60 protein-coding genes, 1 tRNA gene and 2 pseudogenes (1 of these 63 only partly in view) are annotated in these 53604 nt (G+C 68.6%); 27 read left to right on the top strand and 36 right to left on the bottom strand.

What is annotated here, in order from left to right; all coding sequences use genetic code 11:
• Both ACX40Y_RS03190 and ACX40Y_RS03185 read left to right on the top strand, forming a co-directional pair.
• Positions 1-822: the 3' portion of a hypothetical protein gene (locus ACX40Y_RS03190; protein WP_459118082.1), read on the top strand. The gene continues 72 nt to the left of window position 1, outside the view; 822 of the gene's 894 nt are visible here — the last part of the coding sequence; the start codon falls outside the window, past its left edge; its stop codon occupies positions 820-822.
• Positions 823-840: 18 nt separating this feature from the next.
• Positions 841-1779, top strand: a complete 939-nt coding sequence (locus ACX40Y_RS03185; protein ID WP_459118081.1) for an alpha/beta fold hydrolase — start codon at positions 841-843, stop codon at positions 1777-1779.
• A gap of 46 nt (positions 1780-1825) precedes the next feature.
• Here ACX40Y_RS03185 and ACX40Y_RS03180 read toward each other — a convergent pair whose 3' ends face one another.
• Complete coding sequence (locus tag ACX40Y_RS03180) at positions 1826-2383, bottom strand: TlpA family protein disulfide reductase (protein ID WP_459118080.1); 558 nt, start codon at positions 2381-2383, stop codon at positions 1826-1828.
• A gap of 25 nt (positions 2384-2408) precedes the next feature.
• Here ACX40Y_RS03180 and argH point away from each other — a divergent pair, with 25 nt between their 5' ends.
• The 5 genes from argH to ACX40Y_RS03155 are packed head-to-tail and all read left to right on the top strand — an operon-like array spanning position 2409 to position 7011.
• Entirely contained in the window at positions 2409-3785 is a 1377-nt protein-coding gene (gene argH / locus ACX40Y_RS03175; protein ID WP_459118079.1) for an argininosuccinate lyase, read from the top strand.
• Positions 3782-4021: a hypothetical protein gene (locus ACX40Y_RS03170; protein ID WP_459118078.1), complete on the top strand. Its 240-nt coding sequence runs from the start codon at positions 3782-3784 to the stop codon at positions 4019-4021. The genes argH and ACX40Y_RS03170 overlap by 4 nt, the downstream gene beginning before the upstream one ends.
• A 28-nt stretch (positions 4022-4049) precedes the next feature.
• Complete coding sequence (gene lysA, locus ACX40Y_RS03165; protein ID WP_459118077.1) at positions 4050-5309, top strand: diaminopimelate decarboxylase; 1260 nt, start codon at positions 4050-4052, stop codon at positions 5307-5309.
• Positions 5306-6061 (top strand): precorrin-2 dehydrogenase/sirohydrochlorin ferrochelatase family protein, encoded by a 756-nt coding sequence (locus tag ACX40Y_RS03160; protein WP_459118076.1) that lies wholly within the window; start codon positions 5306-5308, stop codon positions 6059-6061. Before lysA ends, ACX40Y_RS03160 begins: the two co-directional genes overlap by 4 nt.
• Positions 6058-7011: a CorA family divalent cation transporter gene (locus tag ACX40Y_RS03155; protein WP_459118075.1), complete on the top strand. Its 954-nt coding sequence runs from the start codon at positions 6058-6060 to the stop codon at positions 7009-7011. Before ACX40Y_RS03160 ends, ACX40Y_RS03155 begins: the two co-directional genes overlap by 4 nt.
• 6 nt (positions 7012-7017) lie before the next feature.
• Here the strand turns inward: ACX40Y_RS03155 and ACX40Y_RS03150 are convergent, their stop codons facing one another.
• From ACX40Y_RS03150 to ACX40Y_RS03055, 20 genes are all read right to left on the bottom strand, one after another.
• Positions 7018-7605, bottom strand: a complete 588-nt coding sequence (locus tag ACX40Y_RS03150; RefSeq protein ID WP_459118074.1) for a response regulator — start codon at positions 7603-7605, stop codon at positions 7018-7020.
• Between the two features lie 74 nt (positions 7606-7679).
• Positions 7680-8216: an NADPH-dependent FMN reductase gene (locus tag ACX40Y_RS03145; protein ID WP_459118073.1), complete on the bottom strand. Its 537-nt coding sequence runs from the start codon at positions 8214-8216 to the stop codon at positions 7680-7682.
• A 43-nt stretch (positions 8217-8259) separates the two neighbouring features.
• The gene (locus ACX40Y_RS03140) at positions 8260-8658 is read right to left on the bottom strand and encodes a flagellar export chaperone FliS (protein ID WP_459118072.1); all 399 of its coding nucleotides are present in this window, start codon (positions 8656-8658) and stop codon (positions 8260-8262) included.
• The gene (fliD, locus tag ACX40Y_RS03135) at positions 8658-10112 is read right to left on the bottom strand and encodes a flagellar filament capping protein FliD (protein ID WP_459118071.1); all 1455 of its coding nucleotides are present in this window, start codon (positions 10110-10112) and stop codon (positions 8658-8660) included. The genes ACX40Y_RS03140 and fliD overlap by 1 nt, the downstream gene beginning before the upstream one ends.
• Before the next feature lie 41 nt (positions 10113-10153).
• Positions 10154-11290 (bottom strand): EscU/YscU/HrcU family type III secretion system export apparatus switch protein, encoded by a 1137-nt coding sequence (locus ACX40Y_RS03130; RefSeq protein ID WP_459118070.1) that lies wholly within the window; start codon positions 11288-11290, stop codon positions 10154-10156.
• Entirely contained in the window at positions 11290-12069 is a 780-nt protein-coding gene (gene fliR / locus ACX40Y_RS03125) for a flagellar biosynthetic protein FliR (RefSeq protein WP_459118069.1), read from the bottom strand. The genes ACX40Y_RS03130 and fliR overlap by 1 nt, the downstream gene beginning before the upstream one ends.
• Positions 12070-12097: 28 nt before the next feature.
• Complete coding sequence (gene fliQ / locus ACX40Y_RS03120) at positions 12098-12367, bottom strand: flagellar biosynthesis protein FliQ (protein WP_459118068.1); 270 nt, start codon at positions 12365-12367, stop codon at positions 12098-12100.
• 5 nt (positions 12368-12372) lie between these two features.
• Positions 12373-13200 (bottom strand): flagellar type III secretion system pore protein FliP, encoded by an 828-nt coding sequence (fliP, locus tag ACX40Y_RS03115; protein WP_459118067.1) that lies wholly within the window; start codon positions 13198-13200, stop codon positions 12373-12375.
• Complete coding sequence (locus ACX40Y_RS03110) at positions 13200-13451, bottom strand: flagellar biosynthetic protein FliO (RefSeq protein WP_459118066.1); 252 nt, start codon at positions 13449-13451, stop codon at positions 13200-13202. Before ACX40Y_RS03110 ends, fliP begins: the two co-directional genes overlap by 1 nt.
• Positions 13448-13747: a flagellar motor switch protein FliN gene (gene fliN / locus ACX40Y_RS03105; RefSeq protein WP_459118065.1), complete on the bottom strand. Its 300-nt coding sequence runs from the start codon at positions 13745-13747 to the stop codon at positions 13448-13450. The genes ACX40Y_RS03110 and fliN overlap by 4 nt, the downstream gene beginning before the upstream one ends.
• On the bottom strand, positions 13744-14682 hold the full coding sequence (locus ACX40Y_RS03100) for a FliM/FliN family flagellar motor switch protein (RefSeq protein ID WP_459118064.1): 939 nt from the start codon (positions 14680-14682) through the stop codon (positions 13744-13746). Before ACX40Y_RS03100 ends, fliN begins: the two co-directional genes overlap by 4 nt.
• A 6-nt stretch (positions 14683-14688) precedes the next feature.
• The gene (locus tag ACX40Y_RS03095) at positions 14689-15303 is read right to left on the bottom strand and encodes a flagellar basal body-associated FliL family protein (RefSeq protein WP_459118063.1); all 615 of its coding nucleotides are present in this window, start codon (positions 15301-15303) and stop codon (positions 14689-14691) included.
• A 21-nt stretch (positions 15304-15324) separates the two neighbouring features.
• On the bottom strand, positions 15325-16485 hold the full coding sequence (locus tag ACX40Y_RS03090) for a flagellar hook-length control protein FliK (RefSeq protein WP_459118062.1): 1161 nt from the start codon (positions 16483-16485) through the stop codon (positions 15325-15327).
• 36 nt (positions 16486-16521) lie between these two features.
• Positions 16522-16947, bottom strand: a complete 426-nt coding sequence (locus ACX40Y_RS03085; RefSeq protein WP_459118061.1) for a hypothetical protein — start codon at positions 16945-16947, stop codon at positions 16522-16524.
• Positions 16940-18268: a FliI/YscN family ATPase gene (locus ACX40Y_RS03080; protein ID WP_459118060.1), complete on the bottom strand. Its 1329-nt coding sequence runs from the start codon at positions 18266-18268 to the stop codon at positions 16940-16942. The genes ACX40Y_RS03085 and ACX40Y_RS03080 overlap by 8 nt, the downstream gene beginning before the upstream one ends.
• Positions 18262-18996 (bottom strand): FliH/SctL family protein, encoded by a 735-nt coding sequence (locus ACX40Y_RS03075; RefSeq protein ID WP_459118059.1) that lies wholly within the window; start codon positions 18994-18996, stop codon positions 18262-18264. Before ACX40Y_RS03075 ends, ACX40Y_RS03080 begins: the two co-directional genes overlap by 7 nt.
• Positions 18989-19999 carry a flagellar motor switch protein FliG gene (gene fliG, locus ACX40Y_RS03070; RefSeq protein WP_459118058.1) on the bottom strand — a complete coding sequence of 337 codons (1011 nt, stop codon included), beginning with the start codon at positions 19997-19999 and terminating at the stop codon, positions 18989-18991. The genes ACX40Y_RS03075 and fliG overlap by 8 nt, the downstream gene beginning before the upstream one ends.
• Entirely contained in the window at positions 19996-21693 is a 1698-nt protein-coding gene (gene fliF, locus ACX40Y_RS03065) for a flagellar basal-body MS-ring/collar protein FliF (protein WP_459118057.1), read from the bottom strand. Before fliF ends, fliG begins: the two co-directional genes overlap by 4 nt.
• A gap of 3 nt (positions 21694-21696) precedes the next feature.
• Entirely contained in the window at positions 21697-22053 is a 357-nt protein-coding gene (fliE, locus tag ACX40Y_RS03060; RefSeq protein ID WP_459118056.1) for a flagellar hook-basal body complex protein FliE, read from the bottom strand.
• Positions 22050-23291 carry a sigma-54 interaction domain-containing protein gene (locus ACX40Y_RS03055; protein WP_459118055.1) on the bottom strand — a complete coding sequence of 414 codons (1242 nt, stop codon included), beginning with the start codon at positions 23289-23291 and terminating at the stop codon, positions 22050-22052. Before ACX40Y_RS03055 ends, fliE begins: the two co-directional genes overlap by 4 nt.
• 232 nt (positions 23292-23523) lie before the next feature.
• On the opposite strand from ACX40Y_RS03055, the pseudogene ACX40Y_RS03050 reads away from it, so the two are divergent.
• Together ACX40Y_RS03050 and ACX40Y_RS03045 are read left to right on the top strand one after the other, a co-directional pair.
• Positions 23524-23889, top strand: a pseudogene (locus ACX40Y_RS03050) (flagellin N-terminal helical domain-containing protein); the annotation flags it as partial.
• Between the two features lie 795 nt (positions 23890-24684).
• A pseudogene (locus ACX40Y_RS03045) lies at positions 24685-25002 on the top strand (flagellin); the annotation flags it as partial.
• Between the two features lie 128 nt (positions 25003-25130).
• Here the strand turns inward: ACX40Y_RS03045 and ACX40Y_RS03040 are convergent.
• The 9 genes from ACX40Y_RS03040 to ACX40Y_RS03000 form a co-directional block, all read right to left on the bottom strand.
• Positions 25131-26477: a M28 family metallopeptidase gene (locus ACX40Y_RS03040; protein WP_459118054.1), complete on the bottom strand. Its 1347-nt coding sequence runs from the start codon at positions 26475-26477 to the stop codon at positions 25131-25133.
• Positions 26478-26545: 68 nt separating this feature from the next.
• Complete coding sequence (locus ACX40Y_RS03035) at positions 26546-27307, bottom strand: sigma-70 family RNA polymerase sigma factor (protein ID WP_459118053.1); 762 nt, start codon at positions 27305-27307, stop codon at positions 26546-26548.
• Positions 27304-29382 (bottom strand): flagellar biosynthesis protein FlhA, encoded by a 2079-nt coding sequence (gene flhA / locus ACX40Y_RS03030; protein WP_459118052.1) that lies wholly within the window; start codon positions 29380-29382, stop codon positions 27304-27306. The genes ACX40Y_RS03035 and flhA overlap by 4 nt, the downstream gene beginning before the upstream one ends.
• Before the next feature lie 6 nt (positions 29383-29388).
• Positions 29389-30261 (bottom strand): lytic transglycosylase domain-containing protein, encoded by an 873-nt coding sequence (locus ACX40Y_RS03025; RefSeq protein WP_459118051.1) that lies wholly within the window; start codon positions 30259-30261, stop codon positions 29389-29391.
• A 149-nt stretch (positions 30262-30410) separates the two neighbouring features.
• Positions 30411-30722 carry a flagellar protein FlgN gene (locus ACX40Y_RS03020; protein WP_459118050.1) on the bottom strand — a complete coding sequence of 104 codons (312 nt, stop codon included), beginning with the start codon at positions 30720-30722 and terminating at the stop codon, positions 30411-30413.
• Positions 30709-31032, bottom strand: a complete 324-nt coding sequence (gene flgM / locus ACX40Y_RS03015; protein WP_459118049.1) for a flagellar biosynthesis anti-sigma factor FlgM — start codon at positions 31030-31032, stop codon at positions 30709-30711. Before flgM ends, ACX40Y_RS03020 begins: the two co-directional genes overlap by 14 nt.
• Positions 31033-31073: 41 nt before the next feature.
• Positions 31074-31574 carry a flagella basal body P-ring formation protein FlgA gene (locus ACX40Y_RS03010; RefSeq protein WP_459118048.1) on the bottom strand — a complete coding sequence of 167 codons (501 nt, stop codon included), beginning with the start codon at positions 31572-31574 and terminating at the stop codon, positions 31074-31076.
• Positions 31574-32125, bottom strand: a complete 552-nt coding sequence (locus ACX40Y_RS03005; RefSeq protein WP_459118047.1) for a flagellar motor protein MotB — start codon at positions 32123-32125, stop codon at positions 31574-31576. Before ACX40Y_RS03005 ends, ACX40Y_RS03010 begins: the two co-directional genes overlap by 1 nt.
• The gene (locus ACX40Y_RS03000) at positions 32122-32790 is read right to left on the bottom strand and encodes a motility protein A (protein ID WP_459118046.1); all 669 of its coding nucleotides are present in this window, start codon (positions 32788-32790) and stop codon (positions 32122-32124) included. The genes ACX40Y_RS03005 and ACX40Y_RS03000 overlap by 4 nt, the downstream gene beginning before the upstream one ends.
• A 236-nt stretch (positions 32791-33026) precedes the next feature.
• Here ACX40Y_RS03000 and flgB point away from each other — a divergent pair, with 236 nt between their 5' ends.
• The 13 genes from flgB (at position 33027) to ACX40Y_RS02935 (ending at position 43675) form a co-directional block, all read left to right on the top strand.
• A complete protein-coding gene (gene flgB / locus ACX40Y_RS02995; RefSeq protein WP_459118045.1) occupies positions 33027-33380 on the top strand; it encodes a flagellar basal body rod protein FlgB in 354 nt (117 codons plus the stop codon).
• A gap of 3 nt (positions 33381-33383) precedes the next feature.
• Positions 33384-33797, top strand: coding sequence for a flagellar basal body rod protein FlgC (flgC, locus tag ACX40Y_RS02990; protein ID WP_459118044.1), 414 nt, complete (start codon positions 33384-33386; stop codon positions 33795-33797).
• A 2-nt stretch (positions 33798-33799) separates the two neighbouring features.
• Entirely contained in the window at positions 33800-34495 is a 696-nt protein-coding gene (locus tag ACX40Y_RS02985; protein ID WP_459118043.1) for a flagellar hook assembly protein FlgD, read from the top strand.
• Positions 34496-34525: 30 nt separating this feature from the next.
• Positions 34526-35803, top strand: a complete 1278-nt coding sequence (locus ACX40Y_RS02980) for a flagellar hook protein FlgE (RefSeq protein WP_459118042.1) — start codon at positions 34526-34528, stop codon at positions 35801-35803.
• An 8-nt stretch (positions 35804-35811) separates the two neighbouring features.
• The gene (locus ACX40Y_RS02975) at positions 35812-36561 is read left to right on the top strand and encodes a flagellar basal body rod protein FlgF (RefSeq protein WP_459118041.1); all 750 of its coding nucleotides are present in this window, start codon (positions 35812-35814) and stop codon (positions 36559-36561) included.
• 15 nt (positions 36562-36576) lie between these two features.
• Positions 36577-37365 carry a flagellar basal-body rod protein FlgG gene (gene flgG, locus ACX40Y_RS02970; RefSeq protein WP_459118040.1) on the top strand — a complete coding sequence of 263 codons (789 nt, stop codon included), beginning with the start codon at positions 36577-36579 and terminating at the stop codon, positions 37363-37365.
• A complete protein-coding gene (locus tag ACX40Y_RS02965; RefSeq protein WP_459118039.1) occupies positions 37346-38059 on the top strand; it encodes a flagellar basal body L-ring protein FlgH in 714 nt (237 codons plus the stop codon). The genes flgG and ACX40Y_RS02965 overlap by 20 nt, the downstream gene beginning before the upstream one ends.
• A gap of 14 nt (positions 38060-38073) precedes the next feature.
• Positions 38074-39168 (top strand): flagellar basal body P-ring protein FlgI, encoded by a 1095-nt coding sequence (locus ACX40Y_RS02960; RefSeq protein ID WP_459118038.1) that lies wholly within the window; start codon positions 38074-38076, stop codon positions 39166-39168.
• Positions 39169-39170: 2 nt separating this feature from the next.
• The gene (locus ACX40Y_RS02955) at positions 39171-39515 is read left to right on the top strand and encodes a rod-binding protein (RefSeq protein WP_459118037.1); all 345 of its coding nucleotides are present in this window, start codon (positions 39171-39173) and stop codon (positions 39513-39515) included.
• On the top strand, positions 39512-40849 hold the full coding sequence (flgK, locus tag ACX40Y_RS02950; RefSeq protein ID WP_459118036.1) for a flagellar hook-associated protein FlgK: 1338 nt from the start codon (positions 39512-39514) through the stop codon (positions 40847-40849). The genes ACX40Y_RS02955 and flgK overlap by 4 nt, the downstream gene beginning before the upstream one ends.
• A gap of 5 nt (positions 40850-40854) precedes the next feature.
• Positions 40855-41760, top strand: coding sequence for a flagellar hook-associated protein FlgL (gene flgL, locus ACX40Y_RS02945; protein ID WP_459118035.1), 906 nt, complete (start codon positions 40855-40857; stop codon positions 41758-41760).
• An 84-nt stretch (positions 41761-41844) separates the two neighbouring features.
• Positions 41845-42708, top strand: coding sequence for a flagellar motor stator protein MotA (motA, locus tag ACX40Y_RS02940; protein ID WP_459118034.1), 864 nt, complete (start codon positions 41845-41847; stop codon positions 42706-42708).
• A gap of 19 nt (positions 42709-42727) precedes the next feature.
• Positions 42728-43675 (top strand): flagellar motor protein MotB, encoded by a 948-nt coding sequence (locus ACX40Y_RS02935; RefSeq protein ID WP_459118033.1) that lies wholly within the window; start codon positions 42728-42730, stop codon positions 43673-43675.
• Here ACX40Y_RS02935 and ACX40Y_RS02930 read toward each other — a convergent pair whose 3' ends face one another.
• Positions 43676-46297 (bottom strand): TonB-dependent receptor, encoded by a 2622-nt coding sequence (locus ACX40Y_RS02930; protein WP_459118032.1) that lies wholly within the window; start codon positions 46295-46297, stop codon positions 43676-43678.
• 148 nt (positions 46298-46445) lie between these two features.
• Positions 46446-46532, bottom strand: a tRNA-Leu gene (locus ACX40Y_RS02925).
• 148 nt (positions 46533-46680) lie between these two features.
• Here ACX40Y_RS02925 and ACX40Y_RS02920 point away from each other — a divergent pair.
• On the top strand, positions 46681-48018 hold the full coding sequence (locus ACX40Y_RS02920) for an MATE family efflux transporter (RefSeq protein ID WP_459118031.1): 1338 nt from the start codon (positions 46681-46683) through the stop codon (positions 48016-48018).
• On the opposite strand, the gene ACX40Y_RS02915 is transcribed toward ACX40Y_RS02920, so the two are convergent.
• On the bottom strand, positions 47990-48781 hold the full coding sequence (locus ACX40Y_RS02915; RefSeq protein ID WP_459118030.1) for a zinc-ribbon domain-containing protein: 792 nt from the start codon (positions 48779-48781) through the stop codon (positions 47990-47992). The genes ACX40Y_RS02920 and ACX40Y_RS02915 overlap by 29 nt on opposite strands.
• 163 nt (positions 48782-48944) lie before the next feature.
• Here ACX40Y_RS02915 and ftsE point away from each other — a divergent pair, with 163 nt between their 5' ends.
• Genes ftsE through ACX40Y_RS02895 form a run of 4 tightly spaced genes read left to right on the top strand, consistent with a single transcriptional unit; the run spans position 48945 to position 51755 of the window.
• The gene (ftsE, locus tag ACX40Y_RS02910) at positions 48945-49646 is read left to right on the top strand and encodes a cell division ATP-binding protein FtsE (RefSeq protein ID WP_459118029.1); all 702 of its coding nucleotides are present in this window, start codon (positions 48945-48947) and stop codon (positions 49644-49646) included.
• Positions 49643-50530 carry a cell division protein FtsX gene (locus ACX40Y_RS02905; protein ID WP_459118028.1) on the top strand — a complete coding sequence of 296 codons (888 nt, stop codon included), beginning with the start codon at positions 49643-49645 and terminating at the stop codon, positions 50528-50530. The genes ftsE and ACX40Y_RS02905 overlap by 4 nt, the downstream gene beginning before the upstream one ends.
• On the top strand, positions 50527-51066 hold the full coding sequence (locus tag ACX40Y_RS02900) for a YdcF family protein (protein ID WP_459118027.1): 540 nt from the start codon (positions 50527-50529) through the stop codon (positions 51064-51066). The genes ACX40Y_RS02905 and ACX40Y_RS02900 overlap by 4 nt, the downstream gene beginning before the upstream one ends.
• Positions 51066-51755 (top strand): lysophospholipid acyltransferase family protein, encoded by a 690-nt coding sequence (locus ACX40Y_RS02895; protein ID WP_459118026.1) that lies wholly within the window; start codon positions 51066-51068, stop codon positions 51753-51755. The genes ACX40Y_RS02900 and ACX40Y_RS02895 overlap by 1 nt, the downstream gene beginning before the upstream one ends.
• 4 nt (positions 51756-51759) lie before the next feature.
• Here ACX40Y_RS02895 and ACX40Y_RS02890 read toward each other — a convergent pair whose 3' ends face one another.
• The 3 genes from ACX40Y_RS02890 to ACX40Y_RS02880 are packed head-to-tail and all read right to left on the bottom strand — an operon-like array spanning position 51760 to position 53516.
• Positions 51760-51957: a hypothetical protein gene (locus ACX40Y_RS02890; protein ID WP_459118025.1), complete on the bottom strand. Its 198-nt coding sequence runs from the start codon at positions 51955-51957 to the stop codon at positions 51760-51762.
• A gap of 54 nt (positions 51958-52011) precedes the next feature.
• Entirely contained in the window at positions 52012-52935 is a 924-nt protein-coding gene (locus tag ACX40Y_RS02885; protein ID WP_459118024.1) for a phytoene/squalene synthase family protein, read from the bottom strand.
• Positions 52935-53516, bottom strand: coding sequence for an LOG family protein (locus ACX40Y_RS02880; protein WP_459118023.1), 582 nt, complete (start codon positions 53514-53516; stop codon positions 52935-52937). Before ACX40Y_RS02880 ends, ACX40Y_RS02885 begins: the two co-directional genes overlap by 1 nt.
• Positions 53517-53604: the final 88 nt, after the last annotated feature.

Genomic DNA, 53604 nt, shown 5'->3' with positions numbered 1-53604 from the left:
AAGCCCAAGGACGGGCGCGTGAGCTGGCAGTCGGGTGGCGTGCGAATCCAGATCGAACCCGCCCCCTGCGAAACGCCGCCCCAGACCGAAGGCTGCCGCTGGGACCCGCAGAACAACCAGCCGCTGGTGACGGTCGAGGCGCCCGGCCTGCCGGTCTATCGGGTGCTCGGCGACAGCCAGTCCTCCTACTATCGCGTCGCGGTGGTCCGGTTCGAGCCCGGCGACGCCCGGCCGGGCGTGGTGATCGAGAACCAGTCGGGCGGCTCGGCGGGCGGTGTCCGCGAACAATTGCTGATCCCGCAGAGGCAAGGGTTCCGCCAGGCTTTCCTGCCCGGCCAGTTGCAGGGCGAATTGCCGGCACGGCTGAGCGATCTTTCGGGCGACGGCCGCATCGACTTCGTGCTTGGCGATGGACGATTCGCCTATCAGTTCGGCTGCGGCGCGTGCACGCCGCGTCCACCCGTCGTCCTGACCGTTCGGCGCGGCCAGCCGCTCGATGTGTCCCGCGAGCCCGCCTATGCCGCCATTTTCCGGCGCGACATGGCGCGACTGCGGGCGCGCTGTTTCAACCCGGCCGATGCAGACCGTAACGGCAGTTGCGCCGCCTATGTCGCCGACGCCGCGCGCATCAGCCAGTTCCCCGACGCCTGGCAACAGATGCTGCGCCATTACAACCGCGAAAGCCGCACCCTCTGGCAGGATTGCGACGTGTCGCCTTCGCGCTGGGCTGGCCACGGCTGCCCGGCCGGACACCAAAGCCATTATCGCGACTTCCCGGAATCGCTGGCAGCCTTTCTGCGCAAGGCCGGTTATATCCGCTGATCGACAGGGGAGCGCTGGATGCTGATACCGTTCGGACTGGCAGGCATAGGCATTCTCGGGCTGGCCGGATGGTCGGCCTGGGCCGGGCGCAAGGCGGAGGAGATGGTGCCGCCGGACGGGCGGTTCATCGAAGTGGCGGGGGCGCGGCTGCACCTTGTCGAGCTGGGACCCGAGGATGCGCCGGGGCCGGCGATCGTGATGATCCACGGGCTGATGGGGCAGCTGCGCAACTTCAGCCACTCGCTCGCGGCGCGCCTTGCCGGCGATCACCGGGTGATCCTGGTCGATCGTCCGGGCTGGGGCCATTCGGTGCTGACCGGTGCGCGGCCCGATCTTGCCGGGCAGGCGCGGATGATCGCGGAACTGATCGAGGCGCTGGGGCTGGAGAAGCCGTTGATTGTCGGCCATTCGATGGGCGGCGCGGTTGCGCTGGCGATGGCGGTGACGCGGCCCGATGTGCCGGGGGCGCTGGCGCTGATCGCGCCGCTGACGCAGCCGGAGGACCGGCCACCGGCCATGTTCCGCGGGCTGATGGCGCCGCCGGGCGTGCGCGAACCGGTCGCCTGGACGATCGCCGTGCCGATGGCGGTCGCCTTTGGTCGCCAGAACGCCGCGGCGGTGTTCGCGCCCGATCCGGTGCCGGCCGATTTCGCGACCGCCGGAGGCGGAGCGCTGGCCGCCCGGTCACGCGCCTACGAGATGGGGAGCTTCGAGTTGCGCATGGCACGCGACGCGATGCAGGCGCTGGTGCCGCATTATTGCGACGTCGCCGTGCCGGTCGCGATCCTGTATGGCCGGCAGGACGCGGTGCTCGACCCCACCCGCCAAGGCGAGCGCAGTGCCGGCCAAATCCCGGGCGCCACGCTCACGCTGATCGATGGCGGCCACATGCTGCCCGTGACCCATGCTGCGGAAACCGAGGCCTGGTTGCGCGAGGTGCTGGGGCGGATGGGCTGAGGCGTCCAGCTCACCCCTCCCGCTGCCTCCGGCGGGAGGTGGGCGCTTACTTCGCCTCTGCGATCAGTTTCGCGGCCTCGTCGCTCGCCCAGTCGAACTCGCCGGTCACGCGCAAGACTTCCTTGCCAGTTGAATCATAGAGGATCGTCGTCGGCAGGTTGGCGCCCATCGCGACGCTCACCGCCATATCGGTGTCGAGCCACGGCTTCAGATGCTTGTAGCCGTTCTTCTGGAAGAAGGGGCCGACCACCTCCATGCCCTTCAGGTCCTGCGAAAGCGGCAGCACCACCAGCGTATCGCCGGCGCGGCCGGCGAGCGTATCGAGCGTCGGCATCTCCTTGATGCAGGGGATGCACCAGGTCGCCCACAGGTTGAGCAGCACCGGCTTGCCCTTGAAGGCGGCCAGCGTGGTCTTCTTGCCCGCGGCGTCGGTAAAGCCGATCGTCGGCGCCGCCTCGCCCTTGTGGCTGCGATCGATCTTCTCGATCGGCGCCGGCGCAACAGCGTTTGCCGCTCCGCTCGTTTCGTTCGCTTGCTGTGGCGCCTGCGATTGCTTATCGCACCCCGCGACTGCGAGGGCGCCCAGAAGGAGAAGACCGATCACCGAGCGCAAGCTTAGCTCCAATGCCATGTGGGGAGGGCGCTTCGCCGAAGGCCCGTCCGCGGTGATGCGCGAGATAAACGCCTCCATCCCCTTCGACAAGCGGATGTGGCAGCAGGATCTGCGCGGTTCCAAGGCGCATGTCGCGATGCTGGGGCAGCAGGGGATTGTCGGGGCCGAGGACGCCGCGACCATTTCCGCCGGGCTCGACCAGGTCGCCGAGGATTTCGCGGCGAACGGCGTGCCCGAGGATCTAGCGCTCGAAGACATCCACATGCTCTCCGAAAGCCGGCTGGCTGCGACAATCGGCCCGGTCGCGGGCCGCCTCCACACCGCGCGTTCACGCAACGACCAGGTCGCGACCGATTTTCGCCTGTGGGTGCGTGATTCGATCGATCAGGCTGACGCGGCGCTGGGCGCGCTGCAGGATGCGCTGCTGGCGCGGGCCGAGCAGCATGCCGACAGCGTGATGCCGGGCTTCACGCACCTCCAGGTCGCGCAGCCGGTGACTTTGGGCCACCACCTGATGGCCTATTTCGAGATGTTCGCGCGCGATCGCTCGCGGCTGAAGGACGCCCGCGCCCGCATGAACCTGTGCCCGCTGGGCTCGGCGGCGCTGGCCGGGACCGGGTTCAACCTCGACCGTGAGGCGACGGCCAAGGCGCTGGGCTTCGACGGGCCGACGCGCAACTCGCTCGATTCGGTCTCGGACCGCGACTTCGCGCTCGATTACCTGACGGCCGCCGCGCAGTGCAGCCTGCACCTCAGCCGGCTGGCCGAGGAGTTCGTGATCTGGGCGAGCCAGCCCTTCGGCTTTGTCGCGCTGTCCGATCAATGGTCGACCGGCAGCTCGATCATGCCGCAGAAGCGCAACCCCGATGCGGCCGAGCTGGTGCGCGGCCATGCCGGGCGGATCAGCGGTGCGCTGTTCAGCCTGATGATGACGATGAAGGGCCTGCCGCTCGCCTATTCGAAGGACATGCAGGACGACAAGCCGCCGGTGTTCGAGGCGCACGACCTGCTCGGCCTCAGCATCGCGGCGATGACCGGGATGGTGGAGAGCGCGACCTTCCGGCTGGAGCGGATGCGCGCGGCGGCGGAGGCGGGCTATTCGACCGCGACCGACTTGGCCGACTGGCTGGTGCGCGAGGGCGGCATCCCGTTCCGCGAGGCGCACCATATCACCGGCCGCGCGGTGGCGCGGGCGGAGGCCGAGGGCATCAGGCTCGATCAGCTATCGATCGATGCCCTAAAGGAAATCGACGCGCGCATCGATGATCGCGTATATGACGTGCTCAGCGTCGACGCGTCGGTGAACAGCCGCACCAGTTTCGGCGGTACGGCGCCCGCGCGGGTTCGCGCGGCGATAGCGGCGGCACGCAAGGGCCGCGAGGAGGAAGCATGAGGAGGCAAATGCTGCTTGCAGGCGTGTTGATCACGCTCGGCGGCTGCGGCGCGCGCGAGGCCCTGGCGCCTGCGCCCGGCGCATCGTTGCCCGTGGCGCCCTATGGCGCCGAGGCGACACCCACCCCTCCCGACCTTCTCAAACCGGCGCCCCAGACGCGCCCCGGTCGCAGTGGAGCCCTGATCGAGAGTTCCACCGAACGGCGCAGCGACGAATTCGATCTGCCGCCCACCTGATACTCGCCCAAGGCGAACACCGAGGTTCATGACCGATTTTTCCCTGATCGACGGCGAACTGCACGTCGAATCCATTCCTCTCGCGCGCATCGCTGCCGAGGTTGGAACCCCCGTCTATGTCTATTCCACCGAGCGTTTCCAGGCGAACGCCCGCGCGTTTCGCGATGCGCTGAAGCCGCTGGGGCGCGTGCACCTCGCCTTTGCGATCAAGGCGAACCCCAATCTGGCCGTGCTCAAGCTGCTCGCGAATGAGGGCTTCGGCGCCGATGTCGTCTCGGGCGGCGAGATGGCGCGCGCGCTGGCGGCGGGCGTTGCGGCGAAGGACATCGTCTTTTCGGGCGTCGGCAAGACGCGCGCCGAGCTGGTGAAGGGGCTGGAGGCCGGGATCGGCCAGTTCAACCTCGAGCTGGTCGAGGAAGGCGAAGTGCTGGCGGCGCTGGCGGCGGAGCGCGGGTTGACCGCGCGCGCGGCGCTGCGGGTGAATCCCGACGTCGATGCCGGCACGCACGAGAAGATCTCGACCGGCAAGGCCGAGAACAAGTTCGGCCTGCCGATCGGCGAGGCACCGGAAATCTTCGATCGCTTGGGCAAGCTGCCCGGCCTCGACCTGCACGGCATCGCGGTGCATATCGGCAGCCAGCTGCTCGGCCTCGCGCCGCTGGAAGCCGCGTTCGAGCGGGTCGGCCGGCTGCTCGCCGAGCTGCGCGCCAACGGCCACACCATCACCCATGTCGATCTCGGCGGCGGCCTGGGCGTCGCCTATCGCCCCGGCGAGGTGCCGCCGACGCCGGAAGCCTATGCCGAAATGGTCGCGCGCGCGACCAAGGACTGGGACGTCGAACTGATGTTCGAACCCGGCCGCACCATCGCCGGCAGCGCGGGCGTGCTCGTCACCGAAGTGCTGTGGGTGAAGCCGGGCCAGGTCCATCCCTGGGTGATCGTCGATGCCGCGATGAACGACCTCGCGCGCGTGGCGCTGTACGACGCCTATCACGGCTTCGCGGCGGTGAAACCCAATGGCGAGCGTTTCGTGGCGAATGTCGCCGGGCCGGTGTGCGAGAGCACCGACGTGTTCGTGAAGGCGCGCGAGATCGATGCGGTGAAGTCCGGCGACCTCGCCGTGCTGGAAACGGCAGGCGCGTACGGTGCGACCATGGCTAGCACCTATAACAGCCGCCCGCTGGTGCCCGAGGTGCTGGTGTCGGGCGACCGCTATGCCATCGTCGCCGGCCGCATTTCCGCCGAGGCGATCATGGGCGCCGAGCAGGTGCCGGACTGGCTGAAGTGAGCCTCGCCGCGCTGCCCCTGTTCGTGAAGCTGGCGGGGCGGCCGGTGATCCTGGTGGGCAAGGGCGAGCCGGCGGACGCCAAGCGCCGCCTGCTCGACCGCGCCGGCGCGCTGGTGGTGGGTGAGGACGAGGCCGCCTCGCTCGCCATCGTCGCGCTGGACGAACCCGAGGCGGTGGTCGCGCGGCTCAAGGCGCGCGGCGTTCTCGTCAACTGCGTCGACCGGCCCGAGCTTTGCGACTTCACCTTGCCGGCGATCGTCGATCGCGATCCGGTGCTGATCGCGATCGGCACCGGCGGCGTCTCCGCAGGGCTGGCGGCGGCGCTGCGCCAGCGGCTGGAGGCCTTGCTGCCGCAGGGGCTGGGCGGGCTTGCCCGTGCGCTGGGCGGCAGTCGCGTGGCAATGAAAGCGCGGTGGCCCGATCCGGGGGCGCGGCGCCGCGCGCTGGCCGAGGCGCTGGGCGAGGGTGGGGCGCTGGACCTGCTGGCAGGAGACGGCGATGTCGATCGCTGGCTGGCGACCGGCACCGCGCCCGAAGCGCAGCTCGTCACGCTCCGCCTCACCTCGCTCGATCCCGAAGACCTTACCCTGCGTCACGCCCGGCTGCTTGCGCAGGCCGATCGGCTTTTCCATCTAGGCGACGTGCCAGACGCCATCCTCAATCGCGCCCGCGCCGATGCCGCGCGCATCCTCGCCCGTCCGCCCGCCGATCCCGGCGACGGGCTGTCGCTCTGGCTGGAGATGGCGCGTTGAGCGGCTTCGCCTATGTCGTGAAGGACGGGAAGGTCGAGCAGCCGACGATGCGGGCGGCGCTCGGGCAGAATGGCGGACTCACCTGGATCCACCTCACAACCAATGACGAGCGGGCGCAGCTCTGGCTCGGCGGCGAGGCGAAGCTCTCGCAATATGTGATCGATTCGCTGACCGCGACCGAAACGCGGCCGCGCTGCGACGCGGTGGGCGACGGCGCGGTGATCAACCTGCGCGGGCTTTCGTCCGAGGCGATGACGGCGTCCGATCCGCTCGCCTCGATCCGAATCTATGCGATGGGCGGCTGCGTGTTCTCGGTAACGCGCAAGCCGCTCAACGCGCTCCAGCCGGTGCGCGAGGAGGTGGAGAAGGGCAGAATCCTTGATCCGGGCGACCTGATCGCCGCGATCGCGCAGGAAATCACCGAGGAACTCGATCCGGTGGTCGCCGAACTCGGCGACTCGCTCGACGATTGCGAGGAGCAGCTGTCCGGTCACCGCGCCTTCGAACTGCGGCGGCTGGTGAACCGGGTGCGGGTGCAGGCGATCGGCTATCGGCGGTTCCTCAATCCCCAGCGCGCGGCGATCGAGAAGCTGGCGGGGCTGCCCGGCGAGTGGCTGCGCGAGGACGATCGGTTGCACCTTGCCGCCGCCGCCGATCGCGCCGCGCGCATGGCCGAGGAAGTCGAAAGCATCCGCGAGCGGGCGGCGCTGACGCACGAGACGCTCACCGATCTGCGCGGCGAGCTGCTCGACCAGCGATCGCTGCTGATCGCGATCGTCGCCTTGGTGTTTCTGCCGCTCACCTTCCTTACCGGATTGTTGGGGATGAACGTCGCCGGCATCCCCTTTGCGCACGAGGAATGGGCGTTCTGGGGCGTGGTGGGCGTGTGCGTGGCAATGGCGGTGGCGATTGCCGGCTTCTTCACGCGCCGCCACTGGTTCGACGGCTGAGCGCCTTCAGGCGCCGACCGCTGCGCCCGAATAGGGCGGACGCCGCACCGGCATGTCGCCCAGCCGACGCTGTTCGGCATAGGCGGCGGCCAGCGCGCTGCGCGCCTCGCCCAGCTCGATCGCGCGCGCCGCAACCCGCGCGTCGAGCGCGAGATTGGCGCGCTTGAGCGCTTCGAGCCGGCCGGCGCGTGCCATCGTCCGCTCGATCCGCGCCGCCAGCAACTCGAACGGCGTGTCGCGCGTGCAGCAATCGTCGGCGCCGGCGGAAAGCGCCTGCGCCGCGCGGGCCGCCGCTTCCTCTGCCAGCAGGAACAGGATCGGCAGGTCCGCCGTGTCGCGATGGCCGCGGATCTCGGCGAGCAGCGCCATGCCGGACATGTCGGGCAGCCTTTCTTCGACCAGGACCAGATCGAACCCGCCGGCGGTGATCAGATCGATGCCGGCGCGGCCCGATTCTGCCAGCACCACCATATAGGCCGCGTCGCCGAGCCGCTGGGCAATCGGGTTCAGTCGTTGACGGTCGGGCCCGATCGCCAGGATCGTTGGCCGCAGCCGCCGACGCCCTTCGTTCATCCCGCCATCCCGCTGATTCATGTCGCTCCCCATGACTGATCGCCGACCCGCAGGGGTAACGAGCGACCGTGACGAAAGCGTAAAGAGCGCGTTCGTCAGCGGTTCAGAAAGGTGAAGAGCTGATCCACCATCCGGTCGATCGAGGTCGCGGCCTGTGCCACCGGATCGCCCGGCTCGGCGGTGTTGATCGCCAGCCCCAAGGGCGTGGGCCAGCCGCGCAGGGCGTGGGTGATGGTGCGGAGCGCATGCAGCGTGGAGACGGCTGCCTGCCAGCCCGCGGCCGTCGCGATCAGCCCCACCGGCATGCCGTCGAAATAGGGGCGATCGTCGCGGCTCAGCACCTCGACATAGTCGAGCGCGGTCTTGACCAGGCCCGAAAGCGTGCCGTGATAGCCCGGCGAGCCGATGATGACCGCATCGGCGCTGCGGAGCGCTGCGACGAAGCGCACCGCGCCTTCATGGCTCTCGCCGAGTTCGGGCTCGTAATGCGGGAAGGCGATATCGGGACCGGTGAGCAGCGTGGTGGTGGCGCCGCGCGCTTCCGCGCGTTCGAGCGCGGCGGCGAGCAGGCGACCGGTGCTGGATTGCGGCCGCAGCGTGCCGCCCAGCGCGACGATGTGAGGGGTTCGCATGGCCTCTCGCTAGACCAAGAGCGTGGCGGGCGCCAGCCGGCAATCAGCCGCGCATCGTTGCCCATGCCCCGGCGATATCGGCCAGATCGGTGGCGGCGGCGCGGAACGGCGCGGGATCGTTGCCGAGGCTGGCACGGACGATCGCGCCGCGCAGGCCGTGATAGAAGCGCGAGAGCGTGTGTGCGACCTCGCCGCCCTTGTCGAAGTCCAATCCGGCCTCGAGCGCGAACAGCACCGCCGTGGCGCGGGCGACGCGTTCGCTCTTGACCGCCGGCTTGTCCTGTTCGGCTGCCCAGGCGGCCGTCCGCAGCGCGGCGACGCCTTCGTCATACAGCAGGCCGACCAGCGCGTGCGGATCGGCCGCGCCGGTGCGCCCCGCGATATCGACCTGGCGGTAGGTGCGGGCGGGATCGGCGGCGAGCATGGTGGCGTATCGGCTCATCAGCTGTCGCTGCTGTTCCAGGCGTCGATCTGCTGCTGCAGAAAGCTCTGGGTCGATTTGTAGCTGGCCACCATCGTGTCCATGTTCGCGAACTGGCGGGTCATGCGGGTGCGCACGGTTTCGGCATCGGCGGCAGCGGCGCTCTGCTGCTCGGCGATGTCGTCGAGCGACTTCTGATAGCGGGTCTGGCTGGCGCCCAGGCCATAGCTGTTGCTCGATGCCGTAGTCGCAATCGCCGACAGCGCGGCCGATACGCCGCTGCCATCCTTGAACATCGCCTCGATTGTGTCGGGATAGCTGGCCAGCGCGGAGGCGAGGCGGGTGCTGTCGACGCTGAGCGTGCCGTCGCGCGCGGTTGCGACACCCAGATCGGCCAGCGTGTGCGGCTGGCCGCTTGCGGCACCGGGCGCCATGTCGGTCGAGGTCAGCTGGCGCAGCTGGCGCATCATCGTCTGGGCGGCGGTATCGCTCTTCAGCGCACCGTTTACCGGATCGGTCGCCGTCTTCAGCATGTCGACCAGCTGGTTATAGGCCTCGACAAAGTCGCTGACCGCCTGGCTCAGCCCGCTGGTCGGGGCCTCAGTCCCCAATGTCACCTTCGTGCCGGGTGCGGCGGCGACGAGATCGAGCTTTACGCCGTCGATCAGGTCGCTGATGCTGTTGGTGGTGCGGCGGACAGCGACGCCGTCGACCGCGACGATCGCATCCTGTGCCGCCGATCCGATCGTCGTGCCGGCAGCGCCGACGCCGATCGACAGCGCGGCGAGCCCGGGCGCGTCGGCATCTTCGGTCGCGGTCAGCGTGAAGGCCTGATCGGCGCCGGTCGCGCTTTTGAGCACCAGCCGGGCGCCATCGGCATCGCTCAGGATCGACGCGGTGACGCCGGCGCCCTTGGCGTTGATCGCATCGGCGATGCCCTGGAGGCTGTTGTTGTCGCTGGTGATGGCGATGTCGATCGCCTCGCCCTCGCCGGCGGTGAAGCCGGTCATCGCGCCGTCCGCGACGGTGGCGGTGCCGAAGCGCAGCGTCAGCGTGCCGGTGCCGATCGGCGAGGAGGCATCGGCGACGGGGGCGCTGTTCGCCACCTGCGCGGCGGCGAGCTGGCGCACCTCGACGGTCCCCGAAAGCTTGCCCACCGACTTGCCCTCGATCGTCGAAACCTTGAGCAGGCCGGTGTCGTTGCTGGTCGGCTGGGTGGTCAGCGTGCCGCCCTTGATCAGCGACTTGAGCGCGCTATCGAAGCTGGTGATCGCACTCTTGAGTGTCGCCACTGACGAAATCTGTGCGCTCAGCGTCTCGGTCTTGGCGCTCAGCGCATTGTTCTTGTTCTCGAACTGCGCGGTGACGAGCTGGTCGACCAGCGCGGCGGTGTCGATGCCCGACCCTGCGCCCAGCGTCGTCAGGATCGACGAACTGGCGCTGCTGGTCGATGTCGTGCTCGATGTCGTCGTCATGGGAGCCTCCTTGCCGTTCAACGGCCGGTTGCTGCGGGAATTTAGGGCTTGCCCCCGATCCGGCGCCCGTTTTCGTCGAACAATGCGCTGTCCGGCACGCGCACGACCGGCTGGATGCCGGCGGCGCGCGCGTTGACGCCGAACACGAACGCCAGCACCGTCGCGATCGCGAGGTAAAGGTCGTCGCGTACCTCCTGACCCTCGCGGCTGGTGTAATAGACCGCGCGGGCGAGGCTCGGATATTCGAGCACCGGCACCTCGAACTCGGCGGCGAGCTCGCGGATCGCCAGCGCCGTCTGGCCGCGCCCCTTGGCGACCACCACCGGCACCTGATCGCGCCCCTGGTCATAGCGCAGCGCGACCGCGAAATGCGTCGGGTTGGTGAGCACGACATGCGCGGTGCCCACCGCCTTTCGGAACCCGCCCTTCAGGATTTCGCGCTGCCGCTGGCGCTGCGCCGCCTTGAGCTCGGGCGAGCCTTCGCTTTCCTTATGCTCTTCCTTGACCTCCTGCTTGGTCATCTTCAGCTGGTTCCAGTGGCGGAGCAGCTGGATCGGCACGTCGATGCCCGCGATCAGCAGCAGCCCCGCGCCCATCACGAACATCAGCGTGAGGAAGCGGCTGCCGAGCGATCCGAGCGCGGCGTTGATGTCGGCGGCGGCAAGGCCGAGCGCGGTGCCCGAAATCGACCAGAGCATCCACGCCCCGATCGATCCGAGCAGCACGACCTTGAGCAGCGATTTGCCGAGTTCGATCCACCCGGTCGGCCCGAAGATGCGTTTGAGCCCGGCGCCGGGATCGATCCGCGACGCCTTTGGCGCGAACAGCTTGGCATTGAACTGAAAGCTGCCCAAGCCCGCCTGGCCGAGCAGTGCCGCGACGATCGCCAGCGCGAACAGCCCGGCGAGCGCGGGGGCGAGCTTCCACCCGGCGGCGAGCAGCGGGCGCCACGGTTCGAAATCCTCGATATCGGCACGGCTGAACGAAAAGCCCGCCGTCATGACGTCGCGGCAGCCGCGCAGCAGCGACGGCCCCAGTGCCGCCATCCACGCGCAGCCGGCAAGGATCACCAGCGCCCCGCCGAAATCGCGCGAACGCAGGATCTGGCCTTCGTCGGCTGCCTTGCGCTTGCGCTTCTGGGTTGGGGCTTCGGTCTTTTCGCCCGCGCTCTCCGACATCAGCCGAGCACCAGTCGGGCGGTCGCGGAAAGTCCTTCGCGCAGAATGACGAGCAGGAAATCACCCATCGCCGGCAGCGCGACGACGATTGCGATCAGGCCCATCGCCAGGCTGGCGGGGATGCCGATCGCGAACAGGTTGAGCGCCGGCGCGGCACGACTGAGCATGCCGATCACGACGTTGAGGCAGAGCAGCAGGAAACCGACCGGCAGCGCCAGCAGCAGCCCGGCGAGAAACGCATAGCCGCCGAACAGCACGATCGCCATCAGCCGCTCGGGCGCCAGCCACGCGCCGGGCGGCATCGCCTGATAGCTGCGCACCACCAGATCGACGAGCACCAGATGGCCGTCGGTGGCGAGGAACAGCACCGTCAGCAGCAGCGAGAGGAACTGGCCGAGCGCGGGCGTGCTCGCGCCGCTGTTCGGATCGACCGCATTGGCGAAGCCCAGGCCCATCCCCATGCCGATCACTTCGCTGGCGATCAGCGGCGCGGCGAACGCGATCTGGAGCACGAAGCCGAGCGCGAGGCCAATCAGCGCCTCGGCCGCGACCGACAGGAAGGTCGAAAGCGCGAAGATCTCCGCCGGCGGCGTGATCGTCGCGGTGTTGACCACGAGCACGCCGATCGCCCCCGCCAGCGTGATCCGAACCGGCAGCGGTACCGACACCGCGCTGAACACCGGCGCGGTGATGAACGCCGCGCCGATCCGCACCATCGCGAACAACAGCGCCCAGAGCTGCGGCTCGATCGCCAGCCCGAAGCCGAGCGGGGTGTTCATCGCGCTGCTGCGCCGTCGCGCGCCGCCTTCACCGGAGCAGATCCGGGATGCGTTCGAAGATGCTGATCGTGAAATCGCCGATCAGCCCCAGGATCATGCCGCCGAACACGATGATGCTGATGCCCACCACGATCAGCTTGGGCACGAAGCTGAGCGTCTGTTCCTGGATCGAGGTGGCGGCCTGAACCATGCCGAGCAGCAGGCCGGCGACCAGCGCCGGGATCAGCAGCGGCGCGGCGGCGAGCGCGGCGACGCCCATCGCCTCGCGTGCGACCGTGAGGAAGTAATCGGCGTCCATGCCCGTCAACTCGCGAAGCTGGAGGCGAGGCTGCCCATCGTCAGCGCCCAACCATCGACGAGCACGAACAGCAGCAGCTTGAACGGCAGCGAGATGATCGTCGGTGACATCATCATCATGCCCAGGCTCATCAGCACGGTGGCGACGACCAGATCGATGACGATGAACGGCAGGAAGATCAGGAAGCCGATCTGAAACGCGGTCTTCAACTCGCTGGTGACGAAGGCGGGGAGCAGCACCGAATAGGGAATGTCGGCGACGCTGGCATAGGGGCCGCTCTTGGCGAGATCGGCGAACAGCTTGACGTCGCGAACGCGCGCCTGCTTCGCCATGAAGCCGTGCAGCGCGGTGCCGGTGCCTTCGATCATCTGCGTCGCGCCGATCTTGCCGGCGGCATAGGGCTGGATCGCGGTGGTGTTCGCCTGGTTGATCACCGGCGACATCACGAAGAAGGTGAGGAACAGCGACAGGCCGATCAGCACCTGGTTCGGCGGCGTCTGTTGCAGGCCGAGCGCCTGGCGCAGGATCGCGAGCACGATGACGATGCGGGTGAAGCTGGTCATCATCAGCAGGATGCCGGGCAGCACCGTCAACAGGCCCATGATGATGAGCAGCTGGAGCGACAGGCTGAGCGGGGCATTGCCGCCGCCGAGTTCGCCGAGCGCGCGGTCGACGGCGTCGCCCATGCCCGGCGTGGCAGCGGGCACAGGCACCGGTGCCGGCGCGCCTTGCGCCAGCGCAGGCAGCGCGAACAGCAACATGCAGGCGATCAGCGCAACGGCGAGCGCGGCGCGGCCGCCGATCGTGCGCGGCGTGGGAAGTGCAATCCGCATCACTGTGCTCGATCGACCAGCGAAACGCCCGCCCGGCTCACCGAGACGAGCAGCCGCCGCCCCTCGAATTCGACCACCGCGAGCTTGAGCCCCGGCGACAGCAGCATCGTTTCCTTGACCTGGACGAGCCGCTGATCCTGCTGGCGCGGCAGCCGTCCCTCGACCTTGCGCCAGGCGTAGAGACAGGCGACGAGCAGGCCGCACACCAGCGGCAGCAGCACCACCAGCTTCAGGATATAGGTCCAGATCATGCCCGTTCGGCCCGCTTTTCGGGGCTGACGAGCTCGGTCATGCGGATGCCGAACTTGTCGCCCAGCGTCACCACCTCGCCGCGCCCGATCAGCGTGCCGTTGACGAAGATATCGAGCGGTTCGCTGGCATCGCGGTCGAGCTCAATCACGCTGTCCTCGCCCAGCGCCAGCAGCTCGCGCAGCGACAGCTGCGCCGAGCCGATCTCGACCGTCAGCTTGACGCCGACGTCCTGAAGCAGCCGGAAATTGGCGGTGGCGGCGGTGTCGACCGCAAAGCCGCCCGTCATGTCGTTCATCGAAAATCCTCTTCGGTAAGCGGTTCGAGCGAAGTGAGGCGCACCGCGGCGCGGCCGCGGGTGGCACCGATCTCACCGGTGCCCAGCCGCCGCTGGGCGACCATCACCGGGGCTTCGGCACCGAATTCGAGCGGGATCACGTCGCCCGGCTTGAGATCGAGCAGCGTTGCAAGCGGCACTGTCGGTTCGGCGAGCACGACGCGCACGGGCAGCGGCACGCGCATCACCGCGCGGGTGAGGCCGGCGCGCCATTGCGGCTCGGCCGCCGGCGCGGGCTCGGCCTGGTCGCCCGGCGCCGTGCAGAGCGACTTCACCGCCTGCGCCGGATAAAGGATATCGCAGTGATGCGCCGTGCCCCCCGCAGGCGTGACGATAAAGCGGGCGACCACCATCGCCTCGTCGGCGGCAGGCTCGTGCGCGGTCGCGGGCTGCGGATCGGGGGCGAAGGTGATCCTGGCCAGCGGCTCCCATGCCGCGTCGAGCAACGGCGCGACGCTGGCGGCGAGCCGGTCGCCCAGCATCGCGGCCGCGGGGCTGAGGCTGACGGGCAGCGGCATCGGCACGTCGCCGGCGCCACCGAAGAAACAGTCGAGCATTTCCAGGATAAGCTGCCCGTCGCAGATCAGCCGGGCGCGGTGGCGCGTCCCGACGATCGCGAGGCCGTGATGGGTGCTCAGCCCGTCGCCGCGTTCGGCGCGATAGTCGGAAAAGCGCTGAATCACGATCGGTTCGGCCGCGCAGCCGACTTCGCCTCTATAATGGGATTCGAAGACACCCTTCAGTGCCTTGGCGAGCCGCACCGACAGGTGCTGAAGCGTCGCCAGGTCGCCGAACGGATTGCGGCTGGCGGCGCCCAGCGCCGGTGCGTGCGTGGCACCGGGGCGGGCGGGCGCGGGCTGATCCGTTGCGACCGAGGATGAAGGGGCGTTAACCATGCCCGTTCACTGAACGATGAAATTGGTAAAGTAGACGTTACTGACGCCGCCGAATCCTTCCTTTTGCTTGAGAACGGCGTTGATCGCCTTCACCAGCCGGTCTTGGATGCGCTTCTTGCCCTCGGCGGTGAACACCTCTTCCTCGGCGGTCTCGCCCAGGCTCATCAGCACCGCCGAGCGAATCGCGATCTCGTGCGTCTTGATGTTTTCGAGCACGCGCGAATCATAGGGGGTCGACACCGCGATCCCGACCTGCACGAAATGGACGCTGTCCTGCAGGTTCGAGGTGAATTCCTTTTCGAGCGCGTAATAGTTGGACGCATATTTGTCGCCGCCGGCGCCGGACGGGGTCGTGAGGCCGTGGACTTCGCCGCCGCCTTCCTCGCCATGCCCGCCCTCGCCACTCTTCAGCGAAGCGCGCTGCTCCTCGCTCTTGGGAACGAGGCGAGGTTCGTCGGACTCGGCGGCGCTGGCATGGGCGGCGCCCAGCCAGCCGGACTGCATCGCAAACACCGCGGCGCCGCCGCCCGCACCCAGCGTCACCAGCGGCAGCACGATCAGCAACAGCAGCTTGCCCTTGCCCTTTTTCTTCTTCGCAGTGTCTTCGACGATTTCGGCCATGTGGCTCTCCTTTGGGATGGATCAGGCGACGCGCTGATCGGATGGGCGATCGGCGGCGTCCGCGCTCCGCGTCACGCTCGCCGGACGGAGCGTGCGGGCGGCGGCCTGTTGTTGCTGTTGCTGCTGCTGTTGCGCGGTCTGCTGGCCCAACGCGGCATCGCCGCTCGCGACGCTGGTCTCGCCCAGCCGCAGCCCGCGCGATTCGGCGAGTTCGGCAAGGCGCGGCTGCGCATCGGCGAGCAGCTGGCGGGCGGCACCGGTTTCGGTGGTGAAGTGGACATGGACGCGATCACCGTCCGAACGGATCGCGACGTCGACCTTGCCGAGGCCGTCCGGGGCGAGTTGCAGCCGCGTCTCGCCGGCCGGTCCGGCGTCGCGCAACGCCTCGATCTGCTCGACCATCGCGCCGGTCCAGTCGTGGCGACGGGTGTCGAGCGCGCCCTGCTGGGCGGCTGCGGGCGCCGCGACGGCGATCGGCGTCGTCGCGGCGGTGTCGGTGCTGGACGCGGTTGCGCCGGTCAGCGCCGTCAGGTCGCGCATGGTTCGTCGGACCGGGGCGGTCGCCGGCAGCTCGGCGGCCGCTGGCTCGGGCCGCACCGCCGGCACCGGCGTCAATTGCGGGACGTCGTCGGCGGTTAGCGCCACCGCGATCGGTGCGGGGGCGGGCGTCGGCGCACGCGTATCGGGCGCTGAGGCTGCGCCCTGGCGATCGGTCGCGACCTTCGAGGCGAGTTCGGGATCTGCCATGTCTTGCGCCGCAAGGTCGGCCTGGGGAGCCGCATTTTCGGCGGCGGTTGCGACCGGGGCGCCTTCGCTTGTTGCGGCGAGCGAAACGGTGACGGTTACCGGCCTGGGTACCGCAAGCGCGGTGGCGGGCTGCGGCGGGGCCGGGGCGAGGCCGAACCAGGCAAAGGCGGGATCGGCGCCGTCGCCATCGTCATCGGCATCGCTGTCCGGCACGCCGGTCTGGCCGTCCTCTTCGCCGCCGGGCGACTCCGGCAAGATCTTGCCGCCTTCGGCAGCGACTTGCCGGGCGGGGTCGGCCATCTTGCCGGCGCCCGGCACCAGCAGCGCGGCGAGCGCGACGGCGAAGTCGCTCGCCTGCGCCTCGCCGGCGGCGACGCTGTTGCCCTGCGGCGCGGCGATGGCGACGCGCGGTGCGGTGCTCGAGATCTGAATCACGGCATGATCCCCGAATGACCTGTATCGGTCATCGGTTCAGCAAGGATCGTGCCGTTTCCTCGGTGTAGCGGGCATGTCTTCGAGCGCGCGGCGCTCGCGGCGCATCGCCTCATTGCGGGCGCGCTCGATGAGCTTTTCGATGGCGCTCTGGTCGCGGTGCGCTGCCTGGGTCGCGGCGCGCGCGGCGGCCAGCCCCTCGGCGGCGGTGCTGGCCCGTCGGGCTGCGGCTTCGGCCGATTCGTGGAGGCGGGCGCGATACTGGGCGGCGGCGTGAAACAGCGTCGCTGCGTTGGCCGCCGCGACCACAGGCTCGACGCCTGCCGCGAGTTCGTCGATCCGCTGGCGCAGCGATTGGGCATCGTCGACACGGCGCCTGGCATCGGCTTCCTGCGCCCGCATCTGATCGAGCTGGAGCGTGCGGACGCGCAACAGGCGCTGGAGCCGGCCCGCCGGCCTAGCCATCGCCGAACACGCCGGTCAGCTCCGCCACCGCATCGGCGATGCTCACCGTTTCGTCGACCGACTGGCGGATATATTCCATCACTGCCGGATGCGCGGCGATGGCTGCGTCGATCGCGGGATCGGCGCCGGGGCGGTACGCGCCCATCAGCACCAGGTCGCGATTCTCCTCATAGGTCGCGAGATGCCGCCGCAGCACGCGGGCGGCGCGCAGATGCGGCACATCGGCAATGTCGGTCATCACGCGGCTCACCGAAGGGCCGAGGTCGATCGCCGGATAGACGCCGCGTTCGGCGAGTGCCCGGCTCAGCACGATATGGCCGTCGAGAATCGATCGCGCGCTGTCGACCACTGGATCGTTGCCGTCATCGCCATCGGCGAGAACCGTGTAGATCGCGGTGATCGAGCCGCCGGTCGCGACATCGCTGCCCGCACGCTCGATCAGTCCCGGCAGCATCGCGATCGCCGAGGGGGGATAGCCGCGTGCCGAGGCGGGCTCGCCCAGCGCCAGTCCGATCTCGCGGCCGGCATGGGCGACGCGGGTCAGGCTGTCCATGATCAACAGCACCTTCTTGCCCTCGGCGCGGAACGCCTCGGCGATCGCGGTCGCACGCAGCGCGCCGCGGATGCGCAGCACCGGCGAATGATTGGCAGGCACCGCCACAACCACCGATCGCGCCCGCGCCTCGCCCGCGACCTTGGTCTCCAGAAAGTCGGCGACCTCGCGGCTCCGCTCGCCGATCAGCCCGATCACGATCACATCGGCGGCGGCCGCGCGGACGATCATGCCGAGCAGCACCGATTTGCCGACGCCCGAACCCGCCATGATCCCCACCCGCTGCCCCTGGCCGATCGTCAGCAGCCCGTTGATCGCCCGCACGCCGACATCGAGCGGTTCGCGAACGCGGCCGCGCTCGAGCGGGTTCTGGATGTGGCCGGCGAGCGGCCAGCGTCCCGCGCCGCGGATCGGGCCGAGCCCGTCGATCGGCCGCCCTGCGCCGTCGACCACGCGGCCGAGCAGCGCGGCGCCGACATCGGCCTCGCCCGGCGGGCCGATCGGCCGCACCGGCGCGTTGGGCAGCAGCGGCGCGGGACCGCCGAGGTTCATCATCAGCGTGCGGCCATTGCGAAACCCGATCACCTCGGCTTCGATGCTGCCGTCCCCTTCGCCGATCGCGCAGATCGTGCCGACCGGCAGCGAAAGCCCAATCGCCTCCATCAGCAGGCCGTCGCAGGCCGCAAGCCGCCCGGCCACGCGGGGGCGCGGGTCGAACGCGGCGGCGGCAAGCCCCTGCAGATAGTCGGTCGCGAAGTCGATCAGCATGCGGGTGGCAGCGTGACGCGATCGAGCGCATCGGCCAGATGTGCCAGCCAAAGCGCCGGTCCGTCCTCGACCAGCGTCGAGGCGCTTTCGAGCACGAAGGCGCCGCGCGCAACATTGGGGTCGCCGACCGCGAACAAATTGGCGGGCAGCCGCCCCTCGACCAGCGCGACATCGTCCGGGTGCATTCGCAGCAGCGTCGATTCCGACGCCTCTGCCAGCAATTCGGTCGCCGCGTTGATCCGCGCCGCGAGCAGCGCGCCGTCGATCCCCGAATCATCGATCAGCCGCGCAACGAGCTGAAGCACCGTCTGGCGCAGTGCCGCGGCGATCCGCTCGCGATCGATATGGGCGCCGGTGCCGAGCGTGGCCGCCAGCCGTTCGGCCAGCGCGGCGTGGCTTGCGTCGCGCAGTGCCACCTCGGCCAGCGCCTCGGCCCGGCCGGCGGCATGGGCTGCGGCGATCGCCTCGGCCATGTCCATTGGCGCCGGCGTCGCGGATGGCGGCGGCGCGACGGGCGCGGGATCGAACGGGTCCCAGCCTTCGGTCGGGTTCGTCCCCGGACGGGCCGGGCTGAAATGGCGCGGCGCGGCGGGCGCATCGCCGGTGCGGCGCCGCCGCTCGCGGGCGATCGGGGCAGGCGCGAAATCGGCCATACCCGCCGGCGGCGGCTGAAGCGTCGCCTGGCCGGCGGGATGTCGGGCGACCAATCCGGGGGTGAAGTCAGACATAATCGTCCTCGCCGCCGCCGCCCGGCATGGTGATCGTGCCGTCCTTCACCAGCGCGCGTCCGATGGCGACCATCGCCTTTTGCGCCTCGAGCACCTCGGCGATCTTCATCGGGCCGCGTGCTTCCATCTCGTCGCGGATGCCGTCGGCGGCGCGGCTCGACATGCAGCCGAGGAAGCGGTTGCGGACGTCTTCCTCGACGCCCTTCAGCGCCTTGATCAGCACCTCGCCGTCGACCGCGCGAATCAGTGTCGACAGGTTCTTGTCGTCGAGCTCGAGCAGATTGTCGAAGACGAACATCGCTTCCTCGATCGCTCGTGCGACCTCGCGGTCGATCTTGGCGAGGCGCGGCATCACGCGCCGCTCGGTTGCCTTGCGCGCGCCGGAGAGAATCTTGGCCGCCTCGCGCGTGCCGCCCAGTGGCGTGGATGCGCGCGCGCGCGTGCCGCCGCTGCGCTCGGCCAGCAGCGCGCGAAGCGATTCGACGGCTTCGGGCGGGACCGGGCCGAGCTTCGCGATGCGTCGCAGGATCTGTGGCTGGTTGCCCTCGGGCAGATGTTCGAACACCTCGGCGGCGAGCGTCGGATCGAGATGGACGAGCAGCACGGCGGCGACCTGCGGATGTTCGTCGCGGACCATCGCCGCGATCTCCTCGGCCGAATACCATTGCAGCATGTCGAGCGCCGCGCCCGCCTGGGCCGGGGCGATCCGCGCGAGCATGCTGCCGGCGCGGTCCGGGCCAAGCGCGCGCGTCATGATCCCCTCGACCCGCGGCGCGGGATCGAACTGGATGCCGGTGCGCGCCTGCGCCTTGCGGGTGAAATCGTCGAGCACCTGCTCGACTTCGGCCTCGCTGACATCGGCGACGGCGAACATCGCCGCGCCCAGCTCGCGAACCTCGTCGGGGTCGAGCTTTTGCAGCATCGCCGCGGCTTCCTCCTCGCCGACCAGCATCATCAGCACGGCGGCACGTTCGACCCCCGTGAAGTGCCGGGTGGGCGTCATTGCGCGTCCGCCCGGATCATGTCGCGAACCGCCAGCGCGGCGCGCGCCGGATTGTCGCGGGTGAAGCCGCGCACCAGCCCGACGCGCTCGTCATAGCCGTTGCCGGGCTGTTGCAGCATGTCGATGCTCACCGGCGAGGGCGGCGCGGCGGCCGGCAATGGTCCGGCGGCGGGTGTATCGGGGGCACCGATCGGCAGCGCGGCGTTATTGCCCGGCACCGCCTCCTCGCGCTTCTTGAGCAACGCCTTGGCGAGCGGCCGGATGCCGAGGAACAGCACGAGCAGCGCAATCACGAGCGCGGTGGCGTTGCGTGCGACCAGCGGTACCCAGTCCGCCTGATACCAGGCCGGCTGATCGGCGGCGCCGGCCGGCGGCGCGGTGAACTTGCGGCTGACGACCATCACCTGATCCTGCCGCGCGGCATCGAAGCCGACCGCAGCCCGCACCAGCTCGGTGATCTGGTTGATCTCGGCCAGCCCGCGCGGCTTGCCCGGTTCCTCGCGCAGCAGCACCGCCACCGACAGGCGCTTGATCGCGCCGGGCATCGCGCGCGTCACCGATACTTCCTTGCCGGTGGCATAGGTGCGCGCAAAGCTGTCGCTCTGCTTTTGCTGAACGGGCGGGGCGGCGGCGGGCGCGGTGCCCGCCGGCGGCGCGCCGGCACCGGCCTGGCCCGGGGCGTTGGGATTGACCAGCTGGCTGGCGGGCGGCGGCGTGTTCGAAAGCGCACCGGGAATGCCGCCCGGCGCCGCACCATCCTTGGCGGTGCCGGTCCAGGCGCCCTGTTCGCGCTGGATCACGCCGCCCTGCTTGTCATAGCTTTCGCGAGTGGCCTGGTTCTCGTCGAGATCGACATCGGCCTGTACCTCCGCGGTGAAGTTGCCGGCGCCGACCAGCGGAGTGAGCAGCTGGACGAGCTGGTCGCGATACTTGGCCTCCATCCGGCGCTGGAAATCGATGCGCTGATCGGCGGGGCTGCCCGCACCGCTGCCATCGGTCGAGCGGGAGAGCAGCGCCCCCATCTGGTCGACGATCGTCACCGATTCGGGTCGCATGCCCGGCACCGACGACGCGACCAGATTGACGATCGATCGCACCTGCGCCTCGCCTAGCGCGCGGCCGGGCTGGAGCTTCAGCACGACGCTGGCGGACGGATCGGTGCGGTCGCGCACGAACACGCTGGCCTCGGGCGTCGCGAGATGGACGCGCGCCTCCGCCACCGAATCGATTTCCTCGATCGATCGGGCAAGCTCGGTCTCGCGCGCCTGGCGCAGCCGTTCGCCCTCCACCGCGCGGCTTACGCCCATCGGTAGCTGGTCGAGGATGGCATAGCCGCCGGGCGCCGCCTTGGGCAGGTTCTGGCTGGCGAGCAGCATCCGCGCCTTATGATAGTCGTCCTCGGCGACGGTGATCGATCCCGCCGAATCGATGCTCGACGCGATATTCGCGGCCTGTAGCGCGCTGGCGATCGCCGCCTTGTCGGCATCGGTCACGTTGGCGAACAGGATTCGCTGCGGTGGCGACGACACCGCCGACCAGGCGAGCCAGCCGGCCAGCACCAAGCCCACCAGCATCAGCAGCGGCAGGCTGCGCTTGACCGCGGGCTGGCCCGCGAGGGCCGACAGCTGGCGGAGCGGATCGAAGGCGGCGGGCGGGGCGCCTTCGCCGGCGCGGGGGGCGATTGCGTTGCTCATCGGTTAGACCGGCATGCTCATGATGTCCTTGTAAGCGGACAGGAGTTTGTTGCGGACCTGAAGCGTCGCCTCGAACCCGACCGACGCCTGCTGGCGGGCGAGCATCACCTTGGCGATGTCGACCGTCTCGCCGCGCTCATAGGCTTCGGAAAGCGCACCCGCTTCGGCCTGGTTGGCATTCACCTGCTGCAACGCGTCCGACATGGTCGAGGTGAAGCTCGCCGGCTTTGCCTCGGCGGTGCCGGCGACGGTCGGCGTCGGCGCCTGGTTGGCGCGGGTCAGCGCCTGGTTGCGTTCGAGAATCTGCGCGCGCAGCGCCATCACCCGGTCGATGCCGGCGGTGCCCGAGACCGCAGTCATGCCGACACCGCCCGGGCGATGTCTTCACCGCGTTCGCGCGCGGCGGCGAGCCGGTATCGCAGCGTGCGTTCCGAAATGCCGAGCCGCCGTGCGGTTTCGGCCCGGCTACCGCCACAGGCGGCGAGCGTTTCGCGGATCGCCTGAAATTCGCTGATCTGGACGATGTTGCTCAGGCTCGCGCTCGGCTCCACGCGCGGCGCTGCCGGACGATCGAAGATCAGGTGAACCGGCTCGATCGTATCGCCGGGGGCGAGCAGCAGCGCGCGCTGGATCACATTTTCCAGTTCGCGGACATTGCCGGGCCAGTCATGCGCGGTCAGCGCAGCGAGCGCCTCGCGGCTGAGCCAGGGCAGGGTCGTGCGTCCGCGCGCGTGGCGCAGCACCATCGCGGCGGCCAAGGCGGCGATGTCGCCCGGCCGATCGGCAAGCGCGCGCGTCGTCAGCGGGAAGACGGAAAGCCGATAATAAAGGTCGGCACGGAAGCGGCCGGCGGCGACTTCGGCCTGCAAGTCGCGATTGGCGCAGGCGATCACCCGCACATCGACCTTTTCGGGTACGGTGCCGCCGATCGGCACCACTTCGCGTTCCTGGAGCGCGCGCAGCAGTTTCGCCTGGAGCGCCAGCGGCATCTCGGCGATTTCGTCGAGCAGCAGCGTGCCGCCATTGGCCGCGCGGAAAAAGCCCTGCCCGCCGGAGGAGGCGCCGGTGAATGCGCCCTTCTGGTGGCCGAACAACATCGCCTCGAGCATCGATTCGGGAAGCGCGGCGCAGTTGATCGCGACGAACGGACCGTCACGGCGCGAGGAGCCCATATGGATCGCCCGGGAAATGACTTCCTTTCCGGTGCCAGTCGGTCCGTTCACCAAAACGGTGATATCGGCGGCGGCGACCCGTTCGGCAAGAGCGAGCAGCGCCAAGCTTTCGGGATCGGCGGCAACGGGCTCGCCCTCGTTCCGCAGCATCGCACCGGCAAAGCCGTTGCCGAGCGCCGCGTCGGCGGCGTCGAAGCGCAGCTGCGCGGGGTTGCCATCGGCGAACGGGACGGCACGGCATGGGCCGGCTCCCAGGATCAGCGTGCGCGCGGGCGCCGGAACCGGCTCGCCCGGTGCGACCAGATAGAGATCGGCGCGCGCGCCCGCATCGGCCGCGTCGAGCACGGTGAAGCCCTGCGCGCGCAGGGCGGAAACCAGCGCGAAATTCTGGCGAAGCACGGCGGCCGACGGAAGAATGGATCGCATCAAAAATCCCCCTTGGCGGCGATCTTGCCGCGAAGATGGTTAAGCCTCCGTAAAATATCGTAGCCGGCACACCGCCAGGGTTCCGGCGCGTCTACGCGCGTGCGCGCACGCGAGGCGCCGGGCCCGAGATTTTTCGTTTAAGCGGGCGCGATCGCAGCCGTTCCAAGGCTCGGCGGCCCGGACTCTTCGCAGGGGGGGTGGCAGGAGCGCCGGATGGAACGGAGTTACGGAAATGACTGTAATCGGAACGAACATCGCGAGCATCCGCGCGGCGAATGCGTCGAGCAGTGCGTCCACCTCGCTGCAGACGGCGATGGACCGGCTGTCGACCGGCAAGCGGATCAACAGCGCGAAGGACGACGCGGCGGGCCTCGCCATTTCGAGCCGCATGACGAGCCAGGTGCGCAGCATGGCGGTTGCGATCCGCAATGCGAATGACGGCATCTCGATGGCGCAGACCGCGGAAGGCGCGATGGGCGAAGTCACCAACATGCTGCAGCGCATGAAGGAACTGGCCACCCAGGCGTCGAACGGCACGCTCGGCGCCACCGACCGCTCGACGCTGCAGGCCGAAATGAGCCAGCTGATCTCCGAGGTCGGCAACATCGCGAAGACGACCAACTTCAACGGTGTCGGCCTGCTCGACGGCAAGACGACGTCGATCTCGCTTCAGACGGGCATCAATTCGGGCGAGACGATCTCGATGTCGATGGTCAGCCTGTCGACCGAGAAGCTCGGTCTCAAGACCGGCGTGAACGGTCCGGTGTCGAGCGGCGCGGTGGGTTCGGCGGCGCTGGCCAAGAACACGCTCCAGATCAACGGTACCTGGATCGGCGAAAGCGTCGATGCGGATGGCGCGGCGAGCGGCGCGCTTGCCGACAAGGTGACGGCGATCAACGCCAAGACGGCGGAAACCGGCGTGACGGCGAGCGGCGGCACCAAGGTCACGCTGTCGGTCGCCACCGACGCGATCGACAAGAAGATCACGATCAACGGCAAGGAAATCGACCTCGCCGACGTGTTGTCGGAAAATGCCGACGGGGACGACGAGGTCGATCTCCAGAAGCTGGTCGACAAGATCAACACCACCGACGGGATCAACACCACCGCGAAGCTCAATGGAACGTCGATCGAACTGAGCACGGCCGATGGCGACATCTCGCTCGCCGCGTCGGATGCGGATGTGATCACCTCGGCTGCCCAGACCGGCGGCACCGCGGTGACCGAAGGCTTTGACGAGTCGAGTGACGCGACGGCCGATGGCGGCAATGGCGACGGCGTCGTCGGCATCAATTTCAAGGCGAATCAGGTGTTCCTGACAGCCCAGGAAGGCAAGTCGATCATCGTCGGCGGCGAGGCTGACGGCCTGGCCGCAGTGAACATGACCGCCGACACGGCGGCCGGTTCGGACCTGTCGATCACCGATCAGGACAAGGCGCAGGCAGCGCTTGCGGTGATCGATGCGGCGCTCGACCAGATTTCCGCCGGGCGCGGCGATCTCGGCGCGGTGCAGAACCGCCTCGAATCGACGGTCAACAACATGACGACCACGTCGGCGAACCTCAGCGAGGCCCGCAGCCGTATCGAAGACGCCGATTTCTCGGCCGAGACGACCGCGCTCGCAAAGGCGCAGATCCTGTCGCAGGCATCGACCGCGATGCTCGCCCAGGCGAACCAGAGCCAGCAGAGCGTGTTGAAGCTGCTGCAGTAAGCGCGCGTGCCGGTCGGGGTGCTACCCCCCTGACGATGGCATCGCGGCCGGAAGGCTTCCTCCACCATGGAAGCGCGCAGTAGGAGGGCCCCGGCAGCCAGGCTGCCGGGGTCTTTCGCGTTATCGGCTCATTCCGGCCGGCCGCCGGGGCGCCATTCCGGCCGCGCGTCGCTATCGGCAAGCGAATGGATCGGCTCGACCAGCGATTCGATCGCGCGGGTCATGAACGCGATGTCGATATTGTCGATCGTGTCGGACGCCGAATGATAGGTCGGCACGACCGCCCAGCCCGAAATCGTGTGGGCGACGACGCCCTTGAGCGCGAGCGAGTAATTGTCCGAACGCTGGAAGAAGTTCTGCTCGGGATAGGGATCGGGGGTGAGCAGAGCGCCATGCGACTTCAGCGTCTCGCCCAGCGTCGATCGTTCGAATCCGGTCATCATCATGTTGCCCGCGGGCAGCTTCGGATCCTGTGCGCCGATCATCTCGATTTCGATATTGGCGACGATGTCGCTCAACTTCACCGGCGGATGTTCGCCGAACCAGCGCGATCCGAAGCCCCCAATCTCCTCGCTGCCATAGGCGACGAACAGGATGCCGCGGCGCGTCTGCGGGCGCGCGGCCAGCGTGCGGGCGAGCTCGAGCACGGCGGTGGTGCCGGAGGCATCGTCATTGGCGCCGTGCATGATCGTCCCGTCGGGCTGGACCCCCAGATGATCGAGATGCGCGCTCAGCAGGATCACGCCCGCGCTCGGATCGCTGCCGGGCAGCCAGCCGATCGCGTTGGTGGTCGTGACGCTGGTTGTCTCCGCGTCGACATCGAGCGTCGCCTTGGCCCCGCCGCGCTTGGCGAGCGAATCGAACGCCTCGGCGGGCAGCACGACCAGCGACGGGCGTGCATCGGGCGCTTCGCCGGCCAGATAGGTCGGCAGGCGCGGCTTGCCGCCCAGCCGTTCGGCCAGCGCCCGGCTATCATCGCTTTCGCGGACGATCACCAGCCGGGTGCCCTTGAGCGCGGCGGCGGCGCGATAGACCTGCATCGGCGGCATGTCGCCGGTCACCAGCAGCACGGTAGCGGGGGCCACCCGCGAGAGTGCCTTGGCTGGCGCGACCATCAGCGGTCCTTCGGCACCACGCCCGTCGCCGATCAGCAGCGTCGCGCCCGCGACGGGGCGATCGTCGATGTGCAGCGCTGCGGGCGCCTTGAGCGCGACGCGCACGATCTGGGCGGGTTGCAGATAGCCGCTCATCCCCGGCGCGGGCTTCAGTCCCACGCCGATGAACTGGCTGGCGACATAGGCAGCGGCAACCGCCTCGTCATGCGTGGCGCTGCCACGTCCACGCAGCGCGTCGCCGGCCAGAAAGGTCTCGTGCGCGCGAACCCAGTCGGCGCTGACCTGAACCTGTTGTGCCACTGCCGGCGCCGACATCATGCCGATGGCGGCGGCCGCAATCAGGTGAAAACGCTTCGACATTGCTGGTCCCCTCCCATGCGATGCCGTGCGTGATGCGGCAAAGCGGCGGGGGGTGCAACGCCGGGCGTTTAGCCCATCCGGTGGCGCAGCGCCTTTCGCAGCCGGGCATGCGCCGATGCCTTGATCTGGCAGACGCGCGCGGCGCCGATCCCGAACACCTGGCCGATCTCCTCGAGGTTGAGTTCCTCGACATAGTAAAGCTGGATCACTTGCGCCTCTCGCTCGGGCAGTGCGGCGATCGCCTCGATCAGCACGTCGCGCTGGTCGCTTTCGGCGAGCTGTTCGAACGCATCGGGCTCGTCGGCCATGAACCAGGGCGATTCGTCCGAATAGAGCTCGTCGATCGAATCGAAGCGGACGGCGTCGGCGGTGCTATAGTCCGCCCGCAGCTTCTCGACGGTGATGCCCAGCTGCGTCGCGACCTCGGCATCGTCGGGCGCGCGGCCGAGCGTCTGGGTGAGGGCGGCCACCGCATCGCGATAGGCGCGCTTGCGCCGCATCGCCCCGCGCGTCAGCGTCGCCTGGCGGCGCAGCTCGTCGATCATCGCGCCGCGCAGCCGGGTTGACAGATATTGCTCGAACGTCACCTGGCCGCGATCCTCGAAGCCGTTCACCGCCTCGATCAGCGCGACCATGCCGATCTGGATCAGATCCTCGACATCGACCAGCGTGCTCATGCTGCCATGAATATGCCAGGCGATCCGCCGGACGAGCGGCAGATGCCGGCGGACCATCGCCTCCGCCTCGCGGCGGGGCTCGGGCCTGGGCGCATAGGTGAGCGGGGCAGTTGACGCCATGACGTCGAATTCCTTGGGGCTGTGGGCGTTCATGCGGGCAGTGCCTCCGGCGCGCCGATCACGGCGACGACCTCGATCTGCTTGTCTTCGGGCACCTCGAAAAAGCTCATCACCGGGGTATCGGGCAGGACGGTGCGGACCAGCTTGCGCATCGCGACGCGGATCGACGGCTGGACGACGAGCGCGAACGGCTTGGCCTGGGCGACGAGCGGCTGGGCGGCGCGGTGCAGCGCATCGGCGATGCGGCGGCCCAGTTCGGGCTCGATCGCGTGCCGGCGCGACGGATCGGCGCGCGCCGCCTGGCCGAGCAGCGCCTCGAGCTGCCCATCGAGCGTCATCACCCGCAGCGGATCGCGTACGCCGCACAGTTTCTGGATGATCAGCGGGCCGAGATCGGGGCGGATCAGCTCGATTAATTCCTCTGCGACCAGCGTCTTCTGCGCGGCGACGGCGATCGCGGCGGCGATCCGGCGGAATTCCTTGAGCGGGATGTTCTCCGCGAGCAGCCCGCGCAGCACCGTGGTCAGCGTGGTGAGCGACACCGGTTGCGGGCACAGCGCGGCGACCAGCGCGCCGGCGCGCTCCTTCAGCCCGTCGAGCAGTGATTGCACCTCGTCGGGGCCGAGCAGATCGGCGGCATGCTGGAGCAGGCACTGGTTGAGGTGCGTCGCGACGACGGTACCCGGATCGACCACCAGATAGCCCTGGCCGGTTGCGGCATCGGCATCGCCGGCGTGAATCCAGATCGCGTCGAGGCCGAAGGTCGGATCCTTGACGCGCTTGCCGGCGAGGCTGCCGCTCGCCTGGCCGGTGTCGAGCGCGAGCATCTCGTCGGGTGAGACGCTGTCCTCGCCGACCACGACGCCGCCGATCACGACGCGATAGGTGAAGGGCGCGAGATTGATGTCGTCGCGGACGCGGACCTGCGGCACGACGAAGCCGAGCTCCTTCGACAGCTGGCGGCGCACCCCGGTGATCCGCCCCATCAGCGGCCCGCCGCGGCGCTCGTCGACCAGCGGCACGAGTCCATAGCCGATGTCGAGCATCACTTGGAGATTGTCCGTCACCTCGTCCCAGCCGATCCGCGATAGATCGACCGGCTCGGGGGCAGGCGGCGGCGGGGGCGGGCGCTTGGCGATGCGATAGAGCCGCCATGCCGCGACGCCGGAGGCCGCCGCTGCCGGCAGGATGACGAGGTGCGGCATGCCGGGCAGCACGCCCAGCAGCGTCAGGATGCCAGCCACCGGCGCCCAGGTCTTGTGGCTGCCGAACTGGCTGCCGATCTGGCCGGCGAGATCGTGGCTCGACGTCACCCGGGTGACGATCGCCGCCGCCGCGATCGAGAGCATCAGCGATGGCAGCTGCGCCACCAGTGCATCGCCGATCGCCAGCAGCACATAGGTCTGCGCCGCCTCGCCGACGCTCATCTGATGGCTCGCGACGCCCAGGATCAGCCCGCCGACAATGTTGATCGCCAGGATCAGCAGGCCGGCAATCGCATCGCCCTTCACGAATTTGGACGAACCATCCATCGCGCCGTAGAAGTCGGCCTCGGTCGCCACTTCGGCGCGGCGGGTGCGCGCCTCGTCGGGGGTGACCAGCCCGGCATTGAGATCGGCGTCGATCGCCATCTGCTTGCCCGGCAGCGCGTCGAGCGTGAAGCGGGCGGACACTTCGGAGACGCGGCCGGCGCCCTTCGTCACGACGATCATGTTGATGATCACCAGGATCGCGAACACGAACAGGCCGACGACATAGTCGCCGCCGATCATGAAGGTGCCGAATGCCTCGATCACATGCCCCGCCGCCGCTTCGCCCTCATGGCCGTGGACCAGCACGACGCGCGTCGAGGCAACGTTGAGCCCGAGGCGGAACAGCGTGGCGAACAGCAGCACGGTGGGAAAGGCAGAGAAATCGAGCGGCTTCTGTGCGTTGAGCGCGACCATCAGCACCGCCAGGCTGATCATGATGTTGGTCACGAAAAAGGCATCGAGCAGGATCGCCGGGACCGGCACCACCATCAGCGCGATCAGCAGCAGGATCGCGGTGGGAAGCGCCAGGCTGCGCAGCGCCGGGCCGGTGCCGCCGGGAAGGGGGAGTGCGTTCACGTTCGATCAGGCCCCAAGATTGGCGAGAAGGAGATAGGCAAGCCGAGCGGTTGCCGGCGTCGGCCGCAGCGGATCGATGGTGGCGCGGTTGCCGTTGCCGCCCAGCTGGGCGAGCGTGGTCTGTACCCAGTGGCGATCGCCATCGACGGCGCCGTTGCCCAGGATCACCTGCGTGTCGTCGCCGATGCTTGCGCCGATCGCGTCGATTTCGCGTTCCGCCGCGTCGAGCGTGTCCGAGGCGAGGCTGGTCGCCCCGCTCGTCGCGGCGCCGCGGTCCAGCCGGCCGCCCAGTTGCCGATAGATGTCGGCCAGCGATCGCGGTTGCCCGGCATTGGTGTAGAACACGCCGCGATTGGCGCGCGCGGCGGCGGGAAACAGGCTGGCGCCGCTTTGATCGGGATCGCTCGCCATCGCGCTCAGAAAGCTGCGCGCGCCGCCAAGCCCCAGGAAATGCGCCATGTAGAGATCGGTGCCGGTCGCCGGGCGGCCCAGGCTGGTTTCGAGCGCGGCCTTGTTGTCGCTGGCATGCTCGGCGGCCATCAGCGCGGCGACCTGCGGGTCGTTGCGCAGGCCCAGGATCGCGCTGCGCATCATCGGATCGGCGACGCTGTAGCGGCCGTTGGCGGTCGTCGCGATCTGATCCGCAGCCCAATCGAGCCCGTGGTCGGCGCCGTGCTGCTTGATGACGCCCAGCCAGCTCTGATCGATGAACTGATAAAGGCCGGTCGCGGAAGAGGTCGCGGCGCGCGCATCGGCACGCAGGCCGCTTTCGACCTGCGCCTGGCCGAGCAGATAATCGAAATCGATTCCGGTGCGGCGGCTCGCCTCGGCGATTGCGGTGGTGACCGCCGCCCTGTTGTTCACCGACGTGACGCTCATTCGCGGATGATCCGTTTTCCTCCGGTTGCGGAGCATGGATCAGCAAACATCGTGCCAAGCGCCGGACGAGCGAACAAAAAAGGAGGAGGATTCGGCATGCACGCACGCCGTAGTCCTCCTCCCCCACCCCTCCCTTGCGGGAACGCGGATCAGGCCATCGAATAGCTGCCCGGGCGATAGGCGGGCGCCATCGAGCCGGAAAGAAGTTGCAGGCGGCGGCGAACATTTGCCGCCATCAGGTTGACGTAGATGCGGCAGGTTTCGTTCAGCCGCTGGGCCTCGGCGGCGAGCGCACGGACCTCGTCATCGGGGGCTTCGCCGTCGTGGAGCGCCAGCGTGTCGAGCCCGGCCAGCTTGTGGCGGGTCGCCGCTTCGAGCGCGGCAACGTCGTTCGCCTTCAACGCGGCGATCTCCGCATGAAGCGCCTCGATCACGTCGACGAGCGCATCACGCCTGGTCATTCGAATCCCATTGCAGCTTGAGGGCGAGAAGTCGGTCGGCCACCGTCGACGGCACCATCGGGAAGCGCCCGTCCTGGATCGCCTTGCGGATGCGCGCCACCCGGTCGGTATCGACCGGCGCTTCGGCTGCCATCGTCTGGGCAAGTGCCGGAGCCGCCGTGTCGACCGCGTCCGCCTCGCCTTTCAAGGGAGCCGCGGCCTCGACGCCGGGGGCCGCGGCGACGGGCAGGGTGCGGCGATCGACGACCGCGCCTGTCTTGATGCCGATGGGGTCCACCATTGTCTGCATTCCTTGGATCTGTGCCGACATGGCTAGGAACGGCAGGACCGCAAGCTGCTTTAGCGAAAAAATCACTCGTCGAATCCGGGCAGGCGCGCCCGGCCGGGCTCGACCGCGATCGCCTGGATCGGCGATCGCTTGTCGTCGATCCGCACCAGCAGCCGGGCACCCGCTACGGCATCGCCGAGCGCCTGGCCTTCGCGCGTTACCGCGAAGCCGGCGGCGCGGGCCTCGACCGTGATCGGATCGCCGCGGCGAATCACTAGGGCCGCCTTCACCGGCACCGCCGGGCGGGCGGCGGCGGGCTGGGGCTGCGCCCGCTCGGCGCTGCGCACGGGGACATAGACGCGCCAGCCGGGGGCGACGCAGCGGATCACCACCGCGTCGTGCGCCTCGCTGCGCCAGTCCAGTTGCGGTGCCGGGCACGGTGCCAGCTTCAGCCGGGGATCGACTGGCGCCCGCGCGCCGCCTTCCTCGCCGATCTCGTGTCCGGTGAACTGCGCGACGATCGTGTCGAGCAGGGCGGTCGACTGGAACGCCGGGGCGGCGAACAGCATGGCGGCGAGCAGCATCATGGGTCTCCGTGGATCAAGGGGGCGGCAACGGCCGGTTGCCGGGCGGCAACGCCTTGCCGGCCACCGTCATAGCCGAGGGTCAGGACGACGCGGCGGGCGCCGCGGCCGGTGTTCAGGCGGATGCGGTCCGGCGTCACCACGCCTGCGCGCAGCAGCGCCGCCGCGACGGCGCGGGCACGATCGGCGGCGAGCAGTTCGGCGCTGGTCGTGGCACGATCGACATCGCCTGCGCTGCTGTCGCTCTCGCCGGTGACGACCAGCGTCGTCCGGGGATCGCGTGCCGCCGATCGCGCCCATTCGATGGCGGCGGCGAGGTCGCCTGGCTGCGCCGATCCGCCGGCAAAACCGCCGGCGACCGCCAGTTCCACCGGCATCGCGGCATCCGCCGCCGCGACGAAACCGGCGCGCAGTTGCTGCGCCAGCGCGCGCGGGTCGCGCTCGCTCGCTTTGAGAAAGGCGAAGAAGCCGACGAGCAGCAGCGCGAGATCGGCAAGCGTGACCAGCCAGATCGGCCGCGCGGGCCGGTCCTCGTCGTCGTCGAAGGTCATGCCGCGATCTCGCGTGGGGCGCGCTGCGCCGGCTCGATCGTGCCGAGCGCGGCGAGCGGCGCCTCCAGCCGGGCGCGTGCCTGCGCCTCGATCCGCGACCGGCGTTTCAGGCGATTGGCGATCGGCAGTGCGAGCAGGCTGGCGAGCAGCGCGCCATAGAGCGTCGCCAGCAGCGCCACCGCCATCGCCCCGCCGATCGCGCTGGTATCGTGCATCGACGAAAACATGCCGACCAGCCCGATCAGCGTGCCGACCATGCCCATGGCCGGGGCGGTTTCGGCAGCGGATTGCCAGACCTCCCATGCGGCGCGGTGGCGCTCGCAGCGGGCGGTGCGCGCATGCCTCAGCAGCGCGACGATCGCATCGGGGCTGGCGCCGTCGACCGCCGCCGCCGCTGCCGCCGCCAGATCGGGATCGGCGATCACCGAACGGTCGAGCGCGATCAGCCCGTGGCGCCGCGCGATCCGTGCCAGCGCATGCGCCTGCTCGATCAGCGGCTCCACCCGGAATGGCCGCGCCGGCAGTAGCCGCAGCGCCAGCACCGCGCGCGCCAGATCGGCGGCAGGGTTGCGCAGCACCACCGCCAGCAGCGTGCCGCCGCCGACGATCGCCATCGCAAGCGGATCGACAAAGGCAGCGAGCGCGGGGGGAAGGGCCAGGATCATGCGCGGGGCTCCAGGGTCATGCGCGGAGCTTCTGCAAGCGCCGGGCCAATTTGGCGTCGACGCGCGGCGACCCGGCAGGCCCGCCGCCGACCGGCAAGCGATTGCCGGGTTGCGGCAGCGCGTTGCCGCCCGCGCGGCGCCAGAGCGCCTGGCCGGGGTCCGGGTGGTGGCTTTGGTGAAACTGGCACGATGATTGCTGATCTGCCTCGCGAACCTTTGTGCGGGAGACGAGCACGATGAGCGAGGACAGCCTTTTCGGCGTGCATGGCGCGGCACTTGCCGTGCGGTCGCAGCGCATGGGCGTGCTGGCGTCGAACATCGCCAATGCCTCCACGCCGGGCTACAAGGCGCGCGACATCGATTTCCGTTCGGCGATGGCCGCCGCGGAAACCCCGGGCGGATCGATCGACACCGCAATCGACGGCGCGACGCTCTACCGCGTGCCGCTCCAGCCGAGCCAGGACGGGAATACCGTCGAGCTCGCCACCGAACAGACAGCCTTCGCCGAAAACGCCGTCGCCTATCAGACGACGCTCAGCTTCCTCAACGGGCGGATCAACCAGATCACCCGCGCGCTTCGGGGAGAATAAGCCGTGGCATCAGACCAGCCGCTTTCGATCTTCCAGGTCTCGGGTCGTGCGATGAGCGCGCAGCTCGTGCGGATGAACACCACCGCGTCCAACCTCGCCAATGCCGGCTCGGTCGCGTCGAGCGCGCAGGCGGCCTATCGCTCGATCAAGCCGGTGTTCCGCACCAGCTTCGACGAAGCGAGCGGCATGTCCACCGTCGATGTCGAACAGGTGGTCACCGCCGGCGCCGAACCGGCCAAGCGCTACGATCCCGGCAATCCGATGGCCGATGCCGACGGCAATGTCTGGGAGAGCAATGTCGACGAGACGCAGGAGCTGGTCGACATGCTCGAAACCGCCCGAACCTATCAGAACAATGTCGAGGTGATGCAGACCGCCAAGTCGCTGATCCTCGATACCCTCAAGCTGGGTCGCTGACGATGAGCACCGATTTCGATTCCACCCTTGCGAGCCTGGGCATCGGCCGCACCAACAGCGCGAGCACCGCCAGCGCGGCGACGTCCAGCCTGGGCAAGTCGACGCTCGATCAGGCCGATTTCCTGAAGCTGATGACCGCGCAGCTGCAGAATCAGGATCCGTTCGATCCGGTCGACAACAACGAGATGGTTGCCCAGATGGCGCAGTTTTCGCAGCTCCAGGGCATCACCGATATCAACACCACGCTCACCGCGATCTCCGATCGCCTGAGCGGGACGAGCAATGCCGATCTGATGTCGTGGGTGGGGCGCACCGTCCAGGTGTCGGGCGACGTCGCCTATCCGCGCACCGACGGCACGCTCGGCGCCTCGATCGCGCTGGCCAAGGATGCCGCCGACGTCACGGTCAGCATCTCCAATGCCAGCGGCGAGACGCTCAAGACCGTGTCGCTGGGCAACCAGAAGGCCGGCCAGATCGATTTCGAATGGGACGGCAGCACCCAGAGTGGCGAAGCCGCCGGCGACGGGCCGTTCACGATCAAGGTCAGCGCGCGCGGTGCCGATGGCGGCAGCGTCGCCGCGTCCACGCTGGTGTGGGCGCCGGTCACCGCAGTGGCGATGGGCAGCGATGGCCACCCCGAACTCACGCTGCCCGGCCTCGGCCAAGTTTCCGCGACGCAGGTCACCAAGATCGGCTGAGCCCGACCCCCTTTTCTCAGGAGCGCTTCCATGTCCTTCTACACTTCGCTCAGCGGGCTTCAGGCGGCCCAGACCGACATGTCGACGATCTCGCACAACCTCGCGAACGTCTCGACCAACGGCTTCAAGCGGTCGTCGACGATCTTCGCCGACGTAATCGCCTCGACCAAGGATTCGAACCCGAACCAGATGGTCGGTTCGGGCACGGTGGTGCGCTCGATCCGGCAGCAGTTCAGCCAGGGCGGCTATACTCAGTCGAGCTCCGCGCTCGACCTGGCGATCACTGGCGACGGCTTCTTCGCGGTCCGCTCCGATGCCGCGAACGGCGGCACGATGTACACCCGCAACGGCAGCTTCACCGTCGACAGCGACCGCTATGTCACGGACTCGTCGGGCAACAAGCTGCTCGTCTATCCCGTCGACGGATCGGGTGCGGTGGTGGCGACCGGCCTCGATTCGGCGGTCGAGCTGCGCCTGCCGCAGACCAGCGGCTCGCCCGAGCCGACCGAAAACGTCTCGCTGTCGCTCAATCTGTCGGCCAATTCGAGCATTCCGAGCACGACCTTCGACCGGTTCGATCCAAGCAGCTACAACCAGTCGACGCAGACCACGATCTATGACGCGAACGGCAACGCGCTGACGCTCACCAACTATTTCGTCCGCGAAACCACGCCGACCGCCGATGGCGGCACGAGCAGCTGGAAGGTGCATTCGTTCGTCGGCGATCAGGAGCTCGACGCCGATACCGCAACCGATGGGGCGCAGGCGATCACGCTCGAATTCGACGCGGCGGGCAATCTCACCGCGCCGACCAGCGCGACCACGTTCGGCGGGTTCCTCACCGCGGGCGCCAATTCGCAGCAGGTGATCTCGCTCGATTTCGGCAGCGCGACGACGCAGACCAGCGCCGCGTTCAGCGTCGACAGCCGCAGCCAGGACGGCAAGGCGGTCGGCCAGTTCGAGGGCGTGACCGTCGCCGACGACGGATCGGTCACCGCCAGCTTCTCGAACGGCGACCAGAAGGTGCTGGGCAAGGTGATGCTCGCCAATTTCACCAATCCCTCGGGTCTTCGTCAGCTCGGCAACTCCACCTGGGCGGCGACGGGCGTGTCGGGCGAACCGATGGTCGGCGAGGCCAATTCGAACGGCTTCGGCTCGCTGATGTCGGGTGCCGTCGAGCGGTCGAACGTCGACATTACCGAGGAGCTGGTCGCGCTGATCGCGGCGCAGCGCAATTTCCAGGCGAACGCCAAGGCGCTCGATACCGCCAGCCAGATCTCCGAGACGATCTTCAACATCCGTAGCTGAGCAGCGACATGGACCGCCTCGTCTACACCGCCCTTTCGGGTCTGCGCAGCCAGATGTCGGCGCAAACCGCGATCGCGAACAACATCGCCAACGCCTCGACCGTGGGATTCCGCGCCGAGCGCGTCAATTTCGACCGGCTGGTGCTTCAGGGCAGTGGGTTCGACAGTCGCGAGTTCGCCTCGGGCGAGGTCGACGACATCGATCGTCGCACGGGCACGGTCGTCCAGACCGGGCGGCCGCTTGACGTGGCGGCATCGGGCGATGCGTGGATTTCGGTGCAGGCGACCGATGGCAGCGAGGCCTATACGCGGCGCGGCGACCTCAATGTCGCGGCATCGGGCCTGCTGGAAACGGGTGACGGCTTTCCGGTGATGGGATCGTCGGGCGGACCGATCACCGTTCCGCCCTATCAATCGATCGCGATTGCCGGCGACGGCACCGTCTCGATCGTGCCGCAGGGCGCCGAGCCGGGCACCGCGCCGCAGGTGATCGACCGCATCAAGCTCGCCAGTCCCGTGGGCAGCCAGACCGCCAAGGGGCTCGACAATCTGCTCCATGTTCAGGGCGGCGGCGTGCTGCCCGCGGATCTGGACGCGACGCTCGAATCGGGCGCGCTCGAACAGTCGAACGTCAACATCACACAGGCGCTGGTCGACATGATCCAGAACCAGCGCAGCTACGAGGTCCAGGCCAACCTGCTCAAGGAGGCCCGGACGATGGACGAAAGCGCCGCATCCGTGATGCGGATGCCGGGTTAAAGGGGAAACAGGATCATGGGCACTGCCGCCATGCACATCGCGCGCACCGGGCTCGACGCCCAGGACATGCGCATGCGGGTGATTTCGAACAATCTCGCCAACGTCAACACCACCGCCTACAAGCGCGACCGTGCGTCGTTCCAGACGCTCGCCTATCAGGTGATGACCGCGCCGGGCAGCGCATCGACCGCCGAGACCAAATACGCCACCGGCATCAATCTGGGCACCGGCGTGAAGATCCAGGGCACAGCGCGGATCGAAACGCAGGGCACGCTCGCCACCACCGGCAACTCGCTCGACCTCGCGCTCGACGGCAATGGCTATTTCCAGGTGCAGATGCCGGGCGGGCAACTCGGCTATACCCGCGCCGGCAACTTTTCCCAGTCGCCCGAAGGGCTGCTGGTGACGAGCGAGGGCTATCAGGTGATGCCCGGCATCACGATCCCGGAAGGCACCACCTCCATCACGATCGGCACCGACGGGACGGTCTCGGCGACCGTTTCGGGGCAGACCGAGCCGACGCAGATCGGGCAAATCCAGGTCGCCAATTTCCCCAACCCGGCGGGGCTGCAGGCGACCGGCGACAATTATCTGATCGAAACCAGCGCCAGCGGCGCCGCCAATCTGGGGGTGCCGGGGCAGGACGGGCGCGGCAATGTCCGCCAGGGGATGCTGGAGGGTTCCAACGTCAACGTCGTCCAGGAACTGGTCGACATGATCGAGACGCAGCGCGCCTATGAGGTCAATTCCAAGATGATCTCGGCCGCCGACGAGATGGAAAAATATGTCAACCAGAACCTCTGAGCGGTGCGTCCACGCTCGCGTGGCGCTCGCGGTCGCGGCGTTCGGCCTTGTCGCCGCCGCGCCGGCGCATGCCCAGCTGTTCGGCATCGGCAAGAAGAAGGTGAAGGAGGATTTCTCCGCCACGCTGCCGCTGGCCGAGCCTGCCGCCGCGGCGCCGGCAAATGGCGGAATATTCCAGGCGAGCGACGGCTATGCCGCACTCTACGAGGGCCAGCGCGCCCGCCGCGTGGGCGATGCGCTGACGATCGTTCTGACCGAGCGGATGAGCGCGTCGAAGTCGGCAAGCTCAAAGCTCGACAGCAGCGGCGGCATTTCGATCACGCCGCCATCGACCGGTAGCCTGTCGCTGTTCAAGTCGACCGACGCCAGCGCCAGCGGCGCGCGGAACTTTCAGGGTTCGGGCGCCGCCGATCAGTCGAACGCGCTGTCGGGCGAGATCAGCGTCACCGTGGCCAAGGTGTTTCCCAACGGCACCATGCTCGTCCAGGGGCAGAAGCGGGTGACGCTCAACCGCGGCGACGAATTCGTCCAGATCAAGGGTCTGGTGCGCCCCGCTGACATTGATGCGAACAATCGCGTGCCCTCGACCCGCGTGGCCGATGCGCGGATCGCCTATACCGGCAAGGGCGATGTCGCTCGGGCCAGCCGCCAGGGCTGGCTCAGCCGGTTCTTCAGTGTCATCAGCCCCTTCTGATGCGGAGCGCCACGATGATCCGTCTCGCCTTTGCCCTGATCGCCGCGCTCTTCCTGTCGCAGCCTGCCGCCGCGCAGCGCGTCAAGGATCTCGGCAGCTTCCAGGGCATTCGTTCGAACCAGCTGACCGGCTATGGCGTCGTGGTCGGGCTGCCCGGCACCGGCGACGACAATCTCGAATATACCGTTCAGTCGATGAAGGGCGTCGCGTCGCGCTTCGGCCTGCAATTGCCGCAGGGCATCGCGCCGGGGCTCAAGAACGCGGCGGTGGTAATGGTCACGGCTGAGCTGCCGCCCTTCGCCAAGCCGGGGCAGAAGCTCGACATCACCGTCTCGTCCATGGGCAAGGCGAAGTCGCTACGCGGCGGCACGCTGATCCTGACGCCGCTTCAGGGTGCCGACGGGCAGATCTATGCAATGGCGCAGGGCAATCTCGCAGTGGGTGGCCTCGGCGCCGAAGGGGCCGATGGGTCAAAGATCGTCGTCAACATACCCTCCAGCGGCCGCATCCCGGAGGGCGCGACGGTCGAGCGCACCGTCGACACGGGGTTCGATCGATCGCCCTTCCTCACCTTCAATCTGGCGCGGGCCGATTTCACCACGGCCCAGCGCGTTCAGGATGCGATCAACGCCCGGTTCGGCCCCGGCCGTGCACGCGCGATCGATGGCGTTTCGATCGCGATCCAGGCGCCGGCCGGCGCCGATATCCGTGCGACGATCATGAGCGAGGTGGAAAATCTGAGCGTCGAGGCGGCCGAGGCAGCGGCGCGGGTGATCGTCAATGCACGCACCGGCACCGTCGTCATCAATTCGGCGGTGCGGGTCAGCCCGGCGGCCGTGACGCATGGTAAACTGACCGTTCGGATCGATGAGGACCAAAGGATCAGCCAGCCCCTGCCGTTTAGCAAGGGTGAGACCGCGCTCGAACAGCATAGCGGCCTCCGCGTCGAAGAGGAGAACAAGCCGATGTTCCTGCTGGATCCCGGGCCCCGGCTCGCCGATGTGGTCAAGGCGGTGAACGCGATCGGGGCCTCGCCCGCCGACCTCGTCGCCATTCTTGAGGCGCTCAAGGAAGCCGGCGCGCTCAAGGCCGAGCTGATCGTCCTGTGAGCATGGACGCGCCCGTTTCGTTGACCGGCAGCGGCGCCGCCGGGGGCGTCTCGATCGACACCTCGCGGCTGGCGTCGAAGGCCAATCTGGACGCTGCCGGGCAGAAGTTCGAGGCGGTGTTCACCGGCATGATGCTCAAATCGATGCGGGCGGCAAAGCTGGGCGACGGGCTGCTCGACAGCGACGCCGGCACGCAGTTTCGCGACATGCAGGATCAGATGCTTGCGCAGAGCATGGCCGAGCACACGCCGATCGGCATCGGCAAGGCGATGACCGATTTCCTCGCCAAGTCCGCGGCGGGGCAGGCGGCGCTGGGGTCCGACGGCGACGATGGAGGCGCACGATGACCGATTTGCTGTCGATCGGCGCGTCGGGCGTCCGCGCCTATCAGACCGCACTCGGCACCACGTCCGAGAACATCGCCAATGCGGCGACGCCGGGCTATTCGAAGCGCAGCGTGACGATGACCGAGCTTGCTGCGCCGGCGGTGCCGATGACGAAGGTGTCGAACGGCGCCGGCGTGATCGTGTCGGGCGTGTCGCGCTCGGCCGACGATCTTCGCGCGGCGGCGGTGCGCAGCTCGGGTGCCGATCTCGCGAAGAGCGAGGCGAGCGCCACCTGGCTTGAGCGGGTCGATTCGGCACTGGGCGGGAACGCACTCGGCGATCGGCTCACCAGCTTCTTCAACGCATCGACCGCGCTCGCCGCCGATGCCTCGTCGCTCGCGGCGCGGTCGACCATGCTCGAAGCGGCGCAGAGCGTAGCCAACGCCTTTTCGGCGACCGGTTCGGCGCTCGACGCTGCGGCAAGCGACCTCGACATCAGCGCCGAGACGGCGGTGGGGCAGCTCAACGGCTATTCGGCGGCGCTTGCCAAGGTGAACGGCGCCCTCGGCCGCGCGACGCCCGGCAGCGCGAGCGCCGCGTCGCTGCTCGATCAGCGCGACCAGATTCTCGAATCGATGAGCGCGATCAGCGACCTGACGGTCAGCTATGATACCGCGGGCCGGGCGAGTGTGCGTGCCGGCGATGCGAGCGGGCCGCTGCTCGTCCAGGGCGACAGCGCGGCGACCGTCACCTATGTCCGCAGCGGCGGCAACGTCTCCTATGCGGCGCACCGCGACGGCGAGATTTCGGCGGTCTTGCCGGGCGGTGGCGCGCTGGCGGGCTTTGCCGAGGCGGCACAGCGCATCGACGATGCACGCACCGCGATCAACGCGCAGGCAAGCGCCTTTGCCGAAGGGGTGAACAGCGTCCAGGCGGCGGGCGAGGATCTGAACGGCGCCGCCGGCGAGCCGATGTTCGCGATCGGCGATCCGGCGTCGCAGCTGACGCTGGCGATCAGCGATCCCCGTGGCATCGCGGCGGCGGCGGTGGGCGGCGGCACCCGCAGCAATGCCAATCTCGACGGGCTGACGGCGCTGCGCACCAGCGGCAATTTTGAGGGCGCGATCACCGATCTGACCGCCTCCAACGGCGCGGCGCTGGCGGCGCGGCGCCAGGTGGCGGAGGCGCAGACCACGATCCGCGATAACGCCGTTGCCGCGCGCGATTCGGTGTCCGGCGTCAACACCGATGAGGAAGCCGTCGACCTGCTCCGCTTCCAGCAGGCCTATCAGGCGTCGAGCCGCGTCATCCAGGTCGCGCGCGACACGTTCCAGTCCATTCTCGAGATCCGGTGAGCGCCATGACGATCCGCTTGTCGACCAATCAATTCTACGCCCGTTCGACGTCGCAGATGGCGAAGCTCAACGCCGATCTGACGCGGACGCAGGACCAGATCGCCACGGGCAAGATGGTGGCCGGCGCCGCCGACAGCCCGGCCGGCTATCAGCGGCTTCAGGGGCTGGCGCGCGCGACCGCCGATGATGGTGCGTACAGCGCCAATATCAAACTTGCCCAGGGCATCGTCGCACAGGGTGATTCGACCCTGGCCAGCGTCGAATCGCAGATTCAGCGGGCGAAGGAACTTGCGACCCAGGCGGCCAACGGCACGCTCAGCGATGCCGACCGCACCGCCGCCGCGAACGAGCTCGATTCGATCCGCGACGCGATCTTCGGCCTCGCCAACACGCAGGACGTGCGCGGACAGCCGCTGTTCGGCGGGGCGAGCGGCGATACCGCCTATACCCGCGACGAAGACGGCACGATCCGGCTGACCGACAGCGGCCAGCCTGCGGCGATCCCGATCGGCGACGGCGACGCGATGCAGACCAATGTCAGCGGCGCGCAGCTGTTCGCGAGCGGCGACGGCGACGTGTTCGCGCTGCTCGCCACGCTGTCCGATGCGCTGCGGCAGGGCGGAGACGACGCCGCCACGGCCGCGGGCGACGCGCTCGACGGGCTGTCGACGACGCTCGACAATGTCGCGGCGGGGCGGGCGTCGCTCGGCGCGCGCGGCGCGCGTCTCGACCTTGCGGCGGCCCAGATCACCGACGCCAACACCGCACGCGAAACCGAGCGATCGGCGATCGAGGATACCGACGTCACCACGGCAATCACCGAGCTGCAACGCACGATGACGGTCCTTCAGGCGACGCAGTCGAGCTTCACCAAGCTCTCCAGCCTGACGCTGTTCGATTATATCAAGTGATGCGCTGAAAACCCCTCAAGGTCACGGCGAAGCGGCCGTTAACCGAGGCAGTGTTGGCGAAGGCGACGGGGGAACGCGAAGCGCATGTATCCGCTGATTGGTTTGGTCGTGCTGCTCGGCATGGTGTTCGGGGGCTTCGCCATCACCGGCGGCGCGCTCGGCCCGGTGATGGAGGCGATCCCGCACGAGATGCTGATCATCGGCGGCGCCGCACTGGGCGCGCTGATCATCGGCAACTCGATGGCCGAGTTCAAGGCGCTGGGCGGCGGCCTCGCCAAGGTGTTCAAGGGGCCGCGCTACAAGAAGCAGGATTATCTCGACGCGATCTTCCTCGTGTCGAAGCTGATGAAGATGCTCCGTGCCGAAGGGCCGATCGCGCTCGAACCGCATGTCGAGGATCCGAAATCCTCCGCGATCTTCGCCGAATATCCGCGCCTGCTCGCCGATCATGCGCTGGTCAACCTGATCGCCGATACGCTGCGGCTCGTCGTCGTCTCGTCGGGGACGCTCGACGTCCATGCCGTCGAGGAGGTGATGGACAATGCGATCAAGACGCACCACCACGAGGCACAGGGGCCGCAGACCACGCTCCAGGCGCTGGGTGACGCGCTGCCCGCGCTCGGCATCGTCGCGGCGGTGCTCGGCGTGGTCAAGACGATGGGGTCGATCGACAAGCCGCCGGCGATCCTGGGGGCGATGATCGGATCGGCGCTGGTCGGCACGTTCATGGGCGTGCTGCTCGCCTATGGCATCGTCGCGCCGCTTGCCGGGCGGCTGCAGCAGGTGATCGATGCCGATGCCGCGATCTATCACACCGTCAAGCAGATCATCATCGCATCGCTTCACGGCCATCCGCAGCCGCTGGTGATCGAGGCCGCCCGCTCGGGCATCGCGCATGCCAACCAGCCCGGCTTTGCCGAGGTGTTCGACGGCCTGCGCGGCCGCTGATCCGGGGAGAGCGAACGACATGGCCGCCCGCGCGCCGCACGGATCGAACCAGCCGCCGAAGATCATCGTCAAGAAGGTGCTCGCCGAAGGGCATGGCGGCCATCATGGCGGCGCCTGGAAGGTTGCCTATGCCGATTTCGTGACGGCGATGATGGCGTTCTTCCTGCTGATGTGGCTGCTGGGCGCCACCAACGAGAAGCAGCGCAAGGCGCTGGCCGATTATTTCGCGCCCACCCTGGTCGAGTTCAAGCAGAACAGCGCCGGATCGAACGGGATCATGGGCGGCGATGCGATCAACGCGCAGGACAATTATCCGAACAAGGCGTCGCAGACCGGCACGAAATCGCTGACTGTCCCGGTCGGCGGGGTCGGCGGCAAGGATGTCGGCACCGGCGAGAAGGGCACGCTCAAGGACCAGCGCGCGCTCACCGTGCAGGACCAGCGGAACTTCAGCGAGACGACCAAGCGGATTCAGCGGCGGATGCGGGCCACGCCTGCGCTGGCGAAGCTGGCCAACCATATCCGTTTCGTGCCGACCCGCGATGGCATGCGGATCGACCTGCTCGACGATGCCAATTATTCGATGTTCGATCTCGGCACGACGGCGCTGGTGCCGGAGGCGAGCGCGCTGATCGGCACGATCGCCGAATCGATTTCGGGTCTCGAAAATCCGATCATGATCCGCGGCCATACCGACAGCCTGCCCTTTGGCGACCCTCGCGCGATGAACAACTGGATGCTCTCCAGCGGCCGCGCCGAGGCGACCCGCCGGCGCCTGCTGGCCGGCGGCGTGCCGGAGGCCCGGTTCGAGCGGATCGAAGGCGTGGCCGACCGCGAGCCACTGTTCCCCGACACCCCGGCAGACGCCCGCAATCGCCGCGTCGCGATCACGCTGCTTTATCGCCGCATCATGGACCAGGGGCCGGAGGCGCGACCGCGCGGCCGCTTGGCGCCCCGGCCCGACTGATCAGAAGAACAGCTTGCGGATGCTGAGCGTCAGCGATCGCCCGGTGGGATCGAGCAGGTCGGGCTGATAATTGACCGGCACCGCGCCGCTGCCGTCGGTGACGCGCTGGCGTGTGTTGAGGATATTCTGGACGTTCAGCGACACGCGGGTGCCGCGCAGCCAGCGATGCTTGCGCACCAGATTGAACTGCCGTCCGAGGTCCGCGAACACCCGCAAGTTGAAGGTGCCGAGCTCGCCGAAGTTCAGCGAATTGGTATTGTTCAGCCCGGTGAAGACCCGTGTGCTGCTCTGCCACTTGAAACCAAATCGCGCGCCAAGCCCGTCCTTGAACACCCCGGCCTGGGCATCGATCTGATGCGCCGGCTGGCCGCCATTGTTACCCGTGGCGCCGCCGTCGAGCAGATCGATGATCGGAACGCCATCGCGCACCTTGACCTGATTCTTGAAGTACCAGGTGTGATAGAGGCTGAACTGTACGCGCCCGGCGAACGCGCCGTTTGGGCCGCCGGGTGGCCGGCCGCGAAAACCACCACCCGGGCCACCGCCCGGCGGACCGCCGAACAGCGATCGGGGCGGTTGATTCTGCCCGGGCGCGCCCGGTCGTCCCTGGCCCTCGGGCGGAAGCGGCTGACCGCTTCGCTCCGCCTCGGCCCGCTGCGCCTCGCGCTGCGCCCGCATCGCCTGAATGCGCTTTTCGAGCGAGGATTTGAGCGGCATCGAAAAGTTGAAGCCCCAGCGCAGCTGCTCGGTGTTGTTTTCGGCGAAGTTGACTGGGCGGTTGTCGATGCTGACCAGGTCGCCCTCCGCATCGCGGACGAAGCGATCGGGGAACGCCGCTTCGATCGCCGCCGTCGCGGCCGGAAAGCTGGAAATGTCGTTTCGCGTACGACTGGTGACGTAATCGGCCCGCATCGACAGGTCGGTCCCGTCGAGCGGGCGCAGCTCCAGCCCCAGCTTCATCACATGCCGGCTGTCGGCCACCAGCGATGGATTGCCGCCGGTGATCGTCGTGATCGTCACTGTCTCCCCGGTGCGATAATCGAACACGCGAACATTCGGCGTGACGACCACCGGATTGCCAAGCTGGCTGACCGTCGGAGCGCTCTCCTCATCCGTCCAGGACGCGATCAGCCGCACGGGCTTGAACGGCGACCAGTTGACGCCATAGCCGGTGGTGACGAGCGAGCCGAAATCGGAGAGCTGCTCAACCTGGACATTGCCGTTGAGCGTCAGGTCGCCGATCGCGTCGAGCACGGCGCGGCGACGGCTGGCGATCGGCACATCGAGGTTGATCTGCCCGCTGGCAAGATCGCGACCCAGTTCGGTGCTGCTCGCGACGCCGCTGCGAAACGAATCGCTGTCGAAGTCGCTCGTCGTGCCGCTCACCCGGATGCTGGTCGAAACATCGCCTGCGGGCAGGGCGAACAGCGGACCGCGCATCAGCGTGTCGATGGTGGCGACGTTGGAGGTGGAGGTCGCCCGGTTGGCAGGCAGCGTGGCGAGAAGACCTGTCGGCGCCGCGACGAAGGGATCGAAATCCGGGTCGTTCGCGTCGAGCAGCGCCTGAAGCGGATCGGCGTTGAAGCCGCGATCGGTGACCGTCTTGCTAGATACCCGATCATAATTGCCGGTGAGCGACCAGCGCCAATCGTTACTCCATGGCAGGCCGTCGCCATTGAATGTCGCGCCCAGATGGGCGGTGATCTGGCTGTTGTTGCTGGCCAGTGGCCCCTGCCCGGCAGGATAGTTGGTGACGCTCGCGTCGGTCGCGCTGGTGGCAAAGGGATTGCCGGCCGGCACCGTCAGGTTGATGCCGGGCAGACCCTGTTGCGACTGGCTTTGCTGGACCTCGAGCCGCGCATTCAGCGTCGCGCCGACCTTGGGCGAGAGGTTGCGGCTATAGGATCCGTTGATCGTCAGATCCTGGCTTGGCGCAACCAGCGTGCGATAGGGGGTCTGATCGATCCCGCCCGATGTGCTGCCGCGATTGGTGGGCAGCACGTCGCGCTCGCTTTCAAGGAGCGCGCTGTTGCCTTCATATTTGACGTCCAGATTGACCCGCTGATCGCGGTTGATCTTCAGAATGTCGGCCTGGGCCTCATGGCTGCTGTTGCCGCCCTCGGTCGGGGCGCCGGCCTCCAGTTCGACGGTGAGCGCGCGGAAACGCTCACGCAGGACGATGTTCACCACGCGCTGCGTCGCCGAATAGCCATATTTCAGCGCGACTTCCTCGGGCAGGATGTCGACCCGCTCGATGGCTTCGGTCGGCATGTCGCGAATCTCGGAAAAGCTCGAGATGCGGCGGCCGTTGAGCAGGATCACCGGCATTTCGCCGCCGCGGCCACGGCCGCTGCCCGTCTGCGGCGCGAGTTCGGTGATCAGTTCGGCGATGCTGCTGACGCCATAGGCGCGCACGTCCGCCTGATTCAGCTGGATTTCGGGCGGGATATCGCCTTCGACGGCGCCGCGCTGCGAACTGGTAACGACGATTTCGTTCGGATCTTCGGGATCGACCGCCGATTGCCCGGCCGGCGCGCGCGCTGGGTCGGCCTGTTGCGCGTACGCCGCGATCGGCGCGGCACTCGCCAGCAGCCCCATCATCGCCAAACGCGCACTCGCCATCGCAACACTCCCTCTCAACCCGAACCTCGCGCCGCTGCGGCGCCGCGGAGCAAGCCCGGTACAGCCCAGTTGTCGCAAAACTGTGCCAATGATTCCGATGTTTCAGAGATAGATGTGAGGAGGGGGCGTCGGCCCCCTCCGGATTCACTGGTGCGGTCGAGAAGACTCGAACTTCCACGGCCTTTCGGCCACAACGACCTCAACGTTGCGCGTCTACCAGTTCCGCCACGACCGCACGTGAATTCCGCCGGGGTCTCGCCCGGCGGCTGGTAAGGCAGCGGCCCCTAGCAAAGCGAAATGCGGCTGGCAAGCGGCGATGCATCGCTTTCTTGTCGTTGCCGTTGCGCCTATGCGTGCCCGGCATGATCCGCCGACCTCATTCCGTGTCCGAGACCCGACGGATCCTCGCTCTGGCCTGGCCGGTGATCCTGACGAGTCTGAACTGGACGATCCTGCACATCACCGATGTGATCGTTGTCGGCCTTGCCGGCACGCACCAGGTGGCGGCGCTCGGCGCCAGCCGCGCGCTGATCTATCCCGCGATCGTGATGGGGCTGGGCGCGCTGACTGGCGTGCTGGTCTATACCTCGCGCGCCGATGGCGCGGGCGATCTGCCCACCACCGGGCGGACGCTGCACCAGGGTATGCTGCTGGCATTGCTGCTCGGGTTCGCCAGCGCCCTGCTGCTCCACGCCGCCGCGGTGCCGATGCTGGCGGCGATCGGCGTCGATTCGGCGCTGATCGACGATAGTGCAGCCGTGGTGCGCGTGATGGCGCTGGCCTTTCCCTTTCAGCTGATCACCATCGCCGGCAGCTTCTTCCTCGAAGGCGTGAGCCGGCCGGCACGGGTCACGGTCGTCAATCTCGCGACGTTGCCGGTCAATGCCGTGCTCGCCTGGATGCTCGCCACGGGGTCGCTGGGCGCGCCGGCGCTGGGCGCCGTCGGCGCGGCGATCGCCACCCTGATCGCCTCGGCCCTGGGCGCGGCGGGCATGATCGTCGCCGCGTGGACGCTGCCACGCGCCGCCGCGCGCGGCGTTCACGACCTGTCGGCGCTCGGCCGGCACGATCATTGGCGCGGGACGTGGCGCCTGGCGCGGTTCGGCGTCGTGCCGGCGATCGCGTCCGGCCTCGAACTGGTGGGCTTCGCGATCCTGATCGCGCTGTCGACGCGGCTCGGCGAAGGCACCGCGCATGCGTTCCAGATCGTGTTTTCGATCCACAATGTCACCTTTGCCGTCGCGCTGGGGTTCGGCTCGGCGGCCGGGGTGCGGGCGGGGAATGCGGTGGGCGAGGGGCTGGCCCAGGCGGCGGCCGGCCGGACGATGATCGCCGCGACGCTGGCCGCGGCCGCAACCGGCCTGCTGGCGCTCGGGCTGCTGCTCGCGCCGGCGCAGGTGGTTGCGCTGTTCCCGGCAGCGCCGGCGGTGCATCTGGGCGCGGCGGCGATGCTCATGCTCTGGGCGCCGTTCATCCTGTTCGATGGCGTCCAGGTGGTGTTCGTCTATGCCCTTCGCTCGCTGGGCGATCAGATCGTCGCCGGCGTGAACGGCAGCATCGCCTTTTTCGCAATCACCGGCGGGCTCGGCGTGCTGCTCGTCGACCGGGGGCTGGGCGCGCAGGGCCTGGTGCTTGCATCAGGCATCGGCATGGCGGCGGCCGCGCTGCTCAATGGCGGCCGTCTGCTCGTGCTTACTCGCCGATTTCGCTCGCAAAGCTGAGATGGACCATCTTCGCCTGTGACGGCACGTCGACATTGGCGCCGTTGAAATCGAAGCTTGCCTTGGGGTCCAGCGTGCGCGTCGCCGGCGTGATCCGCCAGCCATAGACGACGTTGTTCTGCGCATCTGTCAGCGCCACCCGGATGTCCGGGACGTGCTGGGGCTGATTGGTGGCGTTGAGCACCTTGCCGGACACCATGAACAGCTTGCTGCCGTCGGCGCGGGTCTTGAGCGCGACCGACTTGTCGGTGAACAGCAGCGGCGTCTCGCTCGCGCCGGGAAGCCGGATGCCGAGCTGCGAGGCAAGGCCGGGCGCGCTCGAATAAAGGATCGCCGCGGCACCGAGCAGCATCGACACGCCGGCGACGAGCGCCGCCGCCGTCCAGCGCCGCGCCGGATTGCGACGCGGGGCGGGGGCGGGGTCTGCATCGAACGGCTCGAATGCGGTGGCCGGCGGGGCAAGTGCCTCATCCTCGAACCGATAGCTCGCGGTTTCGCGGATGCGCGGCGCGCGTTCGGCCGGCGCTTCGTCGGGTTGATCGGCGGGCGCTGGGGTTGCGGGTGGCGGCGCTGCTTCGTTGGCAACCGCTTCGCGTAGCGCTGCTGCGTCGGCGGTCGCGAGCGCGGCTGCCGCTTCCAGGGGCGCCCCTGGCTGGAACCAGCTGTGCCGGCAATTCGCGCACCGCACCGTTCGGCCGTCTGGCCCGACCGCGGAATCCGGGACCAGATAGCGCGCGTGGCACTGGCTGCATTCCAAAATCATGCCATCGCCCCATTGGTTTGGCTTGCAAATTCGCCAAAACCGGATTCTAGCCGCAACGACTCCGGGCAGCAAGAGTCTTGGCCTTCGCTGCGGTTGAGCGATATTCATCCTTGTGCGATGGCGCGGTGCCGGAGGGATTGAGGGAGCGACCACAGCACGGCGCATGGCGAACATCGTCCAATTCGAGAATGTCGGCCTGCGCTATGGAACGGGACCGGAGACGCTGTCGGACGTGAGCTTCACGTTGTCGGCAGGCTCCTTCTATTTCGTCACCGGGCCTTCGGGAGCGGGCAAGACATCGCTCCTGAAGCTGCTGTATCTGGCGCAGCGCCCGACGCGCGGTGCGATCCGGCTGTTCGGCGAGGAAGCGGGATCGTTGCCGCGTCACCGACTGCCCGGCTTTCGGCGCAGGATCGGCGTCGTCTTTCAGGATTTCCGGCTGCTGCCGCATCTTTCCGCCTACGACAATGTCGCCCTGCCGCTGCGGGTCTCGGGGGTGCGCGAGAGCGATGTCGAGACGCCGGTTCGCGAGATGCTCGCCTGGGTGGGGCTGACCGCCCGTGCCGGCGCCCGCCCGCCGACGCTCTCCGGCGGCGAGCAGCAGCGTATCGCGATCGCCCGCGCGGTGATCGCCCGTCCCGAAATTCTCGTCGCCGACGAACCAACCGGCAATGTCGATCCCGACATGGCGGACAGGCTGTTGCATCTGTTCGATTCGCTCAACCGGCTGGGGACCACCGTCGTCGTCGCGACGCACGACATCCATCTGATCGGCCGCCTCCCGCACGCGCACATGATCCGCGTCGAAAAGGGCCGCGTCGACGATCCGACCGGCGCATTGCGCAATCCGCCGGGGCGCGCATGATCGACGCACGGACCGGCGGCGCGGCGGGGCGGAGGCTGCTCGACGACGGGCGCCGGCTGCGGGCGATGGCCTGGATCATGGCGATCATGGTGTTTCTCACCGTGCTCGCCGGTGCGCTCGGGCTCGGCATGTCGAACGCGCTGGCACAGCTCGATCGACAGCTGGCCGGGCAGCTTACGGTCCAGATCGTCGAGACCGATGCGCGGCTGCGCGACGCCGAAGCGAAAGCGGTGGTGAAGAGGCTGAAAGCACTGCCGCAGGTGACGAGCGTGCGCGAAGCCGATCGCGCGCGGCTGGCGGCGCTGCTCAAACCGTGGCTTGGCGCTGCCGGGCTCGACGCAGACCTGCCGATGCCCGCGATCATCGACGTCGATACGCACGGGGGCGATGCGGCTGGGGCGGTGGCTGCGGCGGTGCGGCGGATCGCCCCATCGGCGCGCGTGGACCGCAATGCGGCATGGCTGTCGCCGGCGCGCGGGCTGCTCAGCCTGCTGCGCTGGGTGGCGATCGGGCTGGTGGCGGTGATCGCGGCAGCGACGGCGGCGGTGGTGGTGCTGGCAGCGCGCGCCGGGCTGGACACGCATCGCGACACCATCGATGTGCTGCATATGCTGGGATCGACCGATCGTCAGGTGGCGCGCCTGTTCCAACGGCGCATCGCGTTCGACGCGCTGGCGGGGGGCGTGCCCGGCGCGGCCGCCGGGCTGTTGCTGGTCGTGTTTCTCCAGGCTCAGACGGCGGCGCTCGGATCGGAAGTGCTGGGCGGCACGCGATTGGCGCCGGTCGACTGGATCCTGTTGCTGGCGGTGCCGCTGGCCTTTGCGCTGCTGTCGACCGCAGCGGCGCGGACCGCGGTACTGCGCGCGTTGGGAGAGCGGCTGTGATCCGGCGGCTGTTCGTGCTGATCGTGCTGCTCGCGCTCGCCTGGGCCGCTGGGTTCGGGCTGTTCCTGCTCTCGCTCGGCAAGCCGCTGGGCGCGCGCCAGACCGATGCGGTGGTCGTCCTGACCGGCGGATCGGGGCGGATCCAGCGCGGGCTCGACGCGCTGCGACAGGGCAATACCCGGCGGATGCTGGTGAGCGGCGTCAACCCGGCCGTCCGCCCGCGCGAGCTTGCCGCCCAGTTCCCCGCCGATCGCCGCCTGTTCCGCTGCTGCATCGATCTGGGCCACGAGGCGGTCGACACGCGCTCGAACGCCGATGAAACCGCCCATTGGGTCCGCGAACACGGCTATCGCAGCGTTCGCCTGGTCACGTCCGACTGGCATATGCCGCGAGCACGGCTGGAGCTCAGCCACGTGCTCGGGGAGGTCGAGATCCTGGGCGATCCGGTGCGGAGCCGGCCCGGCTACCGGATGCTGGTGCGCGAATATAACAAATATCTGCTGCGCCGCGGCGCATTATGGCTGGGGATCACCTGATGGATTGGCTGCGGACGCAGGGATTCCGCCTGTTCTTCTACGCCATGTCGCTGGTCATGGTACTCGGCGTGCCGATCGCGGCACTGTTCGGCGGCGCGTTCCTGCGTCGTTATGCGATGCTGTGGACGCGGATGCTGAACTGGTCGCTCAGGACGATCATGGGCGCCCGCATCCGGATCGAAGGCGCGATGCCGCAAGGGCAGATGCTGTTCGCGGCCAAGCACGAAAGCTATTTCGAGGCACTGGAACTCACCCGCATCCTCGGGTCGCCCGCCACGGTGATGAAGCGCGAACTCACCCGGATCCCGCTCTGGGGCTGGGCGGCGCGGCGCTATGGCGTGATCGTCGTCGACCGCAAGGCCAATGCCGGTGCGCTGCGATCAATGATGCGCGACGGACGCGCCGCACAGGCGAGCGGCCGATCGGTGCTGATCTTTCCCGAAGGGACGCGCGTGACACCCGGCGAGGCACCCGATCTGCGATCCGGCTTTGCCGGGCTGTATCGCCTGCTCGACATGCCGGTTGTCCCGGTGGCCGTGAAGAGTGGGCATGTCTGGCCGCGAAAGGGCATCATGCACCCGGGCGAGATCGTGTTCTGTTTCGGCGAACCGATCCCCCCCGGACTTCCCCGACGCGAAATCGAGGCGCGGGTTCACGCGGCGATCAACGCGCTCAACACCCCGGCGTGAGGATTCAATCGGGCTCGCCCCGCACGATCGGCAGCGCCCAGCGGATCTGATTGCGCAACATCATTTCGAGCTCGGCTGACCCCGCATTGTGCGCGGCCGCGCGTTTGCGCAGCAGGGTCGCGAGCAGCGCTGCTCGCGTCTGCGCGGGCGGTGCGATCGTCCGGCCTTGCGCCAGCGCCTTCGACAATTTGAGCGACAGCATCGTCATCCCGCAAGACTTGCCCGTGCCCGGTTGCGACAAGGCTTTCGAACAGGGTTAGGCCGGCCTTAACCACAGCCCGGCCGGGCGGGGGGCGGGACTTCGCCGCGATGCGGCACCGAAGGCGCGGGCGATCGCCGCCAGCTTTTCGCTGCCAGAGGTCCGGGTGCGCGTATCCCAGGCCTGTGTGCCGCGCGCCGCAACCTTGCGGGCGATGCCGCCATAGATGTCCGCTGCCGCAAGCACGGCCCAGGCCGACCGGAAGGGAAGCGCCGCCGCGCCGCCACGGCCGCTGACCTCATAGGCGCCGGCCCGATCGACCAGCCGGGCGGCGACCAGGGCCAGCATTTCCGCGGACGGCGACGGATCGGCTGCATCGAGCCCGATCTCGTCGAGCCAGCTTTGCGGAACATAACAGCGGCCGGCGGCGGCATCCTCGCGCAGGTCGCGGGCGATATTGGCCAGCTGAAAACCGATCCCCAGATCGCAGGCGCGGTCCAGCACGGCATCGTCATCGGGGGTCACCCCCATCGCCACCGCCATCATGCAGCCGACGACGCCGGCGACATGGTAGCAATAGCGCAGCAGATCGTCTTCGTCCTGTGGCCGCCAGCCGGCCGCGTCGAGCGCGAAACCTTCGATCAGATCATGGGCAAACCGGTGCGGCATCGTCGTTTCCTGCGCGAAGATGCGCAGCGCATCGAACGCGGCATCGCCCACCCATTGCCCCGCCAGCGCGGCATCGGTCTTGGTGCGAATCTCGACCAGCCGTGCCTGCGGGTTCTCGACGACACGCATGTCGTGGCCATGATCCTGCCCGTCGGCCAGATCGTCGCAGCGCCGGCACCAGGCATAGAGCAGCCAGGCACGTTCGCGGGTTGGCCGATCGAACAGCTTGCTCGCCGCAGAAAAGCTGCGCGAGCCGCGAGCGATCGATTCCGCCGCCGTCGCGACGATCGCATCGCGCCCGGGGAACCGCATTACAGGTCGTCGCGCTGCATCTGGGCGATCGGCACCGTCGGCTGCGCCGCGGCCATTTTGGCCAGCAGACCGTCGATCGTGGCGTCGACGATCAGCAGGTCGCGGTGCTGCGGACGCACGAACCCGGTTTCGCCCATATGATGCCAGAACGCGACGAGCTTGTCATAATAGCCGGCGATGTTGAGCAGGCCGATCGGATCGCGGTGATAGCCCAGCTGTGCCCAGCTCATCGCCTCCCACAATTCGTCCATCGTGCCGGTGCCCCCGGGCAGATTGACGAAGCCGTCGGCCAGTTCGGTGAAGCGTGCCTTGCGCTCGTGCATCGTCTCGACGACTTCGAGCTGCGTCAGGCCGCGATGCGCGACTTCGGCATTGACGAGCAGCGTCGGGATCACGCCGATCACCTCGCCACCGGCGTCCAGCGCCGCATCGGCAACGGCACCCATCAGCCCCAGGCGGCCGCCGCCATAGACCAGGCCGATGCCGCGTTCGGCCAGCGTGCGGCCCAGTGCGCGGGCGCTTTCGATATAGACCGGATCGGCCGGGGTGGCCGATCCGCAATAGACGGCGATACGCTTCATTTCATGCTCCAGGCTGCGACGCCGGCGGCCGCAGGGTGTCCGATCGTTGCCCCTCTAGCCCCGTTCGGGCGAAAGTCAGGTCAGAATC

Source organism: Sphingomonas sp. RS6 (genome assembly GCF_054489705.1).
The sequence above is the reverse complement of the archived record's forward strand: the minus strand, read 5'-3'. Positions and strand labels throughout refer to the sequence as shown.

Bases quoted from the DNA above. Each gene is read 5' to 3' on its own strand.
- ACX40Y_RS02885 (WP_459118024.1), bottom strand. From the start codon at position 52,935: ATGCGGTTCCCCGGGCGCGATGCGATCGTCGCGACGGCGGCGGAATCG.
- ACX40Y_RS02960 (WP_459118038.1), top strand. From the start codon at position 38,074: ATGATCCGTCTCGCCTTTGCCCTGATCGCCGCGCTCTTCCTGTCGCAG.
- ACX40Y_RS03055 (WP_459118055.1), bottom strand. From the start codon at position 23,291: ATGCGATCCATTCTTCCGTCGGCCGCCGTGCTTCGCCAGAATTTCGCG.
- ACX40Y_RS02930 (WP_459118032.1), bottom strand. From the start codon at position 46,297: ATGGCGAGTGCGCGTTTGGCGATGATGGGGCTGCTGGCGAGTGCCGCG.
- ACX40Y_RS02955 (WP_459118037.1), top strand. From the start codon at position 39,171: ATGGACGCGCCCGTTTCGTTGACCGGCAGCGGCGCCGCCGGGGGCGTC.
- flgM (WP_459118049.1), bottom strand. From the start codon at position 31,032: ATGTCGGCACAGATCCAAGGAATGCAGACAATGGTGGACCCCATCGGC.
- ACX40Y_RS03100 (WP_459118064.1), bottom strand. From the start codon at position 14,682: ATGGTTAACGCCCCTTCATCCTCGGTCGCAACGGATCAGCCCGCGCCC.
- ACX40Y_RS03095 (WP_459118063.1), bottom strand. From the start codon at position 15,303: ATGGCCGAAATCGTCGAAGACACTGCGAAGAAGAAAAAGGGCAAGGGC.
- ACX40Y_RS03035 (WP_459118053.1), bottom strand. From the start codon at position 27,307: ATGAACGCCCACAGCCCCAAGGAATTCGACGTCATGGCGTCAACTGCC.
- ACX40Y_RS02980 (WP_459118042.1), top strand. From the start codon at position 34,526: ATGTCCTTCTACACTTCGCTCAGCGGGCTTCAGGCGGCCCAGACCGAC.
- fliQ (WP_459118068.1), bottom strand. From the start codon at position 12,367: ATGGACGCCGATTACTTCCTCACGGTCGCACGCGAGGCGATGGGCGTC.
- motA (WP_459118034.1), top strand. From the start codon at position 41,845: ATGTATCCGCTGATTGGTTTGGTCGTGCTGCTCGGCATGGTGTTCGGG.
- ACX40Y_RS02915 (WP_459118030.1), bottom strand. From the start codon at position 48,781: ATGATTTTGGAATGCAGCCAGTGCCACGCGCGCTATCTGGTCCCGGAT.
- ACX40Y_RS02890 (WP_459118025.1), bottom strand. From the start codon at position 51,957: ATGCTGTCGCTCAAATTGTCGAAGGCGCTGGCGCAAGGCCGGACGATC.
- ACX40Y_RS03110 (WP_459118066.1), bottom strand. From the start codon at position 13,451: ATGATCTGGACCTATATCCTGAAGCTGGTGGTGCTGCTGCCGCTGGTG.
- ACX40Y_RS03140 (WP_459118072.1), bottom strand. From the start codon at position 8,658: ATGAGCCGATACGCCACCATGCTCGCCGCCGATCCCGCCCGCACCTAC.
- ACX40Y_RS03145 (WP_459118073.1), bottom strand. From the start codon at position 8,216: ATGCGAACCCCTCACATCGTCGCGCTGGGCGGCACGCTGCGGCCGCAA.
- ACX40Y_RS03025 (WP_459118051.1), bottom strand. From the start codon at position 30,261: ATGAGCGTCACGTCGGTGAACAACAGGGCGGCGGTCACCACCGCAATC.
- ACX40Y_RS02975 (WP_459118041.1), top strand. From the start codon at position 35,812: ATGGACCGCCTCGTCTACACCGCCCTTTCGGGTCTGCGCAGCCAGATG.
- ACX40Y_RS03010 (WP_459118048.1), bottom strand. From the start codon at position 31,574: ATGCTGCTCGCCGCCATGCTGTTCGCCGCCCCGGCGTTCCAGTCGACC.
- fliD (WP_459118071.1), bottom strand. From the start codon at position 10,112: ATGACGACGACATCGAGCACGACATCGACCAGCAGCGCCAGTTCGTCG.
- fliP (WP_459118067.1), bottom strand. From the start codon at position 13,200: ATGCGGATTGCACTTCCCACGCCGCGCACGATCGGCGGCCGCGCCGCG.
- ACX40Y_RS03040 (WP_459118054.1), bottom strand. From the start codon at position 26,477: ATGTCGAAGCGTTTTCACCTGATTGCGGCCGCCGCCATCGGCATGATG.
- ACX40Y_RS03020 (WP_459118050.1), bottom strand. From the start codon at position 30,722: ATGACCAGGCGTGATGCGCTCGTCGACGTGATCGAGGCGCTTCATGCG.
- ACX40Y_RS03150 (WP_459118074.1), bottom strand. From the start codon at position 7,605: ATGAATCAGCGGGATGGCGGGATGAACGAAGGGCGTCGGCGGCTGCGG.
- lysA (WP_459118077.1), top strand. From the start codon at position 4,050: ATGACCGATTTTTCCCTGATCGACGGCGAACTGCACGTCGAATCCATT.
- fliG (WP_459118058.1), bottom strand. From the start codon at position 19,999: ATGACGCCCACCCGGCACTTCACGGGGGTCGAACGTGCCGCCGTGCTG.
- ACX40Y_RS03000 (WP_459118046.1), bottom strand. From the start codon at position 32,790: ATGATCCTGGCCCTTCCCCCCGCGCTCGCTGCCTTTGTCGATCCGCTT.
- ACX40Y_RS02985 (WP_459118043.1), top strand. From the start codon at position 33,800: ATGAGCACCGATTTCGATTCCACCCTTGCGAGCCTGGGCATCGGCCGC.
- ACX40Y_RS02965 (WP_459118039.1), top strand. From the start codon at position 37,346: ATGTCAACCAGAACCTCTGAGCGGTGCGTCCACGCTCGCGTGGCGCTC.
- flgB (WP_459118045.1), top strand. From the start codon at position 33,027: ATGAGCGAGGACAGCCTTTTCGGCGTGCATGGCGCGGCACTTGCCGTG.
- ACX40Y_RS03080 (WP_459118060.1), bottom strand. From the start codon at position 18,268: ATGCTGATCGACTTCGCGACCGACTATCTGCAGGGGCTTGCCGCCGCC.
- fliE (WP_459118056.1), bottom strand. From the start codon at position 22,053: ATGACTGCGGTCTCGGGCACCGCCGGCATCGACCGGGTGATGGCGCTG.
- flgG (WP_459118040.1), top strand. From the start codon at position 36,577: ATGGGCACTGCCGCCATGCACATCGCGCGCACCGGGCTCGACGCCCAG.
- fliF (WP_459118057.1), bottom strand. From the start codon at position 21,693: ATGAGCAACGCAATCGCCCCCCGCGCCGGCGAAGGCGCCCCGCCCGCC.
- ACX40Y_RS03170 (WP_459118078.1), top strand. From the start codon at position 3,782: ATGAGGAGGCAAATGCTGCTTGCAGGCGTGTTGATCACGCTCGGCGGC.
- ftsE (WP_459118029.1), top strand. From the start codon at position 48,945: ATGGCGAACATCGTCCAATTCGAGAATGTCGGCCTGCGCTATGGAACG.
- argH (WP_459118079.1), top strand. From the start codon at position 2,409: ATGTGGGGAGGGCGCTTCGCCGAAGGCCCGTCCGCGGTGATGCGCGAG.
- ACX40Y_RS03130 (WP_459118070.1), bottom strand. From the start codon at position 11,290: ATGTCGGAGAGCGCGGGCGAAAAGACCGAAGCCCCAACCCAGAAGCGC.
- fliN (WP_459118065.1), bottom strand. From the start codon at position 13,747: ATGAACGACATGACGGGCGGCTTTGCGGTCGACACCGCCGCCACCGCC.
- ACX40Y_RS03085 (WP_459118061.1), bottom strand. From the start codon at position 16,947: ATGGCTAGGCCGGCGGGCCGGCTCCAGCGCCTGTTGCGCGTCCGCACG.
- ACX40Y_RS03005 (WP_459118047.1), bottom strand. From the start codon at position 32,125: ATGACCTTCGACGACGACGAGGACCGGCCCGCGCGGCCGATCTGGCTG.
- flgK (WP_459118036.1), top strand. From the start codon at position 39,512: ATGACCGATTTGCTGTCGATCGGCGCGTCGGGCGTCCGCGCCTATCAG.
- ACX40Y_RS02895 (WP_459118026.1), top strand. From the start codon at position 51,066: ATGGATTGGCTGCGGACGCAGGGATTCCGCCTGTTCTTCTACGCCATG.
- ACX40Y_RS03075 (WP_459118059.1), bottom strand. From the start codon at position 18,996: ATGTCTGACTTCACCCCCGGATTGGTCGCCCGACATCCCGCCGGCCAG.
- ACX40Y_RS02880 (WP_459118023.1), bottom strand. From the start codon at position 53,516: ATGAAGCGTATCGCCGTCTATTGCGGATCGGCCACCCCGGCCGATCCG.
- flgL (WP_459118035.1), top strand. From the start codon at position 40,855: ATGACGATCCGCTTGTCGACCAATCAATTCTACGCCCGTTCGACGTCG.
- ACX40Y_RS02905 (WP_459118028.1), top strand. From the start codon at position 49,643: ATGATCGACGCACGGACCGGCGGCGCGGCGGGGCGGAGGCTGCTCGAC.
- ACX40Y_RS03185 (WP_459118081.1), top strand. From the start codon at position 841: ATGCTGATACCGTTCGGACTGGCAGGCATAGGCATTCTCGGGCTGGCC.
- fliR (WP_459118069.1), bottom strand. From the start codon at position 12,069: ATGAACACCCCGCTCGGCTTCGGGCTGGCGATCGAGCCGCAGCTCTGG.
- ACX40Y_RS02935 (WP_459118033.1), top strand. From the start codon at position 42,728: ATGGCCGCCCGCGCGCCGCACGGATCGAACCAGCCGCCGAAGATCATC.